Raw genomic sequence first — 57671 nt, 5'->3', positions numbered from 1 at the left:
GCGCCACATGGGTGACGACCGCTCCGATGCTGCTGATCCGGTGCACCGCAGCGATGTAGATCCTGGTGTCCGGTGAATCATCCCAGGCAGCTTGCATGTACGGGATCATGTCGCCGGGCGCGAAACCCGCCCCGCGACGGTGGTCAATGCTCACCCAGTCCGGCGTCGTCGCGGCAAGATCGCGCTGGTTGAACCCGGCATAGGCGCCGGTGACCAGCGACCACGTGTTCGCATAGTCGGCCGCTTCGCCGGCGAGGTAACGGGCTTCGAGTTCGGCGAGGGCGGCATCGAGGTCGTCGGGATCGAAGTTCACGGTGTACCGCATCAGCCCGGCGGCGTCGACTTCCATGACGTGCAACATCTCGACGGCGATCGACCGGTCGGGATCACCGCTGTCGCGATAGCAGCCGTAGGTCAGCGAAAGTCGAGATCCGCGAATGGCGATGGGCTCCACCTCCAACCGCCACGTGCTCAGGGCCGTTTCCAACGTGGCGTCGACAACCTTGCGCCGCTCTGAGCCTTCGAGAACATGACGCAGGCCTTTCCGCCGGTCGTCGTACCAGCCATCCACGCTGCCGAGCGCGAAGATCGCATCCCCGTCACGGCGGTTGAATGCCTCGGCAACGCGCGCCCAGTTCCGCGTGGCCGCGTTCTCAAGCGCGGGCCTTGATCGGGTCAGCTCGTCGAACCGGGCGAGCGCGGCGTCGAGGTCGGCTTCGTCGAATACTTCGCAGCGGCTGATCATTCCGCCCTCGACCGTGAAGAGCACGACTTCGCGCCATTCAGCCTCGAATCCCTCCTGCGAGGTTCCGCGCACCACTTGGGTGACGACCGCACCCAAGCCACTGAGCCGATGCACCGCCTCGCTGTAGCACCCGACGTCGGGCGCGAGGTCCCACGTCGCGCGCATATAGGCGGCCAATTCGCCGGGCGCGAACGCCCTCGCGCGACGATGATCGACGTTCTCCCAGTCGAGTTCGGGAAATTCGCGTTGGTTGAATGCGGCATAGCCTGCCGTTATGACCGACCACGTGTGTGCGCAGGCCGCCCCTTCGCCGGCGGCGAAGCGCGCGTCGAGCTCTGCGACCGCGGCGTCGATGTCATCGACGTCGAATATGACGCGCGCCACGACCCGTTCGTTGGCGTCGATTTCGACCACGTCGAGTAGATCATTGCGGAATGCATCGGGTCGGTGGACATCCTCCAAGGCGCGGCCACGCCTCAAGACGAGGCGTTCCCCACGGGTCGCAACGGTGACTGAGGCAAGCGTCACGCCGGCTTCAGCTATTGCTGTAACTTCTGCGACGACGGCGTCTCTGCCATGTCGGAGGCCAGCATTGACCACTCGGCGACGATCCATGGTGGAACAGTCCTCGGCCAAGATCTCTGCGATTGCAGCCCAGTCGCGGGCGGCGAAGTGCACCAGGATGCGCTCGTACACCCGCCCAGCCGCATTGACTAACCGCGTCGGCTGTGGGTACAGCTCTTCAAACCTCGCGAGCGCGGCGTCGAGGTCCGTCTCGTCGAAAAGCTCGCAGCGGTTGACCAGGTCCCCTTCGAAGGTGGCCACAATGACCTCTCGCCATTGGGCGTCGAAGCCCTGGTCCGACGTCCCCCGTGCCGCTTGGGTAAAGACCGCACCGCGTGTGCCCAGTCTGTGCACCGCCTCGATATAGACGTGAAAGCTCTGCGCTTCGTCCCATGAGGTGCGGATGTAGGTAGCCAAGTCGCCGGTCTCGATCGTTGCGATTCGGCGGTGATCGATGTTCACGCAGTCCGACGTCAGGCTGAGCTGTTGCCTGTTGGCTGCGGCATACGTTTGGGTGAGCGCCGACCACGAACGCGCATAGTCTGCCGCCTCGCCGGCGAGGTAGCGGGCGTCGAGCTCGGCGATGGCGGCGTCAAAGTCGTCGGCGTCGAACGAGACGCTCGCCGCCAACCGCCCGTCCGACGTGATCTCGCCGACGTCGAGTTGCTCGGCGAGGAATGCTTCAGGGTCTTGATCCCGGAATGAGAAGACGCTCCTGGTGAGGACGAGTGAGTCCCCACGCGTCGCGACATCGCTCACCTTGACCTCGGTGATGCCAAGCCCGGCGACAACGCGCAAATTTGCGAGGGCCGCAGCCCGACCGCGTCGAATTCCGGCGTTCACGGTACTTCGGCGATCGTCTTGGTAGTAATCGTCAGCCAATAGCTCGGCCATCGCGTCCCAGTTGTGAACGGCAAACTGGGCCAGGAAGCGTTGGGACACCTGACTTGCCGCATTGTGCAATCGACGCGCCTTCTGCGGCCGCAGCGCGTCCAACCGCCCAAGCGCAGTGTCGAGGGCCGCCTCGTCGAACATCTCGCAGCGGCTGATCAGGTCACCATCGACCGTGAGGGTGTCGAGAAGGCGCCACTGTACGTCCACACCGTCTTGCGAAATCCCTTTGGCGACGTGGGTGATCACCGCGCCGTACTCGGTCAGCCGATGTACGGCTTCGACGTAGATGGTGTTCTGCACTGTGTCGACCAGAGCCACGCGGAGGTATGTCATCAAGTCACCTGTTCCGACCGTCGCAAAGGCCCGATTGTCGACGTCGGTGAACTGGGCGTTTGTCGGAGGCAGTTCACCTCGGCTGAGGGCGGCAAAAGCTCTGGTGATCGCCGACCATGTGTCGGCGCAGGCGGCGGCTTCGCCGGCGAGATAACGCGCATCGAGTTCGGCCAGCGCAGCGGTGAAGTCGTCAGGATCGAATACGACACGGGCTAAGCCTCGACCGTCGGCATCGACCTCGACCAGGTCGAGAAATTCGGTGCGAAATCCCTCGTAAAGGTCAGTACACGAAAGACTTAAAACCAGGCGCGCGCCACGGGTTGCGACGACTTCTGAGGTGAACGACTCGACGACGTCGACGAGCCCCGAGATTTCGGTGATGAATGCATCTGGGCCGTGTCGGAGTCCGGAATTCACCGCCCTGCGCCGGTCGTCGGTCGAGATGTCGTCGGCGGCCATCGCGGTTATGGCGCCCCAGTCGTGGGCTGCGAAACACACCTTGAATCGCTCGTACAGTCGGCTGGCTACGTTTTCCAACCTCTGCCAGGACTCGCGTTGTTCCTCGAATCGGCTATGCAGCGCATCGAGTTCGGCGATCGCAGCGTCCATGTCGTCGGTGTCGAACCACACCTGCAGTGCGATTCGCCCGTCTTCATCGATGGCGTAGAGCTGGAGCAGCTCATCGGCGGGTGCCCCCGGCCCCCCGTCGGGAGTGCCAATGCACATTCGGACCAGGGCCAGGCGCGTGCCTCGCACGGCGGTAACGACTCGCTCAACCCGAATGGCTCCGGACTCGAGATCCTGTCTGGTGTGGTGCATCACTTCGCCTACCGTCGTCTCGTCCGGCAGGAAGCCAACGATCTTTCGGCGGCTCTCGATCAAGCCGTCTGGAACAAACATTCGCTCGAACTCGTCCCAAGCCTCGCGTTCAATTGCGGCCATCACGCGTTCACCGGCGCGGACAGCCGGATGGTCATAGTCCATGACCGGCGACTCGGCTGGAGTCGTGGGGGCAGCTGTGACCCGTTGGCCCAGCATCGCGCGGGCCTTGGCGGCAAGTGCCTCAGCGCCTTTCCGCTCGTAGAGCCCCGCCGCTCGCTGCGCGGCGGCCCGCGCCCCGGCCTCATCGCCGGCGGCATTCAACACCGTCGCCAGCGCCAGACACGCATCGCCGTGATCGACCAAGGCGTCGGTGCGCTGCGCCAGGTCGACTGCGGACTCGGCCATCTGCCGCGCCGCGGCATGATCACCTTGGCGTGTCAACAGCAGCGCCAGCAGCGTGCGCCAGGCGATCGACGCCTTCAGTGCGTGTCCCGCGAGACGCTCACTCTCGGTGCACAACTCCTGCGCCTCGGTGTCGCGGCCCAGCGCCAGACAGGTCCGGCCCAGTAGCGCAGCCGTCTCGGCGGTATCGGCGTCCAGCCCCATGCGGCGGAAACCGTGGTAGGCCTGGCGTAGATGCGACTCGGCGCTCTCCGGGTCGTCGCCGACCAACTCGATTATTCCGGCGAACTGCTCCACCTCAAGAAGGGCATGGCGCAGGCCGATCTCGTTGACCGTGCGCCGCGCCGAGTCGATCATGCGCCGCGCGGTGGCGGCGCGGCCGCGAAAGGCCTCCAGGACGGCTTGGCACCGTGTCGATGTCGCCTCGACCGCCGGGGACTCCGTCGTGATGCGCAACAGCCGCACCACGTCAAGACAGCGCCCGCCCGCGCGCGGAACCGGGTTCGGGCCCCACAGTGCCGCCAGGGGCGCTCCCGCCAACACCGCGTTCACCCGACGCTGTTCACGTGCGTGCCGCGCTGCGGTCAGTGCGCTGTCCAACGCGATCTCGCAGTCGCCGATTCGCCCAAGACGCGCAAGGCATCCGGCCCGTACGGTGTGGGCCTTGGCTTCTCCCTCGGCATCGCCCAATCCGGCCAGCGTGTCCGCAGCCGCGCCCAACTCGGCCTCGATCTCATCCAGTCGTTCGGGGTGCACCAGCATCGACAGTTGCCCGTCGAAGCACGTCGCCCACGCCGCCAGCCGAACCGAATCGACTGTCGCTGACTGCAATTGTGAGACAGCGCGGGTGGCCGAAGCCACCTCACCCGCCGCAAGCAGCGCCTCACAGCGCGCGACCAGCAGCTCGGCATTCTGGTCGGCGCGATCGGGCAGCTCGTCGTCGATCTCCTCCAGCGCGTGCAGTGCCTGGTCGTACAAATCGGCGGCGCCTTCGTAGGCGAGGCGCGTCATCGCCTGATCGGCGGCGCGTCGGCAGTACTCGACGGCTTTGGCCGCGTTTCCCGCCCACGCGCATTCGAAATAGTGGTACGCCAGTTCCCCCAGCAACTCGTCGTCTGCGCCGGGGGTGGCTTCCAGAGTGGTGGCGATACGTTGGTGCAGTCGCATGCGTCGCACCGATGCCAACTCGGCGATCAGCGCCTGCCGGACGAGGGCGTGGTTGAACCGGTATCGCCCGCCGGACTCTTCGATGACGATGCCGGCCTTGCAGGCCTCATCGAAGGCGTCGACGAGGTCCTGTTCGACTACCCGTTCGACGAGGTCCACCGCGAAGTGGCTGCCGACCACAGCGGCCGCGGCAAGGGCCTTGTTGGTCTGAACCGGAAGCCGGGAAAGCCTGCGGCTCACGGCTTCACGAATACCCTGCGGCAAGGTGTTGGGATCCCAGACTCCACCACTCTCGTCCACGTGGCGCAGTGCCTCGATCAAGAAGAACGGGTTGCCGCCGGTGACAGACACCAACGCCCGGGCGAGCTGTTCGTCGTCGTATCCGGCGTCGGCGACGTAAGCGGTCACGTCCTCGGCACCCAGGCCGTTGAGGGCAAGTCGATCCGCGGTGCCGTCTCGGTGAAGATCGGCGAGCATTGCCGCCAGGGGATGGGATCGGTCAAGGTCCGTGCTGCGGTACGTCGCGACGATCTGCACCCGGGTGTGGTCGCCGAAGCGCAGCAGATGCCGCAACAGCAATAGCGTCGGCTTGGCCGCCCAGTGCAGATCGTCGAGTATCAGGACGACCGGTGCACTGGCAGAGGCGAGTTCGAGCAGCGCGACGACGGCGTCGAACAGTGCATAGCGTTCGGTGTCGGGGTCGGCGCGGGGCGGCGCGGACAGATCGGGGAGCACCTGGGTCAGACCCGGAATCAGGGGGAGTAGTGCTTCAACGCCGCGCAATCCCCGTAGGCGCTGTGTGCTGATGCAGGGTACGAGCGAACGCAGTGCCTCGGCGAACGGCTGGTAGGGGGCACCGAGGTCCTCATCCGATCGGCCGTACAACACGACGGCGCCGTGCTCGAAGACCTGGTGCGACCATTCGCCGGCCAGGCGCGTCTTGCCCACACCCGGTTCGCCGGCAATCAGCATCGCGTGAATCCCACCGGCGAGCGCAGCCTGCCACGCGGAGCCAAGTCGCTCTAGCTCCAGACCGCGACCCACAAACCGCCCGGGGCCGGTCAGTACCGCGGGGAGGTCGGGCCGCTCGAGAGGTTCATCGACGGTCTCCTCGCGGCGCTCGGCGGTCTGTAGGCGCAGCTCGAAAACATGCTCCGGGCGTGGCAGATTGCGAAGTGCGCGCATCCCGAGGTCGGCGAGACCGACGTCGTTGGGCAGGGTGTCGATGACGAGCTCGGCCGTCGCGCCGGAGCACAGAATCTGGCCGCCGGTTGCCAGCGACCGCAGGCGGGCAGCACGGTTGACCGCACGACCGAAGTAGTCACCGTCGCGCAACTCCACCTCGCCGGTGTGCAGGGCGATCCGGATCCGCATGGGTTCGTGCAGGACCCACGGCTCGTGGAGGATCGCGTCTTGCAGCTCGATAGCCGCCGTGGCCGCCGCTGAGGGCCGGTCGAAGACCGAGAACGTGGCATCGCCTTCGCCACGGGTTTTGATGAGCCGCCCGCCGCGTGAGGTGACGACCTGTTCAACGAGTTCGTCGTGGCGTGCGAGCGCGATTGCCATGGCGTCGGCATCGGCCTCCCACGCGGCGGTCGACCCCTCGATATCGGTGAGCAGAAAGGTCACGGCGCGTGTCACCGAGGCAAGATGCTGGGCCACCGGGTGCTCCAATGCGGAGTCCTGGGCAACGATCGCGGCCGCGAGCCGCCGAAGCTCCGGCCCGGGATCAACGCCGAGCTCGTCGGCGAGCAACGACCGGGCTCGTTGATACGCGCCCAGGGCTTCGCCCTGTCGACCGGCGCGGTAGAGGGCGAGCATCAGCTGTGCCCATCGCCGCTCGCGCAACGGTCCATCGGCCACCGCGGCTTCCAGTTCACCGATGATCTCCGCGGCCCGTCCCGTCGCGAGCAGCGCGTCGGCGCGGTCCTCGACCAGGGCGGCGTGCCCCTCGATCCAGCGTGTCTTCTCCGAAACACCCCGGCGGGAATCGGGCAGTTCGGGGGTTCCGCGCCAGAGGTTCAGCGCCTCCTCGAAGCGGACCACCGCTTGGCTGGTATCGCCGGCTGCTGCGGCCTCTCGCCCTGTCTTGGTGGCCAGCTTGTACCGCGGGGCATCCACCTCGGCCGTGTTGAGGATCCAGCCCATTCCCTCGGTGAGAACGAAGCCGTCGCCCAACGCCCGACGCAACGAGGAGATGTGAGTCTGCAGCGCCTTGGCCGCCGTGCGGGGCGGTTCGTCACCCCAGATCAGATCGATCAGCGTTTCGGCCGACACGACAGAACCGCCGTGCAGACCGAGCATCGTGAGGATCGCACGCGGTTTGGCGCCCGGGATGGTGACCGAGGCGCCGTCGTGCCGGGCCTGGAGAGGTCCCAAAACCCCCAGCTCCACGGCTTGAATGGTAGTCACCTGGCAATCGTCGGTGGGGCGATTCAACGCACGGTCAAGATCCGGTAAAGGCGCGATCGGCCCCTGTCGGGGCCGGTCGTGACGCGCCCTCGGGGGACAACGAGGCCGCGGGTAAATTTGGCGCCTATGAGCGCACGTGTGGAGCAACTGGAGTTTCAGGCTGAGGCCCGGCAGCTACTGGATTTGATGGTCCACTCGGTCTATTCCAACAAGGACGCGTTCCTGCGGGAGCTCATCTCCAACGCCTCGGACGCACTGGACAAGCTGCGGCTTGAGGCGTTCCGCAACAAGGAGCTCGAGGCCGACACCTCCGACCTGCACATCGAGATCGAGGTGGACACGACCCTCCGCACCCTGACGGTTCGCGACAACGGCATCGGCATGGCGCGTGATGAGGTGGTGGACCTGATCGGCACCCTGGCCCGCTCCGGCACCGCCGAACTGCGTCAGCAGCTGCGAGACGCGCAGAATGCCAAAGACTCCGAAGAGCTGATCGGCCAGTTCGGGATCGGCTTCTACTCGGTGTTCATGGTCGCCGACAAGGTCGAGATGGTCACCCACAAGGCCGGCCAGAGCGAAGCCATCCGGTGGGAATCCAGTGGTGATGGCACCTACACCATCGAACCCGTCGACGATGCACCGCAGGGCACGTCGATCACCTTGCACCTCAAGCCCGAAGACGCCGAAGACGCGCTGCACGACTACACGGCGGAGTGGACGATCCGGGGCCTGGTCAAGAAGTACTCCGACTTCATCGCCTGGCCGATCCGTATGCAGATCGAGCGCCGGGTACCCGCCGACCCGGAAGGCGAGGCGGGGGGCGAAGAGACGGTCACGGTGGAGACCGCGACACTGAACTCGATGCAGGCGCTGTGGGCGCGCCCCAAAGACGAAGTCTCGCCAGAGGAATACAGCGAGTTCTACAAGCACATCGCGCACGCCTGGGACGACCCGCTCGAGGTCATCGCGATGAAGGCCGAAGGCACCTTCGAATACCAGGCGCTGCTGTTCATCCCGTCGCACGCCCCGTTCGACCTGTTCAACCGGGACGCCCAGGTCGGCGTGCAGCTCTATGTCAAACGCGTGTTCATCATGGGCGACTGCGACCAGCTGATGCCCGAGTACCTGCGCTTCGTCAAGGGTGTCGTCGACGCGGCGGACATGTCGCTCAATGTCTCCCGAGAGATCCTGCAGCAGGACCGGCAGATCAATGCGATTCGGCGGCGGTTGACCAAGAAGGTGCTGTCGACCATCAAGGAGCTGCAGTCGCAGCGGCCCGAGGACTACCGCACCTTCTGGACTGAGTTCGGTCGCGTGGTCAAGGAGGGGCTGCTCTCCGACTTCGACAATCAAGAGGCACTGCTTGCGATCAGCTCGTTCGGCTCGACCCACAGCGACTCCGAGCCGACCACGCTGGCCGAGTATGTCGAGCGCATGAAAGAGGGTCAGGAGCAGATCTTCTACGCCACCGGCGAATCCCGTCAGCAACTGCTGCGCTCGCCGCACCTGGAGGCGTTCAAGGCCAAGGGCTACGAGGTGCTGCTGCTCACCGACCCGGTCGACGAGGTGTGGGTGAACGCCGTCGCCGAGTTCGACGGGAAGCCGCTGCAGTCGACGGCCAAGGGCGAAGTGGATCTGGACTCCGAGGAGGAAAAGACCGCGCACGAGGAGCAGCGCAAGGAGCAGGAAAAGGATTTCGCCGAGCTGATCTCCTGGCTGGAGCAGACGCTGACCGAGCACGTCAAAGAGGTGCGGCTGTCCACCCGGCTCACCGAGTCGCCGGCGTGCCTGATCACCGACACCTTCGAGATGACCCCGGCGTTGGCGCGCATCTACCGCGCCAACGGCCAGGAGGTTCCGGTCGGCAAGCGCATCCTCGAGCTCAACCCGGGCCATCCGCTGGTCACCGGACTGCGGCAAGCGCACGACGCGCGAGGTGGCGAGGACGCCGACTTGGCCGAGACCGCGGAACTGCTCTACGGCACGGCGCTGTTGGCCGAGGGCGGGGCGCTGGAGGATCCGGCGCGTTTCGCCGAGCTGCTGGCGCACCGGTTGGCACGTACGGTCTGAGCTGGGCCGGCCGGTGCGGCTGGCGTCTTTCATCAGGCGCACCTTTTTCATACAGGTCGCCTCCCCCCGTGATTGGGTGTCAGCTCCGATAGCGCACGGCGAGTTCGCCGATGAAGCTGGAAGCAGGTGGAAGCAGATTTCCACCGGGCCGGAGTCATTGTCGGGAACGCACTTCCCGTGATCGGCGGCGACGTCGCCACACAATCAGGTCCGGTTGAACCAGCGTTGGTCGATCAGCTCCATGAACTCCAGACGCGGGGTGAGTCCGGCACCGCTGGTCGCCGATAGAACGGCAACTAGAGGGGATATGTGCGGTGTTGGATTTTGGAACGTCTCCGCCCGAGATCACCTCGGCAAAAATCTATGCCGGCCCCGGATCGGGACCACTGTTGGCCGCAGCAGCGGCTTACGATGCACTCGCTGCCCAACTGAATTCATTTGCTACCGGCTATTTCTCGGTGATCGCGGATCTGCAGGGCGAGAGTTGGGCCGGCAACGCATCTGCGGCGATGGCCGCCGCGGCAACGCCTTACGCCGAATGGGCGACGGTAACCGCAAGCCAGATTGAACGGGCCGCCGGCCAGGCGCGCGCGGCGGCGGCCAGCTACGAGAACGCGCGTATCGCGACAGTGCCGCCGGCGGTGGTGACAGCCAACCGTGCCCGGCTCGCGAGCCTGGCTGCGGCCAATGTCATCGGACAGAACACGCCCCAGATCGCGGTCACCGAGTTCGAGTACGCCGAGATGTGGGCCCAAGACACCCTCGCTATGTTCGGCTACGCGTCTGAGACGGCGACGGCGACGCAGTTGCCGTCGTTTCAACCGCCACCGCCGACAACCAACCCGGCAGGTGGTGTGGCCCAGGCCGCCGCGGTGGCCGGTTCGGCGGGGGCTACCGGCGCGTCGAACTCGCAGACTTTCCTGTCGCAGCTGCTTACGGCCCTGCCGCAACAGCTCGGCGGCCTGGCCACAGGCCAAGCCGCGGCGCTGCCCGCACAGGCAGACCCGTTGCTGCCGCTGGAACTGATCGAGGCGGCAAACATCCTGCTGGGGCCGACCTCTTTCGGCTTACAGACTGCGCGAACGGTCTCGGCGATCGGCTCGTTTGCGTTGGCCGGGAACGCCTTCCTGCTGACCCATGGTGGCGCCGGCATCGGAGCGGCCGGTGCGACCGGTCCGGTCCTGGCCAATGCCGAAGCGCCGGTAGCCGAGTCGGGTGGTGCTGCCGACGGTCACAACGCGGTGCTTGCCCGTATGGGTGGCGACGTGGCACCGGTGGGACAGCTGTCGGTGCCGCCGGCGTGGGCGGATGCCACCCCGGTAGCGTCCGCTACCGAAGACCCGGTGTGGCTAACGGAAGCAGAGCTTGACGGTGCGTCCCCGTGGCAGGGCAGCGCGGAAGCGGATATGCCCGGCGCTTCACCGGCAGTGGGCATGGGGCCGATGGCGGCAATGGTGGGTGGAGGATTGGGGCGCCAATCGGTCGCTGGCGCCCTGCGTGTCGAGCCCAGTCCGTTCAAGATGCCCCGTCCGTCCTGCGGTGGCTAACTCATGCGCGCCCATTTGGTGAACTACCACCCAGGGTTTCGGGCCCCTCGCCGAACTAACCGGGCAGTTGATGTTTGATTTCGGCGCACTGCCCCCCGAGATCAATTCGACCAGGATGTATGCCGGTCCGGGATCGGGGCCGATGATGGCGGCGGCCGCGGCGTGGGACGACATTGTCAGGCAACTGGAGTCGGTCGCAACCGGTTACTCCGCCACGATCTCGAGTCTGCAGGGCCAGCGCTGGTCGGGTCCTGCCTCCGACGCCATGGCGGCGGCCGCCACCCGATACATGGCGTGGGCCACGGCAACCGCGGCGCAGGCCGAACAGACCGCCGCCCAGATCCGGGCGGTGGCGGGCGCCTACGAGACGGCGTTCGCCGCGACGGTGCCACCAGTGGCGGTGGCGGCCAATCGCACCCAGTTGGCGATGCTGGTGGCCACGAACTTCTTCGGGCAGAACGTGCCGGCGATCGCGGCCACCGAGGCCGTCTACGCCGAGATGTGGGCTCAAGACGCCACCGCGATGTATGGCTATGCCGGAGCCTCGGCGCAGGCACGGATGCTGGCATCGTTTCCCCGGCCGCCGGAGACCACCGACGTCGGCGGGCAATCCGCCCAGCAGGCCGCGGCGGCGCGCGCCGTCGCCGACGTCGTCGCCGGGGATACGCAAGTGCTTCTGGCAGAGCTGCTTTCGGGTGCGTCAGAACAGCCACACATTCTCACCACGGCATCGGCGCAGCCATCACAAGTGGGCTTTGCCCAGGCCACACCACCACCGGCATCGTTGCCGATAGTCGATCAGGTGGCGGCTTTCGGCCCCACCATGGGCGTATTGGGCGTCGCTCAGCAGGTGGTGTTCACAACCGGATCGCAGGGCGTCTTCGGTATGGCGATTCTGAACGCGCAGGCAAAGGCGGCCGCCGGCGCCGCGCTGGCCACCCCGGTCGTCACGGTCGATGCGCACGGCACCGCCCTGACCGGTGTGCCCGCCGCGGTGCTGGCGGGTGCGGGAAAGGCGGCGCCGGTCGGAAAGTTGTCGGTGCCGCAGAACTGGTTGACGGCAACGCCGACGGCAGGCGTCGGCGATGCGGCCGTCAAGTCGCCGCGATCGGCGGCCGTGGGCGCAGCCTCGGCGGAAGCGGCCAACGCGGCGAGGCCTGCGGTGGGCCACCCTCCGACCGCGGTCATGGGACCGATGGACAGGCTGGCGCCCCGCCGTGGCGGTACCCCGGTTTTTCGCATGCGGGACCGCCGATTTCGGATGCCCCGGCCGCCCGGGGCCGGATGAATCCGGCGTGCGCGTTGGCGGGAATCCACCGCCCCGCACGCGCGGATCAGGGCACCAGCACCACTTTGCCGACGTTCTCCCGCGCGGCCAGAATGCGGTGGGCCTCCGGGGCATTCGCGAACGGCACCGCCGCATGCACCACCGGGGCCGCGGTCCCGTCTGCCAGCGCCTCGGACAGCGGGGCGATCCAGGGTCCGAGCGTGCCGCGGTCGTCCCACAGCCGCAGCATGTTCAGGCCGATCACGGTCTTGGACTGCTCCATCTGCGTGATCAGACTGAAGCCGCGCAGCATCGCCAACGCCTGCGGGGCCGCCCGCAGCAGCGACCGCTTCTCACCCTGCTGCAGTGACGAGAGACCGTAGGCGACCAGGCGTCCGCCGGGACGCAGCAGTTTCAGCGAGCGCCGCAGCGAGGTGCCGCCGAGCCCGTCGAGCACCATGTCGTACGGCGGCAGGCCAGCCCACCAGCCCTTGCGGCGGTAGTCGATTGCCCGGTCGATGCCCAACGCCTCCAGCTGGGCGTGTTTGCCCGGCGACGCGGTGCCGTGCACGACGGCCCCGGCGGCCTTGGCCAGCTGGATCGCCGCGATGCCGACGCCGCCGGCCGCGGCGTGCACCAACACCCGCTCGCCGGCCTGCAGCGACCCGTAACCGTGCAGCGCCGCCCAGGCCGTCGCGTAGTTCACCGGGATGGCGGCGCCTTCCTCGAAGCTCATCGACGCCGGCAGCACGACAGTGTCGGCGGCGTTGGCGTTGACGATCTCGGCGTAGCCGCCGAATCGGGTGCCGGCCAGCACCCGCTCGCCGACCCGGGCCGGGTCGACACCGTCACCGACCGCCTCGATGGTCCCGGCCACCTCGTAACCGACCACGGCGGGCAGCTTCGGCGCATCGGGATACAGGCCGACTCGGGCCAGGTGGTCGGCGAAGTTCACCCCCGCCGCACGCACCCCGATCCGCACCTGGCCGCTGGCGGGCGGCGGCGGGTCGGGTTGGTCCTGCACCTGCAGCACCGATGGGGGACCGGTTTTGGTGATCATGACGACACGCATGGGTTTCAGCCTATGGCGGCAGTGTCCATAATCGGTGGTTTAGCGAGCCTCGACGAAGGAGAGGCGAAGCTGGAGCCGCCGCATAAACTCGGTGGGATGGACGTTCTCGGTGAGCTGAATCGATTGGTGGCGTGCTCGGGTGGCCGGCTGGGCGCCGTGGTCCGCGGCGTGTGCGGCCCGACGCTGGGCCTACCGCCGCTACCAGCCGAGGTGAGCGCCGATGCATCCGGTGTCGATCCTGTGGTAACCGAATTCGCCGAACAGTTCAGTGTCGACGTCTCAATGATCACCGACGACCAGCGAGTGCGACTGCGGGAGGCGCTGGGGGACAAGGCCTTTGATGCTGTAGTCCAGATGTACATCGGCGACTTCGTACCGCGGGTGCGCGCCGGCCTCGATGCGGTCGGTGTCGTGGTGTCCTGGCCCGACCCCATCGCGTGGGATCACACCGGCCACCCGGCCGATGTGCTGTTCAACGGGTTCATGCCCGCCGTCGCCCGACTACGATCCCTGGATCCGGTGACCTCCGAGGTGGTGCGGCTGCGCGGTGCGGCCCAGCACAACTGCCGGCTGTGCAAGTCGCTGCGCGAGACGACCGCCCTGGACGCCGGCGGGTCCGAGTCGCTCTATGACGACATCGAGCACTTCGAGAAGTCACGGCTGCTCAGCTCGGCGCAGCAGGCGGCGCTGCGCTACGTCGACGCGCTGGTCTGGACACCGGCCCACATCGATCCCGGGGTGGCCGCCGGGGTGCGCCGGCACTTCACCGATCGGCAGGCCGTCGAACTGACGCTGGACGTGATGCGCAACGCCGGCAACAAGATCGCGGTGGCGCTGGCCGCCGACGCGCCGCGGGTCGCCGAGGGCACCGAGCGCTATCTGCTGGACGCCGACGGCCAGACCGTGTTCGGCTGAGCTCAGGCGGAGTGGCGGGCCAGAAAGCCCAGGATGGCATCGGCGAAGATGTCGTTGCGGTCCCCGGCGACCATGTGACCGGCCCCGGCGACATCGACGAACTCCACCTGCGGGAATCGGGCTAAGAACTCTTCGGCGTTGGTGGCGCTGACCAGGTCGCTGAGCTGGCCGCGTACCAGCAGCATCGGCACCCCGCCGTCGAGGATGGTCTGTACCGCGGCGTTGAGCCGCTCGACATCGTGGATCTCCATCGGGCCCTGGTGCTCGGGGCCGCTGATGAACTGCGGGTCCCAATGCCAGTACCAGCGATCGCCGCGCCGTCGCAGGTTGGTGGTGAGCCCGCCCAGGTCGGTGGGGCGGGGTCGGTGCGGGTTGTAGGCGGCGATCGCGTCGGCGACCTCATCGAGGGAGTCGAAGCCGGACTCCATGTTCTCGGCCATGAACGCCTGCACCCGCTGCGCACCTGAGGCATCCATGTTGGGCACGATGTCGACCAGCACCACCGCACTGGCCGCCCCCGGCGCCAGTTCGCCGCCGAGCAGCATGGCGGTGCACCCGCCCAGCGAGGCACCGACCAGTACCGGGTCCGGCGGCAGGGTGCGCAGCACCTGGTGAACATCGGCGGCGAAGCTGACCAACCGGTAATCGCCCTCGCTGGCCCAATCCGACTCGCCGTGGCCGCGCAGATCGACGGTGACCGCTTGCCAGCCGCGTTCGGCAACCGCCGCGGCGGCCCGGCCCCAGGACCGGCGGGTCTGCCCGCCGCCATGCAGGAACACCACTGCGCGAGCGTTGGGGTCACCGTGCCGGTCGGCGATGATCCGGACATCGCCGGGTGCGTGGGTGACGAAGGTTTCCGCGGTCATCTTGGGATAGTAAGCCGACCTTGATAATGCTCGATCACTTGCCCGACGAAACCTGTGGTGACCTGCGGGTTCGAGGGACTACGATGGCGGAGTCGGCAATTGGGGGAGGGCGCCATGGCCCGTTATCTCGCCCTGGTCTACGGGGCACTCAACTATCTCGCTTTCCTCGCGGTTTTCCTGTACCTGGTCGGCTTCGTCGGCAACTTCGTCGTGCCGCGCAGCGTCGATCACGGTCCGCCCGCACCAATCGGGTTGGCGATCGTCATCGATGTCGCGCTGGTGGCACTTTTCGCGGTGCAGCACAGCGTGATGGCGCGCCCGGCGTTCAAGCGGTGGTTGACCCGCGTGGTGCCCGAGAGCATCGAGCGCAGCACCTACGTTCTGGCATCGAATCTGGTTCTGGCCCTGCTGTATTGGCAGTGGCGGCCAATCCCGACGACCATCTGGAACCTCACGGTGCCCGCGGAGCGGACGGTGCTGTGGGGACTGTTCTGGATCGGTTGGGCCATTGCCCTGGCGTCGACGTTCATGATCAGCCACGTAGACCTGTTCGGGCTGCGTCAGGTATATCTCGCATGGCGGGCGCAGCCGTACTCCCATATCGGCTTTCACGCCAGGGCGCTCTACCGGGTGGTGCGGCACCCGCTGATGGTGGGATTCGTGATCGCGTTCTGGGCCACGCCCACCATGACCGCCGGCCACCTGTTGTTCGCGGTCGCGGCCACCGGCTACATCCTGGTGGCGGTGCGGCTCGAGGAGCGCGACCTGATCGCTGCTCTGGGCGACGAGTACCGGCAATATCGCCGCCAGGTCCCGTCGCTCGTGCCGGGTGGGTTCAGGCGAACGGATGCAGGGCCAATCGGCCCCACGCCAGGAATGCGAACATAGCGATAAAGACGACGTCGCCGGCCATGTAGGCCCATTCGCTGCGGCGGAATCGGGTGGTGGCGGCCCCGGCCATGAACAGCATCAGACCGGTGGCGGCGATCGGCACGAGCAGCGGTGCCACACCGGCTGCGGCCGGGAGGACCAGGCCGGTCGCGCCCAGCAGCTTGATCGTGCCAATGGTTCGCAGGTGGCCGTCGCCGAAATCGTCGACCCAGTGCTGGTTGGCGCCCAGTGCCCGGTATTTGGCCCGGGGCAGCAGGAGCAGGGTGGCGCCACCGATGGCATACGCGGTCGCGGCGACGCCGGCGATGATCCACAGGGTGGTGTTCATGGCGGACTCCTTCGTGGTTACCTCGGTTGGGTGGGGTTCGTCATTACCTATGACGGACCGCCACCACGAGAGGTAACCGATGACCACCGAGACGCAGCTGGCAGAGATATTCGAGCGGCAGCGCCATCGTCTGTTGGCGTTGGCGTATCGGGTGTTGGGCTCGGGGTCCGACGCCGAAGATGCCGTCCAGGAGGCGTGGCTCCGGCTGTCCCGTCAGGACGTTGATGCGATCGACAACCTGCCGGGGTGGTTGACGACGGTGATCAGCCGCATCTGCATCGACATCCTGCGTTCGCGTACCGCCCGGCCTGAAGTCTCGATCGATCAGGACCTGCCCGAGCTCGTCGTGACCGTCGACCACGACACCCCCGAAGACGCTGCGGTGCTGTCGGATTCGATCGGGCTGGCGCTGCTGGTCGTGCTGGGGGCGCTGCGCCCCGAGGAACGGCTCGCGTTCGTGCTGCACGACATGTTCGCCGTGCCCTTCGCCGAGATCGGGCCGATCGTGGGGAAGTCGGCTGATGCCGCCAAGATGCTGGCCAGCCGGGCACGCCGCAAAGTCCAGGACGTACCCACCCCAGCAGGGGATCGGCGTGCGCAGCGCGAGGTCGTCGATGCTTTCCTGGCCGCCGCGCAGGGCGGTGACTTCGAGGCTCTGCTGCAGGTACTCGACCCCGAGGTCACCTGGCGTCAGCACACGGCCCGCGGGGTGAGCGTGACGACCGGATCCAGTGCGGTGGTAGAGGCGGTCCGTCGAGGTCAGGGGGCGCGCATCACGGCGCGCCGTGTCCTGATCAACGGCGAGCCCGGAATCTTGGGTTGGGGCCCGACCGGCCGGCCGCTGGCCCTGATGGCATGCACGGTGCGAAACGGCCGGCTGGCCGGCATCGTGTCGATCGCGGACCCGGTTCGCTTGGCCGGTATGGAGCTGCCCGATCCGCCGAAATGAGCCGGCCAGCGGCAATTAGCCGGCGTTCCTCACATGCCGATGGGGAAGGCCTCGCTGTTGCGGAGCCTTCCCCATCGGTTGCCTGCGGTGCCGGTCGGTGATCAGTGCTCGTCGTAGTGATCACCGTGAGCGGCGTGACGATGGCCGTCGTGGAGGTAGTCCACGTGGTCGCCGTGCTGAACTGCCTCGTGGCCGCAGTCGGGTCCGTGAGTGTGTTCGGTGTGGGAGTGGGTCTGGTGCTCTGTCGTGTTCATGGCAGCGACGATACCCAAAACATGCACACATTGCAATATAAAGATGATTTGGTGTGCCATAGGTGCGTGATCTGGCGGATGAGTTCGGCGGTTCCCCGCCCGGGGATCTGCCAGATGCTCTGGCCGGGAAGTCAATCGCTATCGACGACCGGCGGGCGCCCGACAGCGGATGCGTGTCGTCGGCCGCTACGTCGTGACGGCGTTGATCGGGGGCGGCGGCGCATACAGGCGCTGCTGCGCGGCATGGCACGATAGTTCCCGCGCGCATGCGTATCAGGGGCGGTAGCTCAGTTGGTTAGAGCCGTGGACTCATAATCCATTGGTCGCGGGTTCGAGCCCCGCCCGCCCTACCACGTTCTTGGTCTGCCGTGGGGTGGCACTGAGGCATTCCGGGCGGAGTTGAGCCGAGCGCCGCCCGGCTCAACTCCTACCTGGAGCTCACACGGCAAAGAACGAGTTGAACAGCGCTTGGATCAGTTCACCGGTGTCGAGCGTGGGAATATCGTTGAACGTGGTCATCCCATCGACAACCGATGTGGCCGAGTCGATTTGGTCTGGTGTCAGCCCGAGGTAGACCTGATGGAGCGCCAACCCGTAGAACAGATCCTGCCAACTTGTGTTCCCGAACAGCAGGTCCCACCAGCTCTTGCCCAAGTTGTCCGCGAAGACGTCGCCTTGGATGTTGAACACTTCGGTGGGGTACAGGTCGGTGGGGACGGCGGCGGGGTTGGCGCCGAGCATCACGAAACGCAAAGCGTCGGTGGGGACGCCGGCATCAGAGAGCTGCTCCTGGGCGTAGGAGGCGATGAGGCTGCTCTGGGAGTAGGTGAAAATGGTCAGCGGGTCGCTGCACACGCCCGAGGCGTCACAGCCCATCTCGCCGGCGTTGTAGTCGGCCAGGATCGCGTCGACGAGGATGGCTTGCCCCTGCGGGACGCTCTCGAGGAAGTCCCAGCTGTTGGGCATGCTCAGCGCCACGGAAGACTCGACGGTGCCGCCGTAACCCAGCGGACCGAGGTACAGGTCGATCCCGTTGCTGATGTAGTTGGCGGTCGGTGTCGCGATCCCGGTTGGGCCCAGGACCAACGCGTCGGTTGAGCCGTAGAGGAAGTCGTATTGGTTGTCGTTGGCGGCGTTGGCCGCACCGGCGAACGCCAACGCGGCGCCACATAGTGCGACGCCGAAGATGATTTGCTTCATCGAACCCCCTTGTTCGGAGCGGTCACTGGTGGTGTCGCCAAGGTGTTTGCACGGCAAGCGATTACGTTGCCCGACATGCCCCCAGCAGATGTCGGACCGTACGCTGTGCCGCCAGTTGGCAACTGACAGGATTGTTGCAACTGGCGTCAATTTTCGTCTTCGGATTTGAAAGATTCGCTGAATCAAATACTCAACCTCCGGCCCGGTGATGTGCTAAAGGAGGCGGCGGGCCGGCATAAGAAGACTTAGGTCCGCTCTTGAGGACTCAGTCAAGCGATGGCCGGCGCTACGGATTCGCTCATTGCCCTGCAAGCGGCATGCCAAAAATCACCCATTCCTGCGGTTGACCAGCGTGCCCAGAGTTACCGTAGTGGCTCCAGTCATGAAATGAGTGTTGTGGGATTAGCCAGCCACCCCGGTATCACCGCCGCCATCGCAGCGTTGGCGGCGGGCACCCTGATCGCGACGCCGCTGGTGGCGCCGCCTTCCGATGTCGCCGTGCGCGCAGTCGAGCTGACAGCCAGTCCATTCGACCCGTACGTGGACCTGATCACCAACACCTTCACCAATCTGGGCACCATCGGCGCGCACTGGCTGGAAGACCCGCTGCCCATAGTGGTCCAGCTGGCCACCAACGGGTTCGACTACGCGCAGCGGACGTTCGAAGCATTCGGGGCGACCGCCCAGTCATTCGTCGACGGGCTGATCAACCTGCCCGACCAGCTCGACACGCTGTTCAGCGCCATCTCGTCGAGCGATATCACGGCGGCGCTGGGCCAGGCCATTGCCATTGTGATCAGTGCCTTTCCGATCTTGGGGTTGGTGGATCGCCTGGTGGCGATCCCCATCGACATCGTCGGCAACATCGTGAACGCGGCGATGGCCACCCTGCACGCAGTACAGGTGCCGGTCGGGCTTGCCGCGCTCAGCTCCTTGCAGGCCGTCGTCGCCGAATTCGAGACGCTCGCCCGCAATTTCGTCGATGACCTGTCGGCCGGCGATATCACCGGTGCGCTGTTGGGGCTGTTCGGCGCACCGGCCGACCTCCTCAACGCCTATCTCAACAGCGAAGCCCCGGGCCTGGCCGGGCTTCTGGCGCCGTTCGAGGACGTGAACCAAACGGGTTTCGTCGATGCCCTGGTGAACTATCTGCCGCGCGCTGTCGCCGAGTCGATCGGTGCCACGTACTCGCCGATCGACGGTTCGCTGCCGCCGGACCTCGGCGACTTCGACCTGGGGGACTCGGGCGAGCCGGGCGCTCTGCTGGCGGACTTCTGAACCATTCGGCGTTCGCGCCGCCCGGAATGGCGAGCGCCTTGAGTGAGCGCAAGCCAAGTTAATCCGAAGAATTCATTGAGTTCGATCTGTGATCGTGTCGTGTTACCAGTGTGATTTCTGTTGCTCATTGTTACGGAAGTTGCCTGAACGTTGCGGGGGTCGTAACCGTAAGGAGTTTGGCCTGTGGTCGATGGGGCGACAGCTGAGCGTTTCCGGCGCCACTTCGGGTGGACCGTCACGACCAGGCTCACCACCCGCCGGTTGCGCTGGACAGCGGTCATCGCTGCGCTGTCGGTCCTTTCCGGAGGCGCCGGGGCCGCGGTGGGCTTTCCGGGAGTGGCGTCGGCAGCCGGTGCTCAGCCGCAGAACGTGGTGGCCGTGACCACTACCGCCACCCCGGTCAGCGCGGGACTGGTTGCCGTTCCGGCGAACCCGGCCACGCAGTTCGCCATCGTCACCCCACCCGCAAACGGCACGGCGACTGTCACCGGAGCCACGTTTACCTACACCCCGGCCAACGGCTTCGTCGGTACCGACGCCTTCAGCTACGCCACGACCGACGGTTCGGGGGTCTCGACGCCGGCCACCGTCGGCATCACGGTGATGTCGCCGTCTTCCGCGCCGCCGTCGCTGGCCACCGCCTGTACCGACCTAGGCCCGGCGTTCACCCCGGTGTGTACGGCGATCGGCGGCGTCACCGACCCGCTGGTGAACGCCTGCAGCACGGTCGGTTCCGTCGAGGCGTGCAGCTGGTTCGGCGGCAACAAGCACGGACTGATCAGCGCCTGCTTCGACGTCGCAACCGGGCAGCTGGCGGCAACCTGCAAGACCCTTGACGCGGCGGCACAGCTGGTAGCCAGCCAGTGCCGGGTGATCAATGGCCCGATCGACTATTGCGCCCTTCGCAACGGCAGCCCCATCGGCGAGCGGTCCGTACAGAACTACTTGGCCGGGCCGGTGCACAAGGCGCTGGCGCAGCAGTACCGGCTGAGCATGACTCTGCCGCTGGCCGAGGCCCAGCTACCTGCCACCCACAACTCGTTCAACTACACCAACGCCAATGTCCCGCCGACGTTGTCGGGTATGGATCCCGACCAGCTGTATTCGTTGGTCAACCAACTCGACTTGGACATGCGGTTCCTCGAGCTCGACCTGCACTGGTACCCCAGCCTGGGCGCCCCCGGCGGCTACGCACCGATCTTGTGCCACGGCTTCGACAACCACCTGGGCTGCACCTTCGAACGGCCCGCGACCGCGGGCTTGCAGGAGATACGGCGCTGGTTGGACGCCCACCCCGACCAGGTGATCGTCCTCTACATCGAGAATCGCCTCGACGACTCGGTCGACGACGTCACCAAGTCGCTGCCGGCCGGGGCCGCGGTCATCGAGAGCACGCTGGGCAATACCTCCGCGCGTGACCTGCTGTTCCGCCCGTCGCAGGTGCAGCCCGGCTCTTCCTGCGACACCCAGGCGATCCCGCGGGGCGTGAGCATGGCCCAGATCCTCGCGAGCGGCAAGCAGGTGCTGCTCTTCACCAACAGCGGTTGCGGTCAGAATGCGGCCTGGGACGCTCTCGGCTTCAACGACAGCAATGTGGCGGAGAAGGGGAGGCCGGTCACCGTCCAGTACCCCGACTGCTACTTCAGCAGAGCGCAGTACGAGAGCTCCTACACGCGGTTCTTCGACTCCAGCACGCTGGTCGACGTGCTCGCCGGCGGCGGCAATGCCCAGCCGATGACGTCCGCCGATATCCACGAGATGATGAAATGCGGTGCCAACGCGCCCGGCCCGAACTTCCTAGACCCACAAGCCGATCAGCTGGCGGGCTTCGCCTGGAGTTGGTCCTACGGTCAACCGCTGTCCAGCCCCACCCAACAGTGCGCCGTGCACAGCGGCGACGGTCGCTTCCAAGCCGAGGCCTGCGGCCAGTTCCTGCGCTACGCCTGCCAGGCCCCTGACGGCTGGCACATCAGTTCCGGCGCTGGCCAGTTCGCCGGCGGCGCCCTGGGGTGCATCGGTCAGGGTTCCTTCGCTGTACCCCGCACCGGGTATCAGAACGAACTGCTCAAGGCTGCCAAAGCCCAGGCCGGCGTCGACCGGGTCTGGCTGGCCTACACCGCCGGTAACGACGGCAACTGGGCCATGGGTGCGACGCCACCTCCGGCCCCGTCGCCTCAACTGAGGCCGGCCACGCCGAGTCTGCCGCCGTACCAGGCGGAGCTGCCCGAGCTGCTGGGCCCGGTCACGGTGTCCTGAGGCCCTCCCCGGACCTATACACCGCAAATCGTGCCATTGACAAATGGCACGATCGCTGGTGTTGTGAGTGCCGTGACGGAACTCGATGGCTCGACCCTGCCGCCAGTACCCACCCGCGCATCGATGCGTGCGGTGGTTGCGGGCATGACCACGCGCTGGACATTGCACGTTCTCAACACCATGATTCCGATGAATCGTCCGGGTATCGCGTTCGCCCGCGGACTGATCGCCACCATCATGGGAACGCTCGGGTCCACTCCGGCCGGCACCAGGGTCATTCCGGTGCGCGAGGCAGGGGTTCGCGGCGAATGGGTGCTCGGGCCCGGCGTCGAGTTCGGCCGGCGGGCCGGTTATTACGTGCACGGCAGCGGATACGTGCTGTGCTCGACGCGAACCCACCGCAAGCTGGTCGCCAGGCTCTCGGAGGCAACCGGCCTGCCGATGTTCTCCGTGGACTATCGCTTGGCCCCGGAGAACCCGTTCCCTGCAGCGGCCGACGACGTCGAGGCCGGTTACCGGTGGTTGCTGGCCCAGGGGTACGTCGCGGCCGACATCGTGATCGGTGCGGACTCCGCGGGCGGCCACCTGACCTGCGACATGCTGCTCGCCCACGCCGACGAGCCGGCATTTCAGCCGGCTGGTGTGGTGCTGTTCTCGCCCTTGATCGACCTCACGCTGAAGCTGGCCGAGCAGCAGGAGAAGGTGCGGCGTGACCCCGCGGTGTCGGCGGCCTCGGCCCGTCGGCTGGTGGATCTCTACGTGCGGGGCCAAGACCCCCACAATGTGCGCCTTCGGCTCGATTTCAGCCGGGCGGATCGGCTGCCTCCGGTGTTCACCCAGGTGGGTGGCTTCGAGATCCTCAGCGCCGACTCGCGCTACCTGGACGCCGAGCTACGCCGAAACGGCGGAGCCTCCACCTTGGAGGTGTGGCCGGGCATGGTGCATGTCTTCCAGGCCCTGCCCCGGCTGGCCCCGGAGGCCAGTCCCGCGCTGCGTCGCGTGGCGGCCTTCATCGCCGGCGTCTATGCCGACCAGCGATCCGACGAACTTGGGGCGGCACGCTGATGCTCGGTCTCGACACGGTGCTGTCCCTGTTTCGCCATGATCGACGGACGGCCAACGCCAAGGCGGTGGTCACCGGCGCCGGCAGCGGAATCGGACGATCGTTCGCCCTGGAGCTGGCTCGTCGTGGCGGCGAGGTCATCTGTGCCGACATCAACGCAGAGCGGGCCGCCGAGACGGTGGCGCTGATCGAGCAGCTGCCGACCGGGACCGCCCATGCGGTGCAGTGCGATGTGTCCGACCGCGGCGCGATCGAGCAACTGGCCACGCGTGCACAGGAGATCTTCGGTGGCCCACCGACCCTGGTGATCAACAATGCCGGCGTCGGCATCGGCGGAAAATCGGTCGGCGACATCGGTTTCGAGGACTGGGACTGGGCGCTGGGGATCAACCTGTGGGGCGTGGTCAACGGCTGCGAGGTCTTCACTCCGCTGCTGCGGCAGGCCGGACGCGGCGGGATCATCAACGTGGCATCGGCGGCAGGGTTTGCCGCCGCACCGTCGATGGCCGCCTACAACGTGTCGAAGGCCGGCGTGATGTCGCTGTCGGAGACACTGGCGGCCGAACTGGACGGCACCGGCATCGCGGTCACGGTGCTGTGCCCGACCTTCGTGAAGACCAACGTCTTTCAAGACGGCCGGATCACACCGGCGTCGATGAACCTCAGTCAGCAGCTGGCCCACTGGACCGGACTGTCGGCGGACAATGTCGCGGCACGCACCTTGGACGCTCACGACAGTGGCCGGCTGTATGTGGTGCCGCAACTCGACGCCACGGTCATCTGGCACCTGAAGCGGCACTTCCCGGAACTGTACGTCCGAGGCACCGGGTTGCTCGCCCGGCTGCTTCCCCAGAACTGAATTCGTAATGACCGTCTTGTGAAAGGAAAAAACCGATCATGGCGATGAACCTCGACGACATGCTGCAGAAGATCAAGGACAAGCAGTGGGCCTTGGTCGACATCGACTGGGACGCCCCTGGGGCCGAGCTGATCGAGCCGGAGCTGTGGGCCAAGCTCAAGCCGTTCATGACCGACCTGATGTGGATCGAGAACGTCGGCGCCCGTGGGTTCGCGGCGCTAGCTAAGAAGGCCCCGACTCCGACCCTGAAGAGCATCTACGAGCACTTCCACGCCGAAGAGCAGAAACACGCCAATGCCGAGCTCGCGTTGATGCGACGGTGGGGAATGCTGGACGACGACGAAATTCCACCTCCGAGTGTCAATGTTCAGCTGGTGATCACCTGGCTGGACAAGTTCTCCGACAGCATGTCGCTGTCGATCCTGGGCACCGTCATCCCCATGCTGGAGGTGGCCCTGGACGGCGCGCTGATCAAGTTCATCACCGACGAGGTCAAAGACCCGGTGGCCCAAGAGGTCTTCAAGCGGATCAACTCCGACGAGTCGCGGCACCTGGCGGTCGATTTCGAGGTGATGGACATTCTGGGGCACGCCAGCATGCGGAAGCTGGCGGTCGAGTTGGTGGGCAGCTGGATGAATCCCGCGCTGCTGATCGGCACCTTGAGCTACTTCCCGCTGCTGAACAAGATGCGCGACAACATCGTGGCGATGGGCGTCAACGAAGAACGCCTCTACCAGGCGATGCGCCGCTTCCAAAGCGTCGGCGAACGAAGCTCTTTCGCCCGCCGAGTGCCGATGTACCAGTTCATCTCCTGGCACGGCAAGAAGGTGATCGACCGCAGCTCCAAGTACCACTGGCTGGCTGATTCCCTGGTCAAGATCACCGGAGTCATCCCGCCCTCATTGGTGCACAACACCCCAACTTGGTCGCAGGAACTGACCTACGAGCCGGTCGCGTAAGTAAGAGGAACGATCACTGTGACTATCTCAACAGCCATCATCGGCGCCGGCTTCGCCGGCATCGGTGCCGCCATCCGCCTCAAAGACCAGGGAATCACCGACTTCGCCCTCTTCGAACGGGGTACCCGGGTGGGCGGCACCTGGCGTGACAACACCTACCCGGGCGCGGCTTGCGACATCCCGTCGCGGCTTTACTCTTACAGCTTCGCGCCCAACCCGGACTGGTCGCACACCTACTCGGGCAGCTCCGAAATTCTCGGCTATATCGACAACATGGTCGAATCCTTCGGGATCGCGCCGTATATCCGGTTCGAGCACAACGTGTCCGGGATCAGCTACGACGCGGACGCCGGCGAATGGACCATCGACCTGGACGGCCGGGAAGCGGTGCGCGCCAAGTCCGTCATCGTCGCCTCGGGGCCGCTGGCGAATGCCAGCCTCCCGAACATTCCCGGCATCGAGGATTACGAGGGGCACAAGATCCACAGCGCCCGTTGGGATCACGACTACGACTTCACCGGCAAGAAGGTGGCCGTCGTCGGCACCGGTGCCAGCGGTGTGCAGATCATCCCCGAACTGGTCAAAGTGGCCGAGTCGGTCAAGGTGTTCCAGCGCACCCCGGGATGGGTGCTGCCGCGGCTCAACACGGCGACCGGCGGCTGGCTGAAGAAGATCTACAAGGATGTGCCGCTGGTCGAGAAGCTGATGCGGTCCGCCTGGTTCTGGGGCCATGAGTCGGTTGCGGTCGGTGTGGTGTGGGACAGCCCCTTCACCCGGCTGGTGGAGACCTTGAGCCTGGCGAATCTACGGGCGCAGGTGAAGGATCCGTGGTTGCGCCGACAGCTCACACCGGATTTCTCCGCCGGCTGCAAGCGACTGTTGATGACCAGTGACTACTATCCGGCGCTGCAGAAAGACAACTGCAAACTGGTGACCTGGCCCATCGCTCGGTTGTCACCCAAGGGCATTCGCACCGTCGAAGGCATCGAGCACCAGTTCGACGCCATCGTGTTCGCCACTGGCTTCGAGGTGTCCAAGGCCGGCACCCCGATCCCGATCACCGGAATCGACGGCCGCGACTTGGCATCGGAGTGGAGCAGGGGCGCCTACGCCTACCGCAGTGTGGCGGTATCGGGGTATCCGAATCTGTTCTTCACCTTCGGCCCGAACTCCGGACCTGGCCACAGCTCGGCTCTGGTCTACATGGAGGCTCAGATCGACTACATCGTCGGCGCGATCTCGAAACTGCTGCAGTACGAATGGAAGTCGATCGATGTACGGCCCGAGGTGCAGGATCGCTATAACCAGGACATCCAACGGCGCCTGAAGTCCACTACGTGGAACTCCGGATGCCAGAGCTGGTATCTGACCGAGGATGGCTTCAACGCCACCATGTTCCCTGGCTTCGCCACGCAATTCGTCAACCAACTCAAGACGCTGGAACTGGAAGACTTCAAGATCACCGCCGCGAAGACAAGCAGTGACCCGGTCCTGACTGCCTAGGATGTCATAGTGACCGAGTACCGGATCGACGATCTTGCGAGACAGGCGGGGACCACCACTCGCAACGTCCGGGTGTACCAGGAAAGCGGTCTGTTGCCCCGGCCCCAGCGCCGGGGCCGGGTCGCGATCTACACCGACCGGCACCTCAAGCAGCTACAGGCGATCATCCGTTTGCTCGGCGAGGGTTTCACGGTCAAACACATCCTGAAGTTCTTGACCGGGCTTCAGCGCGGCGATGCCTTGGTCGAGGTCTTGGACCTGGCTGATTTGGGCGAGTTGGTGACCGCACCGTGGTCACGTCCGCTGTCGCAGACCATGACGCGAGAACAGTTGGAGGAGCGGCTGGGCCCGCTGGACGCCCCCTTGCTGCGGCGCCTGACCACCAGTGGAGTCATCGAGCCGACCGACGTCGACAACGTCTACCGGGTCGCAGACACGAATCAGATCGATGACCTCGAGACGTTGATGTCGCGAGGGATGCCGTTGGCGACGATGCTGAAGACCGTGACCGCAGTCGACAAGAAGTTGGACGATGCGGCCGGACTCTTGACGCGCAGCGGACACGACGAGGTGGTTCGGCAGCGCGGCCGGGGGTGGCTGCCGGCCAGTGACGACGAACTCGCCTGGGCCGCGGACCTGGTCGACGCTATGCGCAGGGTGGCCAGGCGGTCGGCGCACGCCAGCTTGGACCGGGCATTCGATGCTGCGGTGCGCGCCGAGCTGCGGCAGTATCGGCAGGTAAGCGACGAGCGCGAAACTCGCCGGCAGGACAACGCATGACTCCGTAAGGGGAACACCGTGACCGATCGCTACGCCATCCCGTCCGTCGAGGTCCTGCGCGCCCGCGAGAGGCTGGTCCTCGACCATTTCCGGGACGAAGTACGTCAGGACTGGGACGACGTGCTGGCCACGTTCCCGCATCCCCACTACGAGATCATTCCGACCCTGACGGTGCATGACGGCGACGCCGAGGTGCGCGGTTACTACCGCGGTACCCGAGTGGCCTTCCCGGACCAAAACCACGAGATCATCGCGCTGCGCCACAGTGCCGACGCGGTGATCGTCGAGTTCTGGTTGACGGGAACACATCTGGGGCCCCTAGGCGCCGTGCCACCCACCGGATCACGGCACCGCACCCGGATGACCGCCTACTTCATCTTCGACGAGCGCGAGAACCTGGTGGTCGAGCGGATCTATTTCGACACGCTGTCCATGGTCAAACAACTGATCGGCGGTATCAACCTGCGTGATCCGCGCTCGTGGCCGCTGGCCGTCCGCGTCGTGCGAGGTCTGCTGCGCATATCGGGGGCGCCCGATCCCCGCCTGGTCCACACCCCGCCGGTAGAACTCTGAATCGCCCAGGCCTGGACCGCACGGGCCCCGCGGTCGCACAATGGACCGGTAGTGACCAGCCGATGTGACCCTCATCCCCACCAGGAGGTCCACGAAAAGCCATGTCCGACATCACCGAATTTCACCGAGCGCTGCTGGACCGCATTCTGGGCCAGGGCGGGACAGCGCCGCTGGGATTGCGCCGGGCCGCCTACGACAACGCCGGTCTCGAGGAACCGATCAGCACCTTGGTCGACAAGGTGGCCCTGCGCTCGTACAGCGTGGCCGACCAGGATATTGCCGCCGTCGGTGCCGCAGGCCTGAGCGAAGACCAGATCTTCGAGGTCGTCGTGTGCGCCGCGGTCGGCCAGGCGACCCGGCAGTACACCAGCGCGCTGGAGGCGCTCGCGGATGCGACCGAAGCCCGGGGGAAGCAATGAGACTGGCCGTCCTCGACCACGGCCACCGGCTACGCACCAAGGCCCTGTTGAGAATCATTCGCCTGGTGTCACGGCAGCCGGTGGTCGACGCCGTCAAACTCGCGTTCTATCGCCCGGAGTTCTACGGTGGCGGACCGCTGACCAACGAGGCGATGCGCGGGCCGTCGGCCTGGACCATCGGGGAGCGGGAGCTGATGGCCGCCTACCTCTCCAAGGTGAACGACTGCCCGTTCTGCGTCGCCGCGCACACGGCCACCTCCAATCTCTGCTATGCCGATGAGACCGCAGCCGCCACCCTCGCTGACCTGGACACCGCCCCGATCACCGAAGAGCTGCGGGCAACACTTCGCCTGCTGGGCCAGCTGTCGCGCCAGCAGCGCATCGATGCCGACGACGTGCGCGGCGTGCTGGCGACCGGCGTCACGCCTGAGCAGGTCAAGGACGCACTGGCGGTCGGTCTGGTCTTCGACATCACCAATCGGTTGGCCAACGCCTTCGACTTCGAGGTGGCCGGCCCGGCCGCCATGGAGGCCGGCGCACGTCATCTGGTGAAGCGTGGTTATGGCTAGCAACGGGGACTAAACTTCCTTATTCATGGCCATCCGGCGCGCGGTGCTCGTCATTGCTGATATCGGCGGCTACACCGCCTATATGAACTGGAACCGGACCCATCTGGTGCATGCCCAGATGGCAGTCGCCGCGCTGCTGGAATCGGTCATCGATGCCGCCAAGGGCATGAAGCTGGCGAAGCTCGAAGGTGACGCCGCCTTCTTCTGGGCGCCCGACGGTGACGCCCAGGTCTTGGTCAGCGAGCGGTTGTCGCGAATGCATCAGGCGTTCCTGAATCGACGGGCCCGGATCGAGAACGGGCGCAACTGTAACTGTGAAAGCTGCGAGCAGCTGATGAACCTCTCGCTGAAGTTCGTCGCGCATGAGGGCGAGGTCGCCGAGCAGAAGGTCAAGCGTCACACCGAACTTGCCGGCGTCGACGTCATCCTGGTGCACCGGATGCTCAAGAACCTGGTGCCGGTTCCCGAATACGTGTTGATGACCGATGCCATAGCGCAGCGGCTTGACGAGCCCGTTCGTGCTGTGTGCACGCCACTGGTGCACGACTTCGAAGGACTGGGCCAAACGGCAACGTACTACCTGGATCTCGCGAAGTCGGCGGTAGCGCCACCGCCCGACGCCATGGGATTTCGCGGCAGGATGAGGTTTCGGTGGAAGGCGCTGCCGTTCGTGGTCGGAGCCAAACAACCGTGCGAGGGATTTCGCGGACTGGGCCGCGGTACCCCCGAACTCTCCAAGGGCTGACGGCGGCGGTCAGCCCAGGGCCGGCTACAGCTTTCCGGCGACGAAGTCAGCCGCTTGGTCCACCATTCCTGCGGAGATATAGGCGCTGGCCAGGTGTTGCGGCCAGTTCGCTTCCCAGGTGTTCGGGTCGGCGGGGTTGCAGATGGGGTCGGCGCCATGGCACTGCTCGATGGTCCGATCGTTGTAGATCGGGTTGAAGTTCGTGATGGGTCCGACCCATTGACTGCCGTTGCCGAACAGCGCCACTGCGGCGATGTGCTCGTCGGCGCCCGGTGGCAGGGGATTGGTGAAGCCCAACGCCGAGAAGGGGACTGCCAGCACCACGTCGGTGACTGCCGCGCCCAGCGAGTAACCTCCCGGCACTATCCGGGTGTTCGGGCAGCCGTTGATCGTGTTCTGGATGTGGGCGCTCATGTCGTTGGCGCCCTTGTCGATCTCATTGTCGGCGGGGTAATTCACCGCATACAAACTGACGTACTTGGAGGTCTTGGAGCGCAGCGCGCTGACGAACGCGTTGCCGATCGCGCCGGCCCCGGGTGATTCCAGGCGCCCACGGGCGAACACCACTTCGACGTCGGGGCAGGCCGCGCTGGCCGGTGCCACAGCACCGGGCGTGCCGGCGGGAATCACGACGGGGGCGGTCAGCAAGACTGCTGCTAGCACAGTGCCTGAACTTGCGAGTCGCAGTCGGCGGGCCGATGAATCGCTCACGAAGTGGATAGTAGTGGTCGGCAGCCACCCTGTCGCCACGAGCCGGTGGGGCATGGACCCGCCCGGCCGCTACTCGGCGTCGGCCGGTCCCAGCAGGCGCACTTCCTCGAGGTCCATTTCGGCCTGCACCTCGCGTAACACGATGTCGTCGATCTGATTTCGGTCGCGCAGTTCGGTAACGGCACTGCGCTGGTGCTCGAGGACGCCCAGATGTACCCGGCGCACCATGTCGTCACGTTCGGCGGCCGCGTTGGGCTGATCGGACACCGCCACCAACTCGGCCTGATCCCGGTACTCCTTGAGCAGCCGACCCACCAGCTCCGGGCTGACGTCGAGTTCGTCGGCTACCCGCGGCAGTGCTTCCAGGGCGGCTTCGGCGGCCCGGGTACGCGCCAGGTGCAACTCCTCGGCGTGTGCCGCGTCCTCGGGCATCCGTGCCCATCGCACGACCGCGGGCAGGGTGCTTCCTTGGACCAGCACCGTCACCAGGATCACGAAGGTGACCACGTAGATGATCAGGTTGCGGTCCGGAAACGGGGTGCCCGCGTGGGTGGTCAACGGGACGGCCAGTGCCGCGGCCAGGGAGACCGCGCCGCGGAAGCCCGCCCAACTCGATACCGCGCGCTGGCGCCAGCCCACCCGACGGGTGCGCTGCACGGCACGCCGGTCCAAGGTGCGCAGGAGCACGGTGGTGATCTCCGACCAGGCGATTCGGGTCACGATGACGACACCGGTGACAGCGAGGGCCAGCATCGTGGCGTGACCGACGCCGTCGCCGACATTCTCGATCCCGTGCACCGCCCCGGGGATCTGGACGCCGACGAACACCCACAGCGAGCCGTTGATCAAAAACGTCGCCATGTCCCAGAACGCGAACGCCTGCAGCCGCGAACGCGCCCCGATCACCCGCGGGCCGACGTAGGACAGCACCAGTGCGGACACCAGCACCGCGACGACGCCGCTGCAGTGAAACGTCTGAGCCAGCAGGAACGCCGCGAAAGGCGTCAAGATGCTCAGGGCGCCTTCTTCCAGTGGCGCGTCGATGCGGCGGCGCAGCAGCGTGACCGCGGCACCCACCAGCAGACCGGCCGCGATACCGCCGAGGTACGAGCCGACGAATCGGCCCACCAGGTCGATGGGGCCGATCGCGGGGCTGCCGGTGGCGACGGCGACCGTCACCGCGAACAGCACCAGCGCGGTGCCGTCGTTGATGATGCTTTCGGCGCGAAGCACGGTCAGCGGCCGGCGCGGCAATTTCTTCGCCAGGCCGGCCACGGCGGCGGCGTCGGTGGGCGACAGCACGGCACCCAGAACCGACGCCGCATGTGGCTCCATGCCCAGCGATCGGGCCGTCCAGGACACCGCCACCGCGGTGGCAATCACCAAGCCGACGCTGACGAGCACGATTACGCGCAGGTTCGCCCGGATCTCCCGGAAGCTGGTGTTCATGCTCTCCCAGTACAGGATTGCCGGCAGGAACAGCAGCAGCACGATCTCCCCGTCGAGCTGGGTTTCGCCGAAGCGGGGTATCAGACCCAGCATGCCGCCGAGAACGATGAGCAACACCGGGGGACCGACGCGATAGCGCTTCCCCAGGATGGTGCCGCCGACCACGGTGGCGACGAGGGTGACAACAACGACGAGGCCAAACACCATCACATCCTGCCGCTGTGGCCGGATTCCCGCAGCGTTAGCCGAGCCGTGACTGCTCGAGATATGCCGCCAGCGCATTGGTCAGTCCGCGGCGGGCCTCGTCGAGGTCGGCGTAGGAGCCCAGCTGGCGCTCGGAGACCAGCCCGCGCATCGCACCGGGGATGAGGGCGGCTACCTCACGCACTCGCTGGGGGTCGACGCCGAGATCGGCGAAGGCCGCATGGCACGTCGTCAGCCAACTCTTGCCCCAGGAGTACAACTCGGCTGCGGTGCGCGGATACATCCGTTCCAATTCGAGGTGGTCGCGGGGGAGTGCGGCCCGCAGATTCTCGATCGCCCGCGAATCCTGGGAGGCCAGCCCGTCATAGAGGGTGTCGATGATCGCCGCGACTCGATCCCGCAGCGGCGCATCCGGTTTCACCCCGGCGAATGCCGACATCGCGGCATCGCGGCGTTCGGCCGTGCGGTGCAGGACCGCCGCCCAGAACCCGTCGACGTCGCCGAACTGATACTGCACCGCACCCCAGGTGGCACCGCTCTCCTTCGCGATCCGGCTGGCCGACACCGCGCCGGGGTCGCCGGTGGCCAGCGAGCGCACCGCGGCGTCCAGCATCGCCTCGCGGGTGGCCTGCCCACGCTTGTTGCTGCGCCGCGGCGCCGGTTGTGTCATCCCACGGATCCTAACAACATTTCCATAGTGCCCACTATGATTCTGTCGCGGAGCGAACTATGCTGCGGAAGTCGGGCCCGGTCGGAGACCACAGAGAGGACACGTTGACATGGCCAAACCGCCCTTGTCGATGAACCCGACAGGCTGGTTTCAAGTGGCTTGGTCCGACGAGATCGGCGTCGGCGATGTCCACACCATGAAGTACTTCGGCCGGGAGATGGTGGCCTGGCGTGCCGAGTCCGGTCAGCTCACCGTGATGAACGCGTACTGCGAACACCTGGGCGCACATCTGGGCTACGGCGGCACCGTGCACGGCGAGGTGCTGCAGTGCCCGTTCCACGGCTGGCAGTGGAATTCCCAGGGCCGCAACGTCTGTATCCCATACCAGGACAAGCCCAACCGCGGCCGGCGTATCACCACCTATCCGGTTGTCGAGCGCAACGAGTCGGTCTACATCTGGAATGACGCGCACGGCCGTGCGCCGTACTTCGACCCGCCCGATGTGTTCGCCAGCTTCGACGATCGCAGCGCCGCCGACTACTACCCGCAGCAACGGCTGTACCGGCAAAGCCTGGAGATGCACCCGCAGTACGTGCTGGAGAACGGTGTGGACTTCGCCCACTTCAAGTACGTGCACCGCACCCCGATCGTGCCGGTCTTCACCCGCCACGATTTCGCCGAACCGGTGTCCTACGTGGACTTCACCATCACTTTCGAGGGCGACGATGGTCAGAAGATCGAGGACGTCAACAGCGGCGTGGAAGCCATCAACGGCGGCTTGGGCATCGCGGTGACCAAGAGCTGGGGCATGATCGACAACCGGACCATCTCGGCGATCACGCCGGTGGACGAATCCACCTCCGACGTTCGCTTCATGGTCTACATCGGCAGGTCACAGCCCGGCGATTCAGCGAGGCTCGACGGAGGAGAGGCGAAGCTGGGATCGCCGCATAAGCCCGGAGATCCTGATCGCGCCGAGGCCCGCGCAGCCGATTTCGGGCGCGAAGTCATCCGCCAATTCGAGCAAGACATCCACATCTGGTCGCATCAGCGCTATTCGGATCCGCCGGCCCTGGCGACCGCGGAGTTTGAGGGCTTCACTGCAATTCGCCAGTGGGCCAAGCAGTTCTATCCCGATGGCATCGGCGGCAGTGCTGCCGAGGTCCACGCGCAGAAGGGTTTCACCGCATGAACGCAGCCGCCGCACCCATCCGTGTTTTCCAGGTCGCCACCGGCAACGTCGGGACCGAGATGATCCGACGGTTCGCCGCGCGCGACGACCTCGAACTGGTAGGGGTGCACTGCTATTCGCCGGACAAGGTTGGTAAGGACACCGGTGAGCTGGCCGGGATCGCGCCCAACGGGGTCATCGCGACCGGCAGTGTCGAGGAGATCATCGCCGCCAAGCCCGACGTCCTGACTTTTCATGGGGTGTTTCCCGACGAGGACCTCTACGTCAAGGTCCTGGAAGCGGGCATCAACATCGTGACCACCGCCGACTGGATCACCGGCTGGCATCGCGACCGCAATCATCCGCACCCGTCGGGCAAGCCGGTGACGCAGCTGCTGGCCGAGGCCGCCGAGCTGGGTGGCGCGAGTTTCTACGGCACCGGAATGAACCCGGGGCTCAATCAGATTCTCGGCGTGGTGTGTTCGGCTGATGTCGCCGAGATCGAGAACATCACCACCATCGAGTCGGTGGACGTGTCGTGTCACCACTCCAAGGACACCTGGATCGAGGTGGGCTACGGCCAGCCGGCCGATGATCCAGAGATCCCGGCCAAGTTGGAGAAATTCACCCGCGTCTTTGCCGACAGCGTGCTGATGATGGCCGACTGTTTCGATCTGACCCTCGACGAGGTGACCTTCGATTACGAGCTGGGGGTGTGCACCAGGGATGTCGACCTGGGTTGGTACACCCTGCCGAAGGGCTCGTTGGGCGGCAACTACATCAAGTACCAGGGCATGGTGGACGGTGTGCCGCGCGTCGAGACGCATCTGGAGTGGCAGATGACGCCGTTCACCGAGCCGAACTGGAATATCAAGGGCTGCTACATCACCCGGGTCACCGGCGATCCGTGCGTCTACAACAAGCACATGATCTTCCCCAAACCCGGGGTCGACCTGTCCAACCCGGACAACTTCGCCTCGATCGGCATGACCGTGACCGGGCTGCCCGCACTCAACGCGATCAAGTCGGTGGTGGCGGCGCCGCCCGGCCTGCTGACCAGCGCCGACCTGCCGCTGCGCGGATTCGCCGGGCGCTTCCGCAAGTGACCGAGGCCGGCAGGGTCGTCGCACTGGCGCGCGGCATGCGCGAGCTGGTGGCGGCCGAAGCCGCCGCGTCCGAGCAGCGCCGCACGCTGACCGGCCCCATCGTCGACGAGATGTGGCGCAGCGGCCTGATGACGTCGTTCAATCCATCGGCTGCCGGCGGCGTCGGGCCGTCGTTCGCCGAGATGATCGAGACGTGGATCGAAATGGCCTGGCAGGACGGCTCGTTCGGCTGGGTCGGTATCGCCAACATGCCCTCGTCGTTTGCCGCCGCCGCCTACTTGCCCGACGACGGGTTCGCAGAGGTGTTCACCTGCCACGACCATCGCGTCACGCTGGGCGGCCAATACTTCCCCAATGGGCAGGGCGTGGCGGTCGACGGCGGCTACCGGCTGAGCGGAGCGTGGAGCTTCGGCTCGGGCATCGGCCACTCCCAGTACGTCGCCGCGGGATTCTTCCCGATGGACGACGGCGAGATGCGCTGGGTCAGCGACGGGATACCCGACATGCAGGTCGCGGTGCTCCCGCGTGAGCAGGTCTCATTCAACGACGGCTGGCATGTCCAGGGGCTCAAGGGAACCGGCTCCTACGACTACAGTGCCAACGACGTGTTCGTGCCACAGAGCCGGACCTTTCCGCTGTTCTGCCGTACGCCCCGCCGGGGTAGCACACCGGCGTGCCGGATGGGCTTGATGCCGGTGACCGCGGCAGGGCACGCGTCCTGGGCGCTCGGTGTCGCCAAAAGCATGCTGGACGACGTCACCGAACTTGCCGCCACCAAATACCGCATGAGCGACATGGCGGCATTGGCCAGCCGCCCGACATTCCAGAAGGATCTGGCTCACCATGTCGCCGCGTGGCGAGCCGCTCGTCTGCTGGTGCTCGATGCCTTCACCACAGCCGAAACCGCCGTCGCGGCAGGGGAAGACCTGACGCCGGGACTGCGTGCCGACATGCGAGTGGCGGCCGTCTACGCCACCGATACCGCCAGAAACTGCGCCGAATGGGCACATCTGGCGGCCGGGACAACAGCGATCCGCGAAGGCAGCCGCCTCGAACGAGCATTCCGCGACATCTATACCGGAACCCAGCACGCCTTCATCAGTGAGAAGGTCGCCATCGACGCGGCCCAGATCTGGCTCGGACTGATCGACGACCAGTTCGGGCTCTGAGCAGCCGCTGAATCAGGGAGCTTCGGCGGGCAGCGGCGTGCCGGAGCTGCCCTCGGGCAGCGGGGTTCCGGAGCTGCCGGTCGGCGGAGCTGACGGCGCGGGGTGCGCGGGCCGCGCCGCGGGGGGTCGAGCCGGCGCAGCAGGCGCCCGGTTGCTGCCGCCGCTCGCCGGGACCTGGGACCCGCCGGCGGGGGCTTGCGGCTGAGCCGGTGCCTGCGGAGCCGGGGCCACCCATCGGATCAGGTCCGCGCCGCCGGTCTGGTACACCATGCTGTTCGGGGCATCGCCGGTGACGTCGAAGTAGACCTTGCCGCTGGTCTTTTGGCCTTGGGTGAGACCGGTCGGCACGATGCCCTGGGGCGTGGGCACGGTGAACAGGGACTGGTAGTTCTGGCCGCTGGCCGAACGGGCACTGAGGTTGGCGACGATCGGGAAAACGGTGCCCTGGATCGCCTCGTCGGTGGCGGTGGCCTCCCACAGGGTGCCGCGTGGCTGGTAGGGGATGGCGTCCGAGCTGGGGCGCAGATCGGTGATGGTCCAGCCGTGCACGCCGGGGCCTTCGGGCAAGGTGCCCTGGGTGCCGATCGGTTGGGTGGCCGGGGCGGGAACTGGGGCCGGGTCAGGGTCCGCGCCGGCGATCCCGGTGCTGAGGGCGCCCGCGGCGGCCAGTGCTCCCGCGACCAGTGCGGTCGAGATGGACTTCATGGGACTGTCTCCTCAAATCGGCTGCATGCCGACGACATTGGTACTCAAGTACTTCCATCGTAGCGGGCCGGGTACCACGCTACCCAGGAACGAGTCCGGCCCGACCTCGCGGTAGCAGAGGCCGGGCCGGACTGGCGATGAACTTCGGTCAGTTCGACGTGGTCGAGGTGCTCGCGCCGCTGGCGGCGGGGGTACCGGGGGTGCCGGCCGGAAGCGGCGTGCCCTGGTTTCCGGCGGCAGCCGACGTGGTGCCTTCCGAACCGGTGCCCGCCGTGCCCGTCGTACCGGTCGCTTCCGTTGTCGACGCGCCCGGCGCCTCCGCGGGAAGCGGCGTACCCGAGCTGCCGGCGGCAGCCGATGCCTCGGACTGGGTCGGCGTACCCGGGGTCTGTTGCGAGGACGGCGCCGGGCCGCCGGCCGGAGTCGACGCTTCCGCGCTGCCCGCGCCGGCCTGGGTCTGCGAACCCGACGTGCCCGTGGCGCCCGGAACCTCCGAACCGGTGGCAGCGGCCGGAGTGCCGCCGGCCTCGGCCGGCAACGGGGTGCCCTGACTGCTCGCGGGCAGCGGGGTGCCCTGGCTACCGGCGGCAGCCGGCGTGGTCTCGGTAGCGGCCGGGGCGCCCTGGGCGCCCGGCTGGGCAGGCTTGGTGCCGGTGGCCGCCGGACCGGAGGCCCGCTGCGAACCGGTGGCCGCCGGACCCGACGAACCGCCGGCCGGCGTGGTCGGCGCGGCGGGGGTCCAGACCAGCAGATCCTGACCGGCGCCCTGGTAGACCGCGCTGTTGGGCACGTCGCCGGTGACGTCGAAGTAGACCTTGCCGCTGGTCTTCTGGCCCTGAGCCAGGTTGGCCGGGTTCACGCCCTGCGCGCTGGCCACGGTGAACAGGGCCGGGTAGGTCTGACCGCTTGCTGAGCGCGCGCCGAGGTTGGCGATCACCGGGGTGACGTTGCCCTGGATGGCCACGTCGGTGGCGGTGGCCTCCCACAGGGTGCCGCGCGGCTGGTAGGGGATGGCGTCGGAGCTGGGGCGCAGGTCACTGACGGTCCAGCCCTGGATGACACCGCCGTTCTCCACGGTGCCCTGGGTGCCGATCGGGTGGGTCGAGGGTGCGGCGTCGCCGGCGTCCGCACTGGCGGTCGCGGCGGTGACGGCTCCGGCTGCGGCCAACGCGCCCGCGGCTGCCACGGCAGTTGTGAAGAACTTCATTATGGGCTGACTCCTCGGTTCGACTGATCTCGAAGGTGATGCAGTGACTCCAGGAGGAAAAGCCTAACGGATTTGACAGCTGCGTTTGTTCGGCTCTCAAGGATCGATGCTCAGGAGTGCGAACTCCACCACGCGTAGAACTGCTCCAGTGTGGGTGTGCTGCGCTCGGTCCGCAGGGAGCCGATCACCAGGTTGGCGTCGTTGGTCCACACCAGCACGGGTGACCCCTGTCGGGTGCCGCACAGCAGCGTTCCGGCCGTTTTGTCCGGGCTGGCGGTGCGGTGCCAGGCGCCCGGCGACTGGATTCGGCCCGGACAGTTGACCACGGTGGTGGCCTGCACCGTGTTGTCGAAGCTCTGGCGCAGCGAGCTGGCATCGGAGAACAGTGCGTAGGTCGCCGTGGGCGGGCCGTCGACGTCGGTGTTGCGGCCGCACGTCACCTCGGCGATCGCCCCGCCCGACGGTGTGGTCGATGTGCAGGTGTCCTGCGGGTAGCCCGAGGGCAGCAGCTTGAACAGACGGGCCTGCGCCTCGGCCGACGACACGGTCGTGGTGGGCTGCGTCGCCCCCGCGGCGGACCGCGAGGTGTCGGTGTCGCCGGCCAGGTCGTCGGAACCCGATCGGTTCGTCATCCAGACGATCAACCCGACGACGATGACCAGCGCCGCTCCGATCCGCAGCAGCAGCTTGCGCTTGGCGGGATCGTTATACGGGCGTAGTCGGCGTGTCGAACTGAACCAGTCGTCGGCGGCCGTCGAAACCCGGGACTGACCCGGCTGCTCGGTCGGGCGGGCGGCGGTCACGGGCGCGGGAATCGGGTCGGGCTGGGCCGGCGGGGCGGCCGGTCGGCTCGGTTGCGGCTCGGGCACCGGCGGCGCCTCGTGCACCGGGGCTGGTGGAACCTCGGCCGCCGCGGCCGGCTCGGAAGGCGGCACCTCGGTCGGCACCCCCGGCGGTGTGCTTTGTTGTGACTGCTCGATCAACGGCGGGGTGGACTGCTGGCTGGTCTCATAGATCTGCAGGGTCCGGTGCTGATCGGGCGCGCTGAGCGCCTGATAGGCCGCGGTTGCGAGCTCCGCGGCGCTGGCATAACGCTCGTGGGGGTCCTTGGCCATACCTTTGGCGACTACTTCGTCCAAGGCGGCGGGGATGGTCGCCCCGGCGTAGCTGGGCCGCGGAATCGGTTTGGTTTGATGTGCATTGGCCAGCATCTTGAGGCTGTCGGCCCGGTATGGCGGCGATCCTGTCACGCACTGATAGAGCACGCATGCCAGCGCATAGACGTCGACAGCCGGTCCGAAGTCACTGCCGGAGAACAACTCCGGTGCCGCGTACTTCCAGCGGGCACCCGCATTCTCGGCGTCGGCCGCGTCGGCTCCGGGAGCGCCGGCCAACCCGAAATCCACCAGATAGACGAAGTCATCACTGGTCAGCAGAATGTTGCGCGGCTTGACACCGCGGTGGATCACCCCGACGCTGTGCGCGGCGTCCAGGGCCGACGCTGCCTGCCACACGACGTTCACCGCACGCGACGGGGGTAGTGCGCCGTGGCGCTTCAACAGTGCGGCCAGATCGGCACCGGCTACCAGAGGCATATCGATGAACACTTGGCCGTCGAGCTCGCCGTAGTCGCGAACCGGGACCACATGAGGCTCCTGCACCCGCCCAACGACCAGCGCCTCACGCTGCAGCCACTCGCGAAAAGCCGGATTCCCGCCTAACGCCGGCGCCAGCAGTTTGAGCGCGGCGGTGCGGTCCTTATGGGTGTCGACCGCCTCGTAGACCTCGCCGGTGGTGCCGCGCCCCAGCAGCCGTTTGAGGAGATAGCGCCCCACCCGTGACCCAGCCCGCGAACCCGACGCGGTCTCGCTCATCACCGACTCCTCACGGAAACCCATGAACCCCGGTCACCGAACTGCGTGCCCGACGACATTGCCGCTAATGATTTCATCACTGAACCGCGCCGCTATCAGCCGGTAGCGTTAACATCGCTGGATTCATGCGGCGGCTTGCCAGGTAGGTGGCTGGTCAGCGGCCGGTGAGGTTGCTGATCGTCATGATCTCCAGATTCCGGTACGCGCGACCGGTGGGCTGCACCAGATCGTGGAACCAGGTCTGCGGCTCGGCGGTGTAGGGGTTGTCCCAGGAGTCCCACGGCAGGTAGGTCTGGGTTCGCCCGGCGACGAAGCCCCAGTTGTAGGCGCCCACATTGTGGCGCTTCATGATCGGCAGAATCCCGTCGATGGTGTTGCCGCGGGTACGAGCCAGATATTCGGTGCACATCATCGGCCGGCCCAGGGGCGCCAGTTCGGCGATGCGCTCACTGAACGTCGCCGGCTTGTCGTAGGAGTGGAACGTGATGACGTCGGAGCTGCCCAGTTGGGTGTTGACGATCGTGCTGCCCTGACGCGAGCCCTCCCAGATCCCACTGGTCAACGGCTGACGGGCATCGACCGACCGGGCCCAATTGAACACCTGGGGCAGCAGGTCACTGATGTAATCCAGCTTGTCCGACCGTTCGACGGCGCTGTATTCGCGGGCCATGTTGTCCGGCTCGTTCCACAGGTCCCAGGCCAGGATCCGTTCGTCGTACCGGAACTGGGTCATCACACCGGTGACGTAGTCATGCAGGGTGCGGTAGTAGCTGCGGTCCCCGAGCCGGTCGGCGCCGGGGCTCTGCACCCATCGTGAATTGTGGATGCCGACTCGCGGTGCCGGCTGTGGTCCGGCCTTGGGGTGCGGGTCCCAGCAGGAATCGAACAGCACGAACATCGGCTTGATGCGGTGGCGCGCGGCGACGGCCACGAACTGGCCCAGCCGGTACTGGAAGCCCCGCTGATCGGCGGCCCACAGCTGGTCGTGCAGGAACACCCGCACGGTGTTGAAGCCTGCCGATCGGGCCCAGCCCAACTCGGAGTCGATCCGCCGCAGATCGAAGGTGCCCGGCTGAAACATCTCGAGCTGGTTGACCGCGGTGGAGGTGATGTAGTTGGAGCCGACCGGCCAACCCTGCGCCTGATACCAGCGGTTCACCCGGTCGATCGACCAGCGGCCGGGGTCCGCGCCGGCGAGTGGGAGCCGGCTCAACGTGGGACCCGCCGCCAGCAGAAGGGGGAGCCCCAGTGCCGTTCGACGCTTCACGAAGTGACCATAGCCTCCGGACCCGTTACCGGGCGTTCGAACGCGCCGCCTGTCGGCGAGCAAATCGGGCGGTGGCAACTGAGGTGACCGCGGCCACCTAAACTGGCCGACTATGTCGCAGCACCTGCAGGACAAAGTCGTCGTCATCACCGGTGCCGGCGGTGGTTTCGGCAAACTGATCGCCGAGAAGTGCGCCGCCGCCGGAGCCCGCGTTGTCGGCGTCGACATCGGTGCCGAGAACCTCGCGGCGGTCTTCGACGGAATCCGCGACGCTGGGCTGTCCGGCACCTATCAGGTGGCCGACGTCACCGACATCGATCAGGTGAAGGCCGCCGTGCAGCACGCGGTGCAGACCTTCGGCGCGGTGGACGTCATCGTCAACAACGCCGGTGTGATGCCGCTGGCCTATTTCGCCGATCACGAGAAGGCCTGGCAGCAGTGGCACCGGGCGATCGACATCAACATCAAGGGTGTGGTGAACGGCATTTCGGCCGTCTACGACCAGATGATCGCCCAAGGCCGCGGCCACGTCGTCAACATCTCGTCGATCTACGGCAACGCCGGCGTGGCCGGCTCGGGGGTCTACAGCGCGACCAAGGCCGCGGTCGCCGTCCTCTCGGACTCGCTGCGCAGCGAGGCGAAGGGAAAGATCAAGGTCACCACGGTCAAGCCGACCGGTGTTCTGGGCACCAACCTCGGCAGAGGCGTGGTCAACGGCGCCGCGATCATGGGGATCGTCGGAAGCCGCGGTGAGAGCTACATGCGGTCGGTCACCGCGTTCGCCGAGGGCACCCTGGAACCCGAGCAGACCGACGTCGACTCGGTGAAGTACTGGCTGATCACCCCCGAAGACCTCGCCGAAGCGGTGGTGCACGTCATCGACCAGCCCTGGGGCATCAGTATCAGTGACATCACCGTGCGAGCGAGCGGCGAAGACTATATCTACTGATATCTACTGATATCGAACGAAGTCGACCGATCGGGGGCGGTAAGCGAGATGTCTTCCGACACCGCCTGGAATTCACCGGCTTACACCGCCGCTGAAGCCGCTCGCTATCACGCGGTCGGCTGGTGGTCGCAGGCCACGCTCTCCGATGCGGTGCGCCGCAACGCCCAGCAATTGCCCGCCCGGGACGCCTACGTGGATTATCTCGGTGCGGGCATGACCTGGCAGGAATTCGACACCGCGGCGCAGGAGTTGGCGGCACGTTTGGCAGGTACCGGTGTACGCCCCGGAGACCGGATCGCGGTGTGGCATCGCGATTCCGTGGGGATCCATGTGCTGTTCGTGGCGATCGAGCGCTGCGGGGCGATCGTGGTCGGAATCGGTGCACGGGCTGGACTGCGTGAGGTGGCCGCGATCCTGGCCGCATCGCAGGCCCAGCTGCTGATCACCGACGAGCAGCGGCACGCCGCGGCCGGCGGTCTCGAGATCGAGACGCGCAGTATCGATGAGCTACGGTTGGCCACCGAAATCGGTGTACCTGGACCGCAACTCGGCCCCGATGATGTCTTTCTGATCAACTCCACCTCCGGTACCACCGGGCTGCCCAAGTGCGTGGTGCACACCCAGAATCGCTGGCATTACTTTCACCAGCTGGCCGTCGCCAACGGGCAGCTGAGCTCCGACGACGTCTTCCTGCCGATCATTCCCACTCCGTTCGGCTTCGGTCTCTGGACCAGCCATACCAGCCCGATCCACCTCGGCACCACGGCGATCCTGCTGGACCGCTTCACTGCGGCCGCGACATGCGCTGCGATAGCGCGGCACCGGGTCACCGTATTGTGCTGTGTCAGCACTCAATTGACCATGATGATGGCAGATGCTGCCAGCCGCGAGTTCGATTTGAGTTCCTTGCGGGTGGTTTTCACCGGCGGGGAGGCGTTGCCCTACCGGCCGGCCGCGGAGTTCGAGGAGCTCACCGGAGCCAAGATCCTGCAGTTCTACGGCTCCAACGAAACCGGGGTGCTCAGCGCCACCACGCTCGACGACTCGTTGGAGCGTCGGCTGCGGACCGGCGGGCGAATCGTCCCGGAGATGGCGGTCCGGCTCTTCGGTGGAGAGCACGGCAACACCGACGTGACCGACACCGGCCGGGGGCAGCCCGCCTGCCGAGGGCCGGCCACCAGCCTCGGCTACCTCAACGGGGTCGATCACGACAAGCTGTTCACCGTCGACGGCTGGATGCGAATGGGGGACATCTGCGAGATCGACGCCGACGGCTACCTGAGCGTCACCGGCCGGACGTCGGATTTCATTCTGCGCGGCGGCAAGAACATCAGCGCCGCCCAGGTTGAAGACGCGGTGATGACCCATCCGGCGATCGCGGTGGCGGCCGCGGTGCCGATGCGCGACGAGGTGTTCGGTGAGAAGGTCTGCGTCTACGTTGAACTCGCCGATGCGGCACGCGCGGGGACACGCACCCTTGAGTTGGCCGAACTCGTCGAGCACCTACTGGCGCTCGAGGTGTCCAAAGAGCTGTTGCCGGAACGTCTTGTCGTGATCGACGAGTTGCCGCGCTCATCCGGCGGCAAGATCGCCAAGGGGAAGTTACGCGAGATCAGTGGCTATTCGTAGCCCTCGTAGACCTGTGATGGGCCATCGGCCGTGATGCGATAGCCGACTGTTGCTACGTGCACATCACCGACCGGATCGAGTTCTCGGTAGCCGCCGAACAGTTCGATGTCGTTGTCGCGCAGGCCGACCCGGAATCCTCCCCACAGGTAGGGCACCGGGAACCACAGTTGCCGTCCGGGCAGCTCATGCAGCACTTCGACCGGGGGATAGCGCAGCATCTGGCGCAGGTCACCACCCCGGAACAGGTGTTGGATCAGGTCGTCGATCACGGCGGTGAGCTGGAAGTTGAGCGCGTCAACCCGGCCTCGGTCCAGCGGCGCCGGCGGAGGTCTCAGCACTTCCAGCAGTTCGGGGGGCCGTTGGTGTTCGACGGCGAGGTCATAAGCGGTGCGGCCGGCGGCGTCTGGTTGTGAGCGCAGTGCGCCCTGCTCGATCAGCCAGGACGCGATGTCTGCAGACGCGCCGTGCCAGCCGGCCTGATGCAGCACGGTCAGCCAGGTCTTGCCCCCGGGCCGCCAGGCCTTTACATCGACTACGTGATCGCCGCGGTCGAGTTCACGGATCACCGTGCTCCACTTGCCCCGCTTGGCCACGTCGGCCAGATACAACGCGGCCTGCGCCTGCCGGTTGCCGAGCAGCGAACGGTCCATCACCCCCGGCCACAGCGGGGCGTTGTTACGGATCTCGGCGTAGGTCGTCACGGTGTCATCTTCTCGCGGTTCGGGCCGCGATACCTGAGCTCGCGGCTATGGATCTGGTCGGCATCCAGGTAGCACGGCGGGTGTACGCCGTGCCGCCCCCAGGAATCGTCAGCGGCGTTCGGTAGGGTCCGTCGGCGTGACCGCGAACGTGACCCTCAAACCGGTGAATGCCCGCTTAGCCGACGAACTGGAAGTAGCCGAACGACAGGTCGCGGCCGCCGTCGCGCTGCTCGACGAGGGGGCGACGGTGCCGTTCATCGCCCGCTACCGCAAAGAGGTCACCGGCAGCCTCGATGACGGCCAGCTGCGCACCCTGGAAGAGCGGCTGCGCTACCTGCGCGAGCTCGACGACCGGCGGGCCGCGGTGCTGTCCTCGATCGAGGAACAGGGCAAGCTCACCGACGAGCTCAAGGCCGCGCTGCTGTCGGCCGACACCAAGGCCCGCGTCGAGGACATCTACCTGCCCTACAAGCCCAAGCGCCGCACCAAGGCGCAGATCGCGCGCGAGGCGGGCCTGGAGCCGCTGGCTGACCGGCTGCTGGCTGACCCCGCACTGGACCCGGGGCAGCTCGCGTCGGAGTACACCGGTGAGGAGGTCGCCGACGCGGCAGCCGCGCTGGAGGGTGCCCGCGCGATTCTGGTCGAACGTGCCGCCGAGGACGCCGAGCTGGTGGGTGCGATCCGGGAGAAGTTCTGGTCGGCGGGCTCGCTGCGGACTATGCCTCGCTCTGAAGATGCCGCGAAAAGTGCTGCGGCACAAAAATTCCGGGACTACTTCGAGTTCAGCGAAGCACTGGAGACCATGCCGTCGCACCGGGTGCTGGCCGTGTTGCGCGGTGAGAAGGAGGACGCCCTGGCGCTGGCCTTCGACGGCGGCGACAACGAGCCCTACCAGGCGATGGTCGCCAGGTCTCTCGGTGTGGACATGACCGCACCGGGTCAGGCCACGCCCTGGCTGGCCGACACCGTGCGGTGGGCATGGGACACCAGGCTGGCGTTCTCGGCAGCAGTCGACGCCCGGATGCGCTTGCGCCAGCGTGCAGAGCAGGACGCGGTCGCGGTGTTCGCCAAGAACCTCAAAGACCTGCTGTTGGCGGCGCCGGCGGGCAACCGCACCACACTCGGCCTCGACCCGGGCTTTCGCACCGGGGTGAAGGTCGCCGTCGTCGACGGCACCGGCAAGGTCGTCGACACCTGCGCGATCTTCCCGCACCAACCGCAAAAGCAGTGGGACCAGGCCAAGGCGGCGCTGGCCGCACTGGTCGCTCGCCACGGGGTGGACTTGATCGCCGTCGGCAATGGCACCGCGTCGCGGGAGACCGATGCCCTGGCCGCCGAGTTGATCGCCGACCTCAAGAGCGTCGGCGCTCCCGCACCGACCAAGGCGATGGTCAGCGAGGCCGGCGCGTCGGTGTACTCGGCGTCGGCCTACGCCGCGCACGAGCTTCCCGATCTGGACGTCACGCTGCGCGGGGCGGTGTCGATCGCACGGCGGCTGCAGGATCCCCTGGCCGAGCTGGTCAAGATCGAACCGAAGTCCATCGGCGTCGGCCAGTACCAGCACGACGTGACACCGGGAACCCTGGCGCGCAGCCTCGACGCGGTGGTCGAAGACGCGGTGAACGCCGTGGGCGTCGACCTCAACACCGCCTCGGCGCCGCTGCTGGCCAAGGTGTCGGGGGTGTCGGAGTCGTTGGCCGAAGCCATCGTGGCGCACCGCGACCACACCGGGCCCTTCCGCAATCGCGCCGCCCTGCTTGACGTGCCGCGCTTGGGGCCCAAGGCATTCGAACAGTGCGCCGGGTTCTTGCGCATCCGGGACGGCGACGACCCGCTGGACTCCTCGGGCGTGCACCCCGAGGCATACCCGGTGGTCCGGCGGATCCTGGACCGTTCGGGAGTGTCGCTGGCCGAGATCATCGGCGACGAGCGAGTGCTGCGGTCGCTGAAACCCGGCGACTTCGCCGACGACCGGTTCGGCGTCCCGACCGTGACCGACATCCTCGCCGAGCTGGAGAAGCCGGGACGCGACCCGCGACCGGCGTTCTCCACGGCGACCTTCGCCGCGGGAGTGGAGAAGGTGGGCGACCTCAAGGTGGGCATGGTCTTGGAGGGAGTGGTGACCAATGTCGCGGCCTTCGGCGCCTTCGTTGACGTCGGCGTGCACCAGGACGGTCTGGTGCACGTCTCGGCGATGGCAGACCGCTTCATCTCCGACCCGCACGAGGTGGTCAAGTCCGGCCAGGTGGTGAAGGTGAAGGTCGTCGACGTCGACGTCGACCGCCAGCGCATCGGGCTGACCCTGCGGCTGGGGGACAAGCCGGCGGACAAGCCCGCTCGCGGCCCGGCGGCCAAACCGGCTGCGCGTGGTGACAACGCGAAGCAGAATCGTGGGCGGCGTCCCGGTAACAGTGCCGGGCGCCGGGACGCGGCACCGGCAGGCGGATCGATGGCTCAGGCATTACGTGACGCCGGATTTGGAAAGTAGGGACGGATGGCCACGCTAGACAGCGATCTCGCGCAGAAGTTCACTGACATCGTCGGAGCAGGTGGACTGCTCAGCGGTGAGCAGATCGGCCCCGACTACGCGCATGACGAGGCGCTGGTCGGAGCGCCGGTGATGCCGAGCTACGTGGCCCGCCCGCAGACCGCCGAGCAGGTCGCGGCGCTGCTGGCCGCGGCAACCGAAGCCAAGGTTCCGGTGACCGCCCGCGGATCAGGCACCGGTATGTCGGCCGGCGCGCGGCCGTGCGCCGACGGTCTGCTGATCTCCTTCGAGCGGATGAACGCGATCCTGGAGATCGATACCGACAATCAGGTTGCTGTGGTGCAGCCGGGCGTGACGTTGGCCGACCTCGACACCGCGACGGCCGAGGCGGGGCTGATGTACACCGTCTTCCCCGGGGAGCTGTCCGCCAGTGTCGGAGGCAACGTCGGCACCAATGCCGGTGGTATGCGCGCGGTCAAGTACGGGGTGACGCGGCACAACGTGCTGGGCCTGCAGGCTGCGTTGCCGACCGGCGAGCTGATCCGCACCGGCGGCCGAATCACCAAGCTGTCCACCGGTTATGACCTGACCCAGCTGATCATCGGGTCGGAGGGCACCTGCGCGCTGGCCACCGAGGTCACCGTGCGGCTCTACCCACGGCTCGGGCACTCCGCCACGTTGTTGGCGCCGTTCTGCGATCTGCCCGCGGTGATGCGTGCGGTGCCGGCGGTGGTGCGCAGCGGGGTGGACCCGGTGATTCTCGAATACGTCGACAAGCTCACCCTGGCCGCGATCAGCTACTCGCAGAACCTGAACCTGGGCATCCCCGACGCGGTGCGTGAGACCGCCGAGGCCTACCTGGTGGTGGGGGTGGAGAACCGTGACCGTGCGCGCCTCGACGACGACGTGGCCATGGTGGGCGAACTGCTGGCCTCACTCGGCGCCGACGATGTCTATGTGCTGGAAGGCAATTCAGCGCATGCCTTGATCGAGGCCCGCGAGAAGGCGTTCTGGACGGCCAAGGCCGCCGGTGCCCACGACGTCATCGACGTTGTGGTCCCGCGGGCCGAGATGCACCAGTTCCTGACCAAGGCAAAAGAATTGGCCCAGGACGTGGGTGCCGGTGTGGTCGGCTGCGGACACGCCGGTGACGGCAACGTCCACTTGGCGGTGTTCTGCGCCGACGACGAGGTCCGTCACCGGCTGCTGCACGACATCTTCGCGGCCGCGATGGCTCTCGGCGGCGCCATCTCCGGTGAGCACGGCCTGGGACGGGTCAAGACGCAGCATTTCCTGGAGCTCGAGGACCCGGTCAAGATCGCCCTGATGCGCCGGATCAAGGACGCTTTCGACCCCGCCGGGATCCTCAATCCCGGCGTGCTTCTATAGGCAGCAGATCGCGCGCGTCCCGCATATTTAGGTGCTCGGCAAGAAAGGCAGTCACATGACCAACGGAGCACAGGCCCTGATCGCCACCTTGGTCGACAGCGGGGTGCAGGTCTGCTTCGCCAACCCCGGTACTTCCGAGATGCATTTCGTGGCCGCCTTGGACTCGGTGCCGCAGATGCGCGGGGTGCTGTGTTTGTTCGAAGGTGTGGTGACCGGCGCCGCCGACGGGTACGCCCGGGTGGCCGCTAAGCCGGCTGCCACGCTGCTGCACCTGGGGCCCGGCCTGGGTAATGGCCTGGCCAATCTGCATAACGCCCGCCGCGCGCACGTGCCGGTGGTCAACGTCATCGGCGACCACGCCACCTACCACAAGAAGTACGACGCGCCGCTGGAATCCGACATCGAACCGCTGACCGATTGGACTCACGGCTGGGTGCGCCGCACCAACTCCGGTGATGACGTCGGTCGCGATGCCGCCGAAGCGGTCGCGGAGTCGATGTCCAGCCCGGCGCAGGTGGCCAACCTGATTCTGCCCGCCGACATCTCGTGGGAGGACGGCGCGCAGGCGGCCGGGCCCGTCGACCCGGTCCCCGCTGCTGCCCCCGACGCACAGGCCGTCGCCGATGTCGCCGCCGTGCTGGGCAGCGGTGAGCCGGTGGCGATCCTGATCGGCGGGCCCGCCGTCGCCGATGTGCGCGCTCTGGAGGCCACCGACCGGATCGTTGCCGCAACCGGGGCTCGGGCTCTGGTGGAGACCTTCCCAGCCCGGCTCGTCCGCGGCGCCGGGGTTCCCGCGATCGACCGGCTCGGCTACCTGGCCGAGCAGGCCGCCTTCCAACTCGACGGCATCAAGCACCTGGTGGTGGCCGGCACCCGCGCGCCGGTGTCGTTCTTCGCCTACCCCGGCAAGGCCAGCGACCTGGTTCCCGACGGCTGTGTCGTGCACAACCTGGCCGGGCTGGAGACCGACGTGGTGGCCGCACTGGAGCAGCTGGCCGAAGCGGTGGCCGCCGGCGTGCAGCCGCGTCCGGCACCCGCAGCCCGCCCCGAGCTCCCGACCGGTCAGCTCACCCCGCAGAACTGGGTGCAGGTGATCGGGGCACTGCTGCCCGACAACGCGATCATCTCCGACGAATCCAACACCTCGGGCCTGATGCTGCCCGCGGCCACCGCCGGGGCACCACGCCACGACGTGCTCACGCTCACCGGCGGGGCGATCGGGCAGGGTCTGCCGGTCGCGCTGGGGGCGGCCGTGGCCGCACCGGACCGGCCGGTGATCGCGCTGCAAGCCGACGGCAGCGCGGCCTACACCATCTCCGCGTTGTGGACGATGGCGCGCGAGAACCTGAACGTGACCACGGTGCTGATCAACAACAGCTCGTACGCGATCCTGCGGCTGGAGCTGGCTCGGGTGGGCGCCGAAGGTGGTGGCCCGAAAGCAAACGATCTACTGGACCTGTCGCGGCCGAATATGGACTTCGCGAAGATCGCCGAGGGATTCGGGGTGCCGGCCACGGTGGCCACCACCTGCGAGGAGCTTGCCGAACAGTTCCGGCGCGCCGTCGCCGAGCCGGGGCCGCATCTGATCGATGCGCGGATCCCGACGCTGTTCTGACCGCTTCGGCCTAGTTGACGCTCTGGCCGGCCGTGACCCGGCTCGCCACGAACGTCGCGGCCTCCACGGTCTTGCCGTCCTGCACGTACATCAGGTGCGGGACGACGCTGCCGCTGTCCTCGCAGTAGATGTCGCCTGTCAGGCAGAAGTCGATGGCCTTCGGGCGGTAGGACGAGGCGAGCACCGGCAGGGGGCCACCCCACAACGACGTGGAGTACGGGCTCGACGGCGGGCCGAACAGTGCCACCGCGACCACGTGGTTGGCGACCGCAGCGGGCAGCGCATTGCTGGACATCGCGATGACGCTGGCGCCCTGGGAGTAGCCGCCGAGCACCAGCTTGGTCTTGGGGCAGTTGGCGACCGTGCCCTGAATGTGGGCGGTGGCGTCACTCTCACCGAGGACCGCGCTGTTGCGGTAGTCGGTGCTCGCCGGGTACTCGACCGGATAGACGTTGACGTTCAGGCCTGCCAGCTGCTCCTGCAGGGACCCGACGAAAGCCTCACCGACGTCACCGAGTCCGACGGGCTGACCGGAGCCGCGGGCGAACACCACTTCGGCATCCGGGCACGGCTCTGCGGTTGCGGCGGGCAGGCCCACCGGCGCGGCCACCAGTGTTCCGGTGAGCATCACCGCGGCGGCGAAGGCGCGAACAGTGTTACGCAAACTCATCCTTGAATGCTGACATGTCCCGCCTTTGCCACTGGTCTGCGGGTCGCGAATCAGCAAACCGCAAAGTCGGCCGTGCGGAACGAACACAGTGGTTAGAGCCGGTTTGCCGCGTAGGCGGCGCCCTCGTCCGCGATGCCGTCGTAGGCGCCGGGGGCGTGCGCGGAGAAGTTCAGTCCTTCGGAGCAGACCGGGTCTTCGGGCGCACACAGCTGGATGGTCTTGGCGGTGTATGCCGGGCCGATGGCCAACGGCGGCTGGCCGAGGAAGTTCATCGCCCGCTCGTTCGGGGTTCCGAAGAGCACCACGGCCGCGACGTGATCCGCGACCTCCGGGGGCATCGGCCGTGGTATATCGACCCCTTCGACCCCGTCTGGGATGACGCTGGCGGTGGCGAAGCCCATCACCGCGGCGCCCTGCGAGAAGCCGCCGAGCACCATCTTGGTCTTGGGGCAATTGGCCGCCGTGGCCTCGATGTGGGTGGTGGCGTCGCGGATGCCCTGAATGCCTGTCGGCCAGTCATTGGTGGCCGGGTAGTCGATGGCGTAGGCGTCCACGGGCCGCTCGGGCAATCGGGCCCGCAGCGAGTTGACGAATGATTGCCCGGTCTCGCCCAAGCCAGGTACCTCATCGGTACCTCTAGCAAACAAAACTTGGACATCAGGACAGGGCTCCGCGAAGGCGGGGGGAGGGGTGGCGGCGGTGCTGTGCAGCAGCCAAGTCAGGGCCAGAACAACACCGAGGGAACGAAGGATCCGACGTGGGTTCACCGGTACATGGTGGCACAAGAAGCGCCTCGTGTGCAGCAGACACCCCAGGCAGTGAATATATTCGGCGGTTGCTGACCGACTGTTGTGGTGCATGCTGAGTGGCTCATGTCGAAGATCTGAGTCACAACTGAGATCGGCGCCCATGCAGCCTCCGGTTACCGGTCGATGGCCGTCGGGTGTCAGCGAGATGAGGGCCGGAGATTGCCTCCCGAGCAAACTTTGGAGGCCCCCGCGACAGTGAGTGCGAGCAGTTGAATCCCCAGGATCGACACGATCAGCGCGTCGACGGACATGTCGTACAGCCAACCGGTCAGCACTCCACCCGCCGCGGCGGCCGCGCCCAGCCCGGCGGCGAACACCCCATAGGCACTGGCTCGACGCCCAGGGGCAACCAAGTCGGCGACCACGGCACGCAGCGTCGACTCCTGGATGCCCACCGCAGCACCCCACAGCAGCGCCCCGACCACCACCGCGGCGACGCTGCCGGAGAAGGCGAACACCGCGACCGCAGCCGACAGAATCGGGAGTGCGAGCACGACGTTGCCGCCGAACCGGTCGTAGCACCACCCCGAGGCGAGCGCCGCCAGTGCGTCGGCGCCCATGGCTGCCGCATAGAGCACCGGGACCGCGGCGGCCGGCAGTAAACCGTGGGTGACCAGGTGAAACGACACCAAGCCGAAGGTCGCGAAACCGGTCATCGTAAGCGCGATGAAACCGCAGTACCGCCAGAAGGCCACCGGCAACTGCCCGGCCTCGCCGCGCGCCGGCTGGGCCGGCGCCGGCGCAAAGCGCTCGTAGTCCCGGGGGTCCGGGACTCGCAGCCGCAGCCAGACCAGCAGCGCCAGCGTCGCGGCACCGGGCAACGCCAGCACCCCCAGCGCCGGGGCGTAGTCGCCGCCGGTGAGCGCCAACACCCCGGCCACCGTCAACGGACCGATCACCGCACCGACCTGGTCGAGCGCCTCATGCACGGCGAAGCCGCGGCCGCGGCCGGTGACACTGGTCGCGTGCGACAACAAGGTGTCCTTGGCGGGGCTGCGGACCGCCTTGCCGACCCGCTCGGCGATCACCAATGCGCAGGCGACCCAGAGCGTGCCGGCTACACCGAGCAGTGGCACGGTGAGCACCGTCAGGGCGTATCCAGCAATAGTCCAGGCCCAGAAGTGTTGGGTCCGATCGGCCAGCGGCCCCGACACCAGTCGCAGGCCCAGCGCGGCGGCCTCCCCGATTCCAGTCACCGTGCCGACCACCAGGCCGGTCGCGCCGAATGACGCCAGCAGGGGCCCGGTGATGGAACGGGCGCTCTCATAGACGAAATCGGCCAGCAGACTGACGGTGCCGAACACCGTGACGAACCGCCAGGCACTCAACGCCGGGCGGGATGCACCGTGGCTCGGCGCCCGCATAGGACCAGATGCTAGGCGCCGGAAGTAGGCCTCAGTGCGACTTCTCCGCCGCACCAACAGCGCTGCAATACCGGGTATATCGGACATTCATCGATAAAATTGCGCGGACCGGTGCGCTCTGACCACCGGATGACACCGTGGATGGGACAGCATGGCGCAAGAGACAGGCCCCGCGTTGGGGATGTCCGTCGGGGCGACCACATTGGCGGCGGTGACCGCCGATCGCGCGATCACCCGTCGGCCCGTGCTGACGTTGTTCCGGGATCGGCCATCCCAAATCGGCATGCCCTCGGAGAATTCCGCGGTGAGTTCCGAACTGCACGACCGCGGACTGGTGGTCACCGACTTCGTTGACCGCGTCGGTGGTGGTGGGCCGGTGGTGGCCAGCGACGGATCTACCCACCGCGCCGAGCAATTGCTTGCTGACGGCTTGCATGCCTTGGCCTACGCGGTGACCGAGGGACGTCCGATACCGCCCGCAGTGGCGGTTACCTATCCTGCGCACTGGTCACGCGACGCCGTCGGCGCGCTGCGCACCGCGCTGGGACGGGTCTCGGAGTGGGCGCAGCATCCGGTGTCGCTGATCTCCGATACGACGGCGGCTTTGACTGCGTTGCAAGCGAATCCGGGTCTACCAGACCACGGGATCATCGCGGTGTGCGACTTCGGGGGCAGTGGAACCAACGTCACTCTCGTCGACGCCGGCCGCGGCTTCGAACCGATCGGCTCCACCCGGCGCAGCACCGTCTTTTCCGGAGACGTGATCGACCAGGCGCTGTTGGACCACGTGGTTGCCGATCTCGGTGGTAACGACGACGGGCCGCCGACGGTGGGGTCGCTGACCCGGCTGCGCAGCCAGTGCCGGGACGCCAAGGAACAGCTGTCATCTGAGACGGTGGCCGAACTCGCGGGCTTCCACGGCGGCGTGTGGTTGACCCGCGTAGAACTTGACGAGGCCCTGCGTCAGCCGCTGGAGGGCTTTTTCACGGTCCTGCAGAACATCTTGGACGACAACGAGATTCTTCCCGATGCGCTCTCGGCGATCGTGTCGGTCGGTGGCGGGGCGAACATGCCGACGGTCACGACTGGTTTGTCACAACGCTTCGGGGTCGCCGTAATCAGCTCGCCACGACCACAGTTGACGGCCGCCATCGGCGCTGCGCTGAGTGTCGCCGGCAATGTGGTGGCCATCCCGAAGAAGACCCCGCCGCCGGCGGCACCGACACAGTTCCCCGAGTCGGCCCCGCCGCCCGAGCACGTCCCGCCGCCGCCCGCCGAAAGCGTCCCGGATGCGGGGCCGCAACCGTTGGTGACCCCTCCGCCGGCTCGTCCGGCTCCTCCTGCGCCGCGCCAGCCCGCCACACCGGAACCTGAGGTAATCGGCGGGGGCGGCGGGGAATGGTATCGACGGCCGGTCCCGGTGGTGATCCTGGCTGCGCTGGTCGCGATGTTGCTGGGCACGATTGCCGTGCTGGTGCTGCGGCATGCTGCCGACAGCGGGACGGGCTCCAGCGTGCTGACCACGGTGTCGACGACGACCACCACCACCTCGCCGTCGCCGACGTTCGAGCCGCCACCGGCGTCCGCGCCCAGCCCCGAACCCCTTGCGCCGACCCTGCCGGAGGTTCCGGAGAATCCGGCTCCGGAATCCACGGAGAACCCGGTCAGCCCCTAACGCTGCTTGGCGAGGACGATCAGCGCGAGCGGAATCTGCACCTGCTGCGGATTGCTCGCGAGCCTGGCGGCTACGCCGGCTTCCAGGTGACGCACGAAGTCGGGCGCACGCGGATCGTCGGGGCCGCCGGTCAACGCGGCGGCCAGGGTGGGGAAGACGGCGGCGCTGACAAAGGCCGCCCAATGGGTGCCGAGCGCGACCGCATCGCCGTCGAGCAGGTATCGGTCCCAGAACCGGTCCTCGGCGTCGAACACCTCCAGTCGCTCTATCGTCAGCGACTCGAACCGGCCGGCTGGGGCGAACGGTGCCCGAAGTTCCTTCTCGCTGCGGCCGAGCACCGGGATCGCCATGCGCGCGACCTCGGCACGGGTCAGTCCGCCCTCGCGCACCTGCTCCTCGAGAACCGCCACGATCGCGTCGAGCAGGGGCCGGTAGCCCGAACGGCCCGCGGCATCGACGGCTGCGGTCAACACCAGCAGCTTGCCGCCGGGACTCAGTTCTCGGCCGCGGAACGCCACGAAGTCATGCCAATCCTGGGCGGCCTGGCGTGCGTAGGCGCGGCGCGCGGCGTCGTCGTCGCTGTGTTCGACATGGACGTGGTCGGCGAATTCGGGTAGCTCCCCTGCGGGCCGGCGCAGCCACATGGTGGCCCAGGATGTCCAGCCCAGGGTGACGCTCTGCGACGGCAGGATCTGGGCGTAGAACGACCGGCCTATCGCCGAGGGGAAGCTGGCGGTGTCCTTGCGGAGGTAGCTGTCGGGATCCTCAGCCAGCGTGGTGAACAGCGCGGTGAAGTCGTTGTCCGGCAGGTCGGTGTGGGTGACCAACACGGCATGGTCGGCCCGGGTGCGTCGGCGGAAGGCAGCGATGGCGGCACCGATCGGGAGCAGTGAGTTGTAGCCGGTGGCGGCGCCGTAGTCGGCGACGACGATCGGACGCGGCGCGGCCGGCAGCGGTACGGTCGCCGCGAGCTGTTCGAACACGCCGGTGGCGTGGGCCAGCCCGGCGGCCTGCAACCGGCTCGAGGGAGCGCCGCCGGGCTCGGGGCGGACCACGATGCTCGACTCTGGCATGGGCACCTCCGACCCCGGGCGGACCGTCATCGATATCACCACCGACGGTAGCGGTATCGGCAATCCGTGGCACACTTCCGTGGGTGAGCGCGCAGCGTGCGATCGGGCGCATTCCGGTCGTGGTGGCGGCCGGCCTGATGACCGTCGGGGTGATCGGTTTCGTGGTTGCGTTGATTCTCAACGTCTTTGTGCTGGACCGCTATGACGCCTACGGCGAGGTGCCGATTCCGGGCGAGGGCCGGGTGCATCTGCCGGCGGGCGAGGTGACGGTGAATCTGCACACCCGGGTCATCTCCAGTCCCACCGGTGGCGGGCTGCCGGTCCCGCCGATCAGCATCACGGTGACGCCACCGGATGGCGCGCCCGACCCGGAGTTCCAGGAGAGCATCGGGATGACCACCACGGTCAACAACGACGCGCGGCGGCGGTTGTGGCGGATCTACGTGGCCGAGGCCGGCGACTACCAGGTCGCCACCGACGGGCAGGTCGGCGCCTACATCGCTCCGCGACTGGCGTTCGGAAAGCCCGCCGGCCACTCGACGCTGCTCTGGGTGTTTCCGGTGATTTTCGTGCTGGGGCTGGTGGATCTGATCGCAGGCCGATTGTTGGCGGCCCGCCGCGGCCGCCACCCGGTGGGGACGGTGGTCAGCGGAGCGGAGACCAGTCGCGACCGGTTCGTTCCCGAGGGTGAAGGCATCCGTATCGAGCAGCTCAAAACCATAACGGCGCTGCGTGATTCCGGAGCGCTGACCGAGAAGGAGTTCGCCGAAGAGAAACGGCGCATCCTGCGCGGGCACTGAGCTCAGTGGCCGGGCTGGATTGGCCCCTTCCTCCTCGCGCTCGTTCCTCGCCGCGCATCGTCAGTGGCCGGGCTCGATTGGCCCCTTCCTCCGCACCGCTCGTTCCTCGCCGCGCATCGTCAGTGGCCGGGCTCGATTGGCCCCTTCCTCCGCACCGCTCGTTCCTCGCGGTGCATCGTCAGTGGCCGCGCGCCACCCACTCGTCGTAGTGGACCAGCTCGTCACCGATGCGCGTGCTGTCGCCGTGTCCGGTGTAAACGACCGTGTCGGCGGGCAGTTCGCCGAGCCGCCCGGAGATCGACTCCAGAATCGTCGGGAAGTCCGAGAAAGAGCGTCCGGTCGCCCCCGGGCCACCGCAGAACAGTGTGTCGCCGCTGAATACCGCGCCCAGGTCTGGTGCATGCCAGCACACCGAGCCCGGTGAGTGGCCGGGTGTGTGCAGCGCCCGCAACTCCAAGCCTCCGACAGTGAGCGTGTCGCCATCGGCTACGGACCGAAAGTCGCTGTCCGGGTGCGTCATCTGCCACAGCATGTCGTCGCCGGGGTGCAGCAGCACCGGCGCGTCGAGCGCTCGGCCCAGCTCGGGTGCCACGGTGATGTGGTCGTTGTGCCCGTGCGTACACACCACCGCCACCACGTTGCGCCCGCCGACGGCTTCGACGATCGGTGCCGCGTCGTGGGCTGCGTCGAAGACCACCACATCGGAATCGTCACCGACGATCCAGATGTTGTTGTCGACTTCCCAACTGCCGCCGTCGAGTTCGAATGTGCCGTGCGTGATGACCCGCTGGATCTGGCCGCCGGAGGTCATAGCATCACCACCGACCGCAGTACCTCGCCTCCGTGCATCCGATGGAACGCCTTCTCGACATCGTTCAGCCCGATGCGTTCGGAGACGAACTTGTCCAGCGGAAGCCGGCCCTGTAGGTAAAGGCTGATCAGGGTGGGGAAGTCGCGCTCGGGCAGGCAGTCGCCGTACCACGAGGACTTCAGCGAACCGCCGCGGGAGAAGAAGTCGATCAGCGGCATCTCCAGTTGCATATCCGGAGTCGGAACTCCCACCAGCACAACGGTTCCGGCCAGATCCCGCGCATAGAAGGCCTGCTTCCAGGTCTCCGGGCGGCCGACCGCGTCGATCACCACGTCGGCACCGAAACCGTCGGTGAGATCCTGGATGGTCTCCACCGGGTCGAGTTCGCGGGCGTTGATGGTGTGAGTGGCGCCGAATTCACGCGCCCAGTTCAGCTTGGTGTTGTCGGTGTCGACCGCGATGA

General features: G+C 67.0%; 47 protein-coding genes and 1 tRNA gene (2 of these 48 cut by a window edge). 28 read left to right on the top strand and 20 right to left on the bottom strand.

All coding sequences use genetic code 11. The features are described 5' to 3' along the window. Positions 1-7321 carry the 5' portion of a BTAD domain-containing putative transcriptional regulator gene (locus tag ACJH5R_RS11145; RefSeq protein ID WP_406758225.1) on the bottom strand. Its footprint begins 143 nt before the window's first position, so only the first 7321 of its 7464 coding nucleotides appear in the window; the start codon lies at positions 7319-7321; its stop codon lies beyond the left edge, outside the window. 144 nt (positions 7322-7465) lie between these two features. Here ACJH5R_RS11145 and htpG point away from each other — a divergent pair, with 144 nt between their 5' ends. From htpG to ACJH5R_RS11130, 3 genes are all read left to right on the top strand, one after another. Then, positions 7466-9409, top strand: a complete 1944-nt coding sequence (gene htpG / locus ACJH5R_RS11140; RefSeq protein ID WP_406758226.1) for a molecular chaperone HtpG — start codon at positions 7466-7468, stop codon at positions 9407-9409. A gap of 317 nt (positions 9410-9726) precedes the next feature. Then, a complete protein-coding gene (locus tag ACJH5R_RS11135; RefSeq protein ID WP_406781952.1) occupies positions 9727-10956 on the top strand; it encodes a PPE family protein in 1230 nt (409 codons plus the stop codon). Positions 10957-11026: 70 nt separating this feature from the next. Continuing rightward, positions 11027-12244, top strand: a complete 1218-nt coding sequence (locus ACJH5R_RS11130; protein WP_406758228.1) for a PPE family protein — start codon at positions 11027-11029, stop codon at positions 12242-12244. 46 nt (positions 12245-12290) lie between these two features. Here the strand turns inward: ACJH5R_RS11130 and ACJH5R_RS11125 are convergent, their stop codons facing one another. After that, positions 12291-13295: a zinc-binding dehydrogenase gene (locus ACJH5R_RS11125; RefSeq protein WP_406758229.1), complete on the bottom strand. Its 1005-nt coding sequence runs from the start codon at positions 13293-13295 to the stop codon at positions 12291-12293. Positions 13296-13391: 96 nt separating this feature from the next. On the opposite strand from ACJH5R_RS11125, the gene ACJH5R_RS11120 reads away from it, so the two are divergent. After that, positions 13392-14210: a carboxymuconolactone decarboxylase family protein gene (locus ACJH5R_RS11120; RefSeq protein WP_406758230.1), complete on the top strand. Its 819-nt coding sequence runs from the start codon at positions 13392-13394 to the stop codon at positions 14208-14210. A 2-nt stretch (positions 14211-14212) separates the two neighbouring features. Here the strand turns inward: ACJH5R_RS11120 and ACJH5R_RS11115 are convergent, their stop codons facing one another. Beyond that, positions 14213-15076, bottom strand: coding sequence for an alpha/beta fold hydrolase (locus ACJH5R_RS11115; RefSeq protein WP_406758231.1), 864 nt, complete (start codon positions 15074-15076; stop codon positions 14213-14215). Between the two features lie 114 nt (positions 15077-15190). Here ACJH5R_RS11115 and mddA point away from each other — a divergent pair, with 114 nt between their 5' ends. Beyond that, positions 15191-15964 carry a methanethiol S-methyltransferase gene (gene mddA / locus ACJH5R_RS11110; RefSeq protein WP_406758232.1) on the top strand — a complete coding sequence of 258 codons (774 nt, stop codon included), beginning with the start codon at positions 15191-15193 and terminating at the stop codon, positions 15962-15964. On the opposite strand, the gene ACJH5R_RS11105 is transcribed toward mddA, so the two are convergent. Then, positions 15912-16295, bottom strand: a complete 384-nt coding sequence (locus tag ACJH5R_RS11105) for a DoxX family protein (protein WP_406758233.1) — start codon at positions 16293-16295, stop codon at positions 15912-15914. The two genes, mddA and ACJH5R_RS11105, sit on opposite strands and share 53 nt — an antisense overlap. A gap of 79 nt (positions 16296-16374) precedes the next feature. Between ACJH5R_RS11105 and ACJH5R_RS11100 the strand changes: the two genes are divergently transcribed. Next, complete coding sequence (locus ACJH5R_RS11100) at positions 16375-17244, top strand: sigma-70 family RNA polymerase sigma factor (RefSeq protein ID WP_406758234.1); 870 nt, start codon at positions 16375-16377, stop codon at positions 17242-17244. A 101-nt stretch (positions 17245-17345) separates the two neighbouring features. On the opposite strand, the gene ACJH5R_RS11095 is transcribed toward ACJH5R_RS11100, so the two are convergent. Beyond that, a complete protein-coding gene (locus ACJH5R_RS11095; RefSeq protein ID WP_065040596.1) occupies positions 17346-17498 on the bottom strand; it encodes a zinc transporter permease in 153 nt (50 codons plus the stop codon). A gap of 276 nt (positions 17499-17774) precedes the next feature. Between ACJH5R_RS11095 and ACJH5R_RS11090 the strand changes: the two genes are divergently transcribed. Further along, a tRNA-Ile gene (locus tag ACJH5R_RS11090) sits at positions 17775-17851 on the top strand. An 85-nt stretch (positions 17852-17936) separates the two neighbouring features. Here ACJH5R_RS11090 and ACJH5R_RS11085 read toward each other — a convergent pair. Continuing rightward, positions 17937-18698: a PE-PPE domain-containing protein gene (locus tag ACJH5R_RS11085; protein ID WP_406758235.1), complete on the bottom strand. Its 762-nt coding sequence runs from the start codon at positions 18696-18698 to the stop codon at positions 17937-17939. Positions 18699-19085: 387 nt separating this feature from the next. Between ACJH5R_RS11085 and ACJH5R_RS11080 the strand changes: the two genes are divergently transcribed. The 11 genes from ACJH5R_RS11080 to ACJH5R_RS11030 all read left to right on the top strand — a co-directional run bounded on the left by ACJH5R_RS11080 (position 19086) and on the right by ACJH5R_RS11030 (position 29702). Beyond that, on the top strand, positions 19086-19976 hold the full coding sequence (locus ACJH5R_RS11080) for a hypothetical protein (RefSeq protein ID WP_406758236.1): 891 nt from the start codon (positions 19086-19088) through the stop codon (positions 19974-19976). A gap of 183 nt (positions 19977-20159) precedes the next feature. Beyond that, complete coding sequence (locus tag ACJH5R_RS11075; protein ID WP_406758237.1) at positions 20160-22232, top strand: Ig-like domain-containing protein; 2073 nt, start codon at positions 20160-20162, stop codon at positions 22230-22232. 72 nt (positions 22233-22304) lie between these two features. Beyond that, complete coding sequence (locus tag ACJH5R_RS11070) at positions 22305-23297, top strand: alpha/beta hydrolase (protein WP_406782024.1); 993 nt, start codon at positions 22305-22307, stop codon at positions 23295-23297. Beyond that, complete coding sequence (locus tag ACJH5R_RS11065) at positions 23297-24154, top strand: SDR family NAD(P)-dependent oxidoreductase (protein WP_406758239.1); 858 nt, start codon at positions 23297-23299, stop codon at positions 24152-24154. Before ACJH5R_RS11070 ends, ACJH5R_RS11065 begins: the two co-directional genes overlap by 1 nt. Before the next feature lie 38 nt (positions 24155-24192). Continuing rightward, positions 24193-25113, top strand: coding sequence for a ferritin-like domain-containing protein (locus ACJH5R_RS11060; protein WP_406758240.1), 921 nt, complete (start codon positions 24193-24195; stop codon positions 25111-25113). A gap of 18 nt (positions 25114-25131) precedes the next feature. After that, positions 25132-26616 (top strand): flavin-containing monooxygenase, encoded by a 1485-nt coding sequence (locus ACJH5R_RS11055; RefSeq protein WP_406758241.1) that lies wholly within the window; start codon positions 25132-25134, stop codon positions 26614-26616. A gap of 9 nt (positions 26617-26625) precedes the next feature. Then, on the top strand, positions 26626-27396 hold the full coding sequence (locus ACJH5R_RS11050) for a MerR family transcriptional regulator (protein ID WP_406758242.1): 771 nt from the start codon (positions 26626-26628) through the stop codon (positions 27394-27396). Positions 27397-27414: 18 nt separating this feature from the next. Then, positions 27415-27969: an ester cyclase gene (locus tag ACJH5R_RS11045; protein ID WP_406758243.1), complete on the top strand. Its 555-nt coding sequence runs from the start codon at positions 27415-27417 to the stop codon at positions 27967-27969. 101 nt (positions 27970-28070) lie between these two features. Next, entirely contained in the window at positions 28071-28388 is a 318-nt protein-coding gene (locus tag ACJH5R_RS11040; protein ID WP_406758244.1) for a hypothetical protein, read from the top strand. Further along, complete coding sequence (locus tag ACJH5R_RS11035; protein ID WP_406758245.1) at positions 28385-28957, top strand: carboxymuconolactone decarboxylase family protein; 573 nt, start codon at positions 28385-28387, stop codon at positions 28955-28957. Before ACJH5R_RS11040 ends, ACJH5R_RS11035 begins: the two co-directional genes overlap by 4 nt. 25 nt (positions 28958-28982) lie before the next feature. Continuing rightward, positions 28983-29702 carry a DUF2652 domain-containing protein gene (locus ACJH5R_RS11030; RefSeq protein WP_406758246.1) on the top strand — a complete coding sequence of 240 codons (720 nt, stop codon included), beginning with the start codon at positions 28983-28985 and terminating at the stop codon, positions 29700-29702. A 24-nt stretch (positions 29703-29726) separates the two neighbouring features. Here ACJH5R_RS11030 and ACJH5R_RS11025 read toward each other — a convergent pair whose 3' ends face one another. From ACJH5R_RS11025 to ACJH5R_RS11015, 3 genes are all read right to left on the bottom strand, one after another. Beyond that, on the bottom strand, positions 29727-30413 hold the full coding sequence (locus ACJH5R_RS11025) for a cutinase family protein (protein ID WP_406758247.1): 687 nt from the start codon (positions 30411-30413) through the stop codon (positions 29727-29729). Positions 30414-30482: 69 nt separating this feature from the next. Further along, positions 30483-32066, bottom strand: coding sequence for a Na+/H+ antiporter (locus ACJH5R_RS11020; protein ID WP_406758415.1), 1584 nt, complete (start codon positions 32064-32066; stop codon positions 30483-30485). 37 nt (positions 32067-32103) lie between these two features. Then, complete coding sequence (locus ACJH5R_RS11015) at positions 32104-32736, bottom strand: TetR/AcrR family transcriptional regulator (protein WP_406758248.1); 633 nt, start codon at positions 32734-32736, stop codon at positions 32104-32106. 109 nt (positions 32737-32845) lie between these two features. Between ACJH5R_RS11015 and ACJH5R_RS11010 the strand changes: the two genes are divergently transcribed. From ACJH5R_RS11010 to ACJH5R_RS11000, 3 genes are read left to right on the top strand one after another with little or no spacing between them, the layout of a single operon-like run. Further along, entirely contained in the window at positions 32846-33928 is a 1083-nt protein-coding gene (locus tag ACJH5R_RS11010) for a Rieske 2Fe-2S domain-containing protein (RefSeq protein WP_406758249.1), read from the top strand. After that, entirely contained in the window at positions 33925-35013 is a 1089-nt protein-coding gene (locus tag ACJH5R_RS11005; protein WP_406758250.1) for a dihydrodipicolinate reductase, read from the top strand. Before ACJH5R_RS11010 ends, ACJH5R_RS11005 begins: the two co-directional genes overlap by 4 nt. Before the next feature lie 35 nt (positions 35014-35048). After that, positions 35049-36182: an acyl-CoA dehydrogenase family protein gene (locus ACJH5R_RS11000; protein WP_406758416.1), complete on the top strand. Its 1134-nt coding sequence runs from the start codon at positions 35049-35051 to the stop codon at positions 36180-36182. Positions 36183-36194: 12 nt separating this feature from the next. Here ACJH5R_RS11000 and ACJH5R_RS10995 read toward each other — a convergent pair whose 3' ends face one another. The 4 genes from ACJH5R_RS10995 to ACJH5R_RS10980 all read right to left on the bottom strand — a co-directional run bounded on the left by ACJH5R_RS10995 (position 36195) and on the right by ACJH5R_RS10980 (position 41235). After that, the gene (locus ACJH5R_RS10995) at positions 36195-36887 is read right to left on the bottom strand and encodes an MPT63 family protein (RefSeq protein ID WP_406758251.1); all 693 of its coding nucleotides are present in this window, start codon (positions 36885-36887) and stop codon (positions 36195-36197) included. Positions 36888-37035: 148 nt separating this feature from the next. After that, complete coding sequence (locus ACJH5R_RS10990) at positions 37036-38094, bottom strand: DUF1942 domain-containing protein (protein WP_406758252.1); 1059 nt, start codon at positions 38092-38094, stop codon at positions 37036-37038. 110 nt (positions 38095-38204) lie between these two features. Next, on the bottom strand, positions 38205-39968 hold the full coding sequence (locus ACJH5R_RS10985; protein ID WP_406758253.1) for a serine/threonine-protein kinase: 1764 nt from the start codon (positions 39966-39968) through the stop codon (positions 38205-38207). A gap of 154 nt (positions 39969-40122) precedes the next feature. Continuing rightward, a complete protein-coding gene (locus ACJH5R_RS10980; RefSeq protein WP_406758254.1) occupies positions 40123-41235 on the bottom strand; it encodes a 1,4-beta-xylanase in 1113 nt (370 codons plus the stop codon). Positions 41236-41347: 112 nt separating this feature from the next. On the opposite strand from ACJH5R_RS10980, the gene ACJH5R_RS10975 reads away from it, so the two are divergent. Then, positions 41348-42184, top strand: a complete 837-nt coding sequence (locus ACJH5R_RS10975) for an SDR family oxidoreductase (RefSeq protein ID WP_406781951.1) — start codon at positions 41348-41350, stop codon at positions 42182-42184. 48 nt (positions 42185-42232) lie between these two features. Continuing rightward, positions 42233-43813, top strand: coding sequence for an AMP-binding protein (locus ACJH5R_RS10970; protein WP_406781950.1), 1581 nt, complete (start codon positions 42233-42235; stop codon positions 43811-43813). Here ACJH5R_RS10970 and ACJH5R_RS10965 read toward each other — a convergent pair. Then, complete coding sequence (locus ACJH5R_RS10965; RefSeq protein ID WP_406781949.1) at positions 43804-44514, bottom strand: ankryin; 711 nt, start codon at positions 44512-44514, stop codon at positions 43804-43806. The two genes, ACJH5R_RS10970 and ACJH5R_RS10965, sit on opposite strands and share 10 nt — an antisense overlap. A gap of 136 nt (positions 44515-44650) precedes the next feature. Here ACJH5R_RS10965 and ACJH5R_RS10960 point away from each other — a divergent pair, with 136 nt between their 5' ends. From ACJH5R_RS10960 to ACJH5R_RS10950, 3 genes are read left to right on the top strand one after another with little or no spacing between them, the layout of a single operon-like run. Beyond that, on the top strand, positions 44651-47002 hold the full coding sequence (locus tag ACJH5R_RS10960) for a Tex family protein (protein WP_406781948.1): 2352 nt from the start codon (positions 44651-44653) through the stop codon (positions 47000-47002). A gap of 6 nt (positions 47003-47008) precedes the next feature. After that, positions 47009-48391, top strand: coding sequence for an FAD-binding oxidoreductase (locus ACJH5R_RS10955; protein WP_406781947.1), 1383 nt, complete (start codon positions 47009-47011; stop codon positions 48389-48391). Positions 48392-48446: 55 nt separating this feature from the next. Next, entirely contained in the window at positions 48447-50006 is a 1560-nt protein-coding gene (locus ACJH5R_RS10950; RefSeq protein ID WP_406781946.1) for an acetolactate synthase large subunit, read from the top strand. A 10-nt stretch (positions 50007-50016) separates the two neighbouring features. On the opposite strand, the gene ACJH5R_RS10945 is transcribed toward ACJH5R_RS10950, so the two are convergent. From ACJH5R_RS10945 to ACJH5R_RS10935, 3 genes are all read right to left on the bottom strand, one after another. Next, a complete protein-coding gene (locus ACJH5R_RS10945; protein ID WP_406758261.1) occupies positions 50017-50676 on the bottom strand; it encodes a cutinase family protein in 660 nt (219 codons plus the stop codon). A gap of 92 nt (positions 50677-50768) precedes the next feature. After that, the gene (locus tag ACJH5R_RS10940; protein ID WP_406758262.1) at positions 50769-51443 is read right to left on the bottom strand and encodes a cutinase family protein; all 675 of its coding nucleotides are present in this window, start codon (positions 51441-51443) and stop codon (positions 50769-50771) included. Between the two features lie 179 nt (positions 51444-51622). Continuing rightward, positions 51623-52849 (bottom strand): MFS transporter, encoded by a 1227-nt coding sequence (locus tag ACJH5R_RS10935; RefSeq protein WP_406781945.1) that lies wholly within the window; start codon positions 52847-52849, stop codon positions 51623-51625. 151 nt (positions 52850-53000) lie between these two features. On the opposite strand from ACJH5R_RS10935, the gene ACJH5R_RS10930 reads away from it, so the two are divergent. After that, a complete protein-coding gene (locus tag ACJH5R_RS10930; RefSeq protein ID WP_406781944.1) occupies positions 53001-54524 on the top strand; it encodes an Hsp70 family protein in 1524 nt (507 codons plus the stop codon). Here ACJH5R_RS10930 and ACJH5R_RS10925 read toward each other — a convergent pair. Beyond that, positions 54521-55597, bottom strand: coding sequence for an SAM-dependent methyltransferase (locus tag ACJH5R_RS10925; RefSeq protein WP_406758265.1), 1077 nt, complete (start codon positions 55595-55597; stop codon positions 54521-54523). The genes ACJH5R_RS10930 and ACJH5R_RS10925 overlap by 4 nt on opposite strands. Before the next feature lie 83 nt (positions 55598-55680). Here ACJH5R_RS10925 and ACJH5R_RS10920 point away from each other — a divergent pair, with 83 nt between their 5' ends. Beyond that, positions 55681-56397 (top strand): SHOCT domain-containing protein, encoded by a 717-nt coding sequence (locus tag ACJH5R_RS10920; RefSeq protein WP_406781943.1) that lies wholly within the window; start codon positions 55681-55683, stop codon positions 56395-56397. A 178-nt stretch (positions 56398-56575) separates the two neighbouring features. Here ACJH5R_RS10920 and ACJH5R_RS10915 read toward each other — a convergent pair whose 3' ends face one another. Both ACJH5R_RS10915 and ACJH5R_RS10910 read right to left on the bottom strand, forming a co-directional pair. Continuing rightward, positions 56576-57208, bottom strand: coding sequence for an MBL fold metallo-hydrolase (locus tag ACJH5R_RS10915; RefSeq protein ID WP_406781942.1), 633 nt, complete (start codon positions 57206-57208; stop codon positions 56576-56578). Next, positions 57205-57671: the end of an S-(hydroxymethyl)mycothiol dehydrogenase gene (locus tag ACJH5R_RS10910; RefSeq protein WP_406781941.1), read on the bottom strand. It continues 619 nt past the right edge of the window; the window shows 467 of its 1086 coding nt (coding positions 620-1086); the start codon falls outside the window, past its right edge; the stop codon is at positions 57205-57207. Before ACJH5R_RS10910 ends, ACJH5R_RS10915 begins: the two co-directional genes overlap by 4 nt.

This window comes from Mycobacterium sp. SMC-19, assembly GCF_045310815.1.
Taxonomy (GTDB): Bacteria; Actinomycetota; Actinomycetes; order Mycobacteriales; family Mycobacteriaceae; genus Mycobacterium.
The sequence above is the reverse complement of the archived record's forward strand: the minus strand, read 5'-3'. Positions and strand labels throughout refer to the sequence as shown.

Bases quoted from the DNA above. Each gene is read 5' to 3' on its own strand.
- ACJH5R_RS10975 (WP_406781951.1), top strand. From the start codon at position 41,348: ATGTCGCAGCACCTGCAGGACAAAGTCGTCGTCATCACCGGTGCCGGC.
- ACJH5R_RS10955 (WP_406781947.1), top strand. From the start codon at position 47,009: ATGGCCACGCTAGACAGCGATCTCGCGCAGAAGTTCACTGACATCGTC.
- ACJH5R_RS11130 (WP_406758228.1), top strand. From the start codon at position 11,027: ATGTTTGATTTCGGCGCACTGCCCCCCGAGATCAATTCGACCAGGATG.
- ACJH5R_RS11015 (WP_406758248.1), bottom strand. From the start codon at position 32,736: ATGACACAACCGGCGCCGCGGCGCAGCAACAAGCGTGGGCAGGCCACC.
- ACJH5R_RS11035 (WP_406758245.1), top strand. From the start codon at position 28,385: ATGAGACTGGCCGTCCTCGACCACGGCCACCGGCTACGCACCAAGGCC.
- mddA (WP_406758232.1), top strand. From the start codon at position 15,191: ATGGCCCGTTATCTCGCCCTGGTCTACGGGGCACTCAACTATCTCGCT.
- ACJH5R_RS10985 (WP_406758253.1), bottom strand. From the start codon at position 39,968: ATGAGCGAGACCGCGTCGGGTTCGCGGGCTGGGTCACGGGTGGGGCGC.
- ACJH5R_RS11080 (WP_406758236.1), top strand. From the start codon at position 19,086: ATGAGTGTTGTGGGATTAGCCAGCCACCCCGGTATCACCGCCGCCATC.
- ACJH5R_RS11105 (WP_406758233.1), bottom strand. From the start codon at position 16,295: ATGAACACCACCCTGTGGATCATCGCCGGCGTCGCCGCGACCGCGTAT.
- ACJH5R_RS11115 (WP_406758231.1), bottom strand. From the start codon at position 15,076: ATGACCGCGGAAACCTTCGTCACCCACGCACCCGGCGATGTCCGGATC.
- ACJH5R_RS11065 (WP_406758239.1), top strand. From the start codon at position 23,297: ATGCTCGGTCTCGACACGGTGCTGTCCCTGTTTCGCCATGATCGACGG.
- ACJH5R_RS11120 (WP_406758230.1), top strand. From the start codon at position 13,392: ATGGACGTTCTCGGTGAGCTGAATCGATTGGTGGCGTGCTCGGGTGGC.
- ACJH5R_RS11095 (WP_065040596.1), bottom strand. From the start codon at position 17,498: ATGAACACGACAGAGCACCAGACCCACTCCCACACCGAACACACTCAC.
- ACJH5R_RS10995 (WP_406758251.1), bottom strand. From the start codon at position 36,887: ATGAAGTCCATCTCGACCGCACTGGTCGCGGGAGCACTGGCCGCCGCG.
- ACJH5R_RS10915 (WP_406781942.1), bottom strand. From the start codon at position 57,208: ATGACCTCCGGCGGCCAGATCCAGCGGGTCATCACGCACGGCACATTC.
- ACJH5R_RS10930 (WP_406781944.1), top strand. From the start codon at position 53,001: ATGGCGCAAGAGACAGGCCCCGCGTTGGGGATGTCCGTCGGGGCGACC.
- ACJH5R_RS11000 (WP_406758416.1), top strand. From the start codon at position 35,049: ATGCGCGAGCTGGTGGCGGCCGAAGCCGCCGCGTCCGAGCAGCGCCGC.
- ACJH5R_RS11060 (WP_406758240.1), top strand. From the start codon at position 24,193: ATGGCGATGAACCTCGACGACATGCTGCAGAAGATCAAGGACAAGCAG.
- ACJH5R_RS10970 (WP_406781950.1), top strand. From the start codon at position 42,233: ATGTCTTCCGACACCGCCTGGAATTCACCGGCTTACACCGCCGCTGAA.
- ACJH5R_RS10950 (WP_406781946.1), top strand. From the start codon at position 48,447: ATGACCAACGGAGCACAGGCCCTGATCGCCACCTTGGTCGACAGCGGG.
- ACJH5R_RS11100 (WP_406758234.1), top strand. From the start codon at position 16,375: ATGACCACCGAGACGCAGCTGGCAGAGATATTCGAGCGGCAGCGCCAT.
- ACJH5R_RS11040 (WP_406758244.1), top strand. From the start codon at position 28,071: ATGTCCGACATCACCGAATTTCACCGAGCGCTGCTGGACCGCATTCTG.
- ACJH5R_RS11010 (WP_406758249.1), top strand. From the start codon at position 32,846: ATGGCCAAACCGCCCTTGTCGATGAACCCGACAGGCTGGTTTCAAGTG.
- ACJH5R_RS10990 (WP_406758252.1), bottom strand. From the start codon at position 38,094: ATGAAGTTCTTCACAACTGCCGTGGCAGCCGCGGGCGCGTTGGCCGCA.
- ACJH5R_RS10925 (WP_406758265.1), bottom strand. From the start codon at position 55,597: ATGCCAGAGTCGAGCATCGTGGTCCGCCCCGAGCCCGGCGGCGCTCCC.
- ACJH5R_RS10935 (WP_406781945.1), bottom strand. From the start codon at position 52,849: ATGCGGGCGCCGAGCCACGGTGCATCCCGCCCGGCGTTGAGTGCCTGG.
- ACJH5R_RS11005 (WP_406758250.1), top strand. From the start codon at position 33,925: ATGAACGCAGCCGCCGCACCCATCCGTGTTTTCCAGGTCGCCACCGGC.
- ACJH5R_RS11030 (WP_406758246.1), top strand. From the start codon at position 28,983: ATGGCCATCCGGCGCGCGGTGCTCGTCATTGCTGATATCGGCGGCTAC.
- ACJH5R_RS10945 (WP_406758261.1), bottom strand. From the start codon at position 50,676: ATGAGTTTGCGTAACACTGTTCGCGCCTTCGCCGCCGCGGTGATGCTC.
- ACJH5R_RS11125 (WP_406758229.1), bottom strand. From the start codon at position 13,295: ATGCGTGTCGTCATGATCACCAAAACCGGTCCCCCATCGGTGCTGCAG.
- ACJH5R_RS11085 (WP_406758235.1), bottom strand. From the start codon at position 18,698: ATGAAGCAAATCATCTTCGGCGTCGCACTATGTGGCGCCGCGTTGGCG.
- htpG (WP_406758226.1), top strand. From the start codon at position 7,466: ATGAGCGCACGTGTGGAGCAACTGGAGTTTCAGGCTGAGGCCCGGCAG.